Annotated in this window: 50 protein-coding genes, 2 riboswitches and 1 other annotated feature; of the genes, 28 read left to right on the forward strand and 22 right to left on the reverse strand. The window is 62.2% G+C overall.

Annotated elements, in window-relative coordinates:
* Positions 1 to 114 precede the first annotated feature (114 nt).
* Complete coding sequence (locus tag Q0J75_RS05215) at positions 115 to 483, reverse strand: hypothetical protein (protein WP_297197703.1); 369 nt, start codon at positions 481 to 483, stop codon at positions 115 to 117.
* Positions 484 to 682: 199 nt separating this feature from the next.
* Positions 683 to 889: a binding site (T-box leader), on the forward strand.
* 50 nt (positions 890 to 939) lie between these two features.
* On the opposite strand from Q0J75_RS05215, the gene Q0J75_RS05220 reads away from it, so the two are divergent.
* From Q0J75_RS05220 to Q0J75_RS05240, 5 genes are all read left to right on the forward strand, one after another.
* Positions 940 to 3,573, forward strand: coding sequence for a valine--tRNA ligase (locus Q0J75_RS05220; RefSeq protein WP_297197706.1), 2,634 nt, complete (start codon positions 940 to 942; stop codon positions 3,571 to 3,573).
* A gap of 196 nt (positions 3,574 to 3,769) precedes the next feature.
* Positions 3,770 to 4,510: a hypothetical protein gene (locus Q0J75_RS05225; RefSeq protein ID WP_297197839.1), complete on the forward strand. Its 741-nt coding sequence runs from the start codon at positions 3,770 to 3,772 to the stop codon at positions 4,508 to 4,510.
* A gap of 91 nt (positions 4,511 to 4,601) precedes the next feature.
* Positions 4,602 to 4,940, forward strand: coding sequence for an STAS domain-containing protein (locus tag Q0J75_RS05230; RefSeq protein ID WP_297197710.1), 339 nt, complete (start codon positions 4,602 to 4,604; stop codon positions 4,938 to 4,940).
* Positions 4,941 to 4,959: 19 nt separating this feature from the next.
* Positions 4,960 to 5,403, forward strand: coding sequence for an anti-sigma F factor (gene spoIIAB, locus Q0J75_RS05235; protein WP_297197712.1), 444 nt, complete (start codon positions 4,960 to 4,962; stop codon positions 5,401 to 5,403).
* Entirely contained in the window at positions 5,400 to 6,110 is a 711-nt protein-coding gene (locus Q0J75_RS05240) for a sigma-70 family RNA polymerase sigma factor (RefSeq protein ID WP_297197715.1), read from the forward strand. The genes spoIIAB and Q0J75_RS05240 overlap by 4 nt, the downstream gene beginning before the upstream one ends.
* An 87-nt stretch (positions 6,111 to 6,197) precedes the next feature.
* Here the strand turns inward: Q0J75_RS05240 and Q0J75_RS05245 are convergent, their stop codons facing one another.
* The gene (locus Q0J75_RS05245) at positions 6,198 to 6,476 is read right to left on the reverse strand and encodes a hypothetical protein (protein ID WP_297197718.1); all 279 of its coding nucleotides are present in this window, start codon (positions 6,474 to 6,476) and stop codon (positions 6,198 to 6,200) included.
* Positions 6,477 to 6,594: 118 nt separating this feature from the next.
* On the opposite strand from Q0J75_RS05245, the gene Q0J75_RS05250 reads away from it, so the two are divergent.
* The 4 genes from Q0J75_RS05250 to Q0J75_RS05265 all read left to right on the forward strand — a co-directional run bounded on the left by Q0J75_RS05250 (position 6,595) and on the right by Q0J75_RS05265 (position 8,680).
* Positions 6,595 to 6,792 (forward strand): helix-turn-helix domain-containing protein, encoded by a 198-nt coding sequence (locus Q0J75_RS05250; RefSeq protein ID WP_297197721.1) that lies wholly within the window; start codon positions 6,595 to 6,597, stop codon positions 6,790 to 6,792.
* 67 nt (positions 6,793 to 6,859) lie between these two features.
* Positions 6,860 to 7,825, forward strand: a complete 966-nt coding sequence (locus Q0J75_RS05255) for a glycosyltransferase family 2 protein (RefSeq protein ID WP_297197724.1) — start codon at positions 6,860 to 6,862, stop codon at positions 7,823 to 7,825.
* Positions 7,809 to 8,225, forward strand: a complete 417-nt coding sequence (locus Q0J75_RS05260; RefSeq protein WP_297197726.1) for a GtrA family protein — start codon at positions 7,809 to 7,811, stop codon at positions 8,223 to 8,225. Before Q0J75_RS05255 ends, Q0J75_RS05260 begins: the two co-directional genes overlap by 17 nt.
* Positions 8,226 to 8,317: 92 nt before the next feature.
* The gene (locus tag Q0J75_RS05265) at positions 8,318 to 8,680 is read left to right on the forward strand and encodes a serine proteinase (RefSeq protein ID WP_297197728.1); all 363 of its coding nucleotides are present in this window, start codon (positions 8,318 to 8,320) and stop codon (positions 8,678 to 8,680) included.
* Between the two features lie 62 nt (positions 8,681 to 8,742).
* Here the strand turns inward: Q0J75_RS05265 and bcp are convergent, their stop codons facing one another.
* Both bcp and yaaA read right to left on the reverse strand, forming a co-directional pair.
* Positions 8,743 to 9,201 (reverse strand): thioredoxin-dependent thiol peroxidase, encoded by a 459-nt coding sequence (gene bcp, locus Q0J75_RS05270; RefSeq protein ID WP_297197730.1) that lies wholly within the window; start codon positions 9,199 to 9,201, stop codon positions 8,743 to 8,745.
* A gap of 1 nt (position 9,202) precedes the next feature.
* Entirely contained in the window at positions 9,203 to 9,952 is a 750-nt protein-coding gene (gene yaaA, locus Q0J75_RS05275; protein WP_297197732.1) for a peroxide stress protein YaaA, read from the reverse strand.
* A gap of 167 nt (positions 9,953 to 10,119) precedes the next feature.
* Here yaaA and Q0J75_RS05280 point away from each other — a divergent pair, with 167 nt between their 5' ends.
* The 6 genes from Q0J75_RS05280 (at position 10,120) to Q0J75_RS05305 (ending at position 16,898) form a co-directional block, all read left to right on the forward strand.
* On the forward strand, positions 10,120 to 10,677 hold the full coding sequence (locus Q0J75_RS05280) for a TetR/AcrR family transcriptional regulator (RefSeq protein WP_297197735.1): 558 nt from the start codon (positions 10,120 to 10,122) through the stop codon (positions 10,675 to 10,677).
* Between the two features lie 465 nt (positions 10,678 to 11,142).
* Complete coding sequence (locus Q0J75_RS05285) at positions 11,143 to 12,141, forward strand: ABC transporter ATP-binding protein (RefSeq protein ID WP_297197738.1); 999 nt, start codon at positions 11,143 to 11,145, stop codon at positions 12,139 to 12,141.
* Entirely contained in the window at positions 12,138 to 13,001 is an 864-nt protein-coding gene (locus Q0J75_RS05290; RefSeq protein ID WP_297197741.1) for an ABC transporter permease subunit, read from the forward strand. The genes Q0J75_RS05285 and Q0J75_RS05290 overlap by 4 nt, the downstream gene beginning before the upstream one ends.
* Positions 13,001 to 14,452 carry a GldG family protein gene (locus Q0J75_RS05295; protein WP_297197744.1) on the forward strand — a complete coding sequence of 484 codons (1,452 nt, stop codon included), beginning with the start codon at positions 13,001 to 13,003 and terminating at the stop codon, positions 14,450 to 14,452. The genes Q0J75_RS05290 and Q0J75_RS05295 overlap by 1 nt, the downstream gene beginning before the upstream one ends.
* Positions 14,452 to 15,879: a DUF4340 domain-containing protein gene (locus Q0J75_RS05300; RefSeq protein WP_297197747.1), complete on the forward strand. Its 1,428-nt coding sequence runs from the start codon at positions 14,452 to 14,454 to the stop codon at positions 15,877 to 15,879. The genes Q0J75_RS05295 and Q0J75_RS05300 overlap by 1 nt, the downstream gene beginning before the upstream one ends.
* Positions 15,880 to 16,148: 269 nt before the next feature.
* A complete protein-coding gene (locus Q0J75_RS05305) occupies positions 16,149 to 16,898 on the forward strand; it encodes a PAQR family membrane homeostasis protein TrhA (RefSeq protein ID WP_297197749.1) in 750 nt (249 codons plus the stop codon).
* 97 nt (positions 16,899 to 16,995) lie between these two features.
* Here the strand turns inward: Q0J75_RS05305 and Q0J75_RS05310 are convergent, their stop codons facing one another.
* The 7 genes from Q0J75_RS05310 to spoVAD all read right to left on the reverse strand — a co-directional run bounded on the left by Q0J75_RS05310 (position 16,996) and on the right by spoVAD (position 28,486).
* Complete coding sequence (locus Q0J75_RS05310) at positions 16,996 to 18,453, reverse strand: glutamate synthase subunit beta (RefSeq protein WP_297197751.1); 1,458 nt, start codon at positions 18,451 to 18,453, stop codon at positions 16,996 to 16,998.
* 2 nt (positions 18,454 to 18,455) lie between these two features.
* Entirely contained in the window at positions 18,456 to 22,997 is a 4,542-nt protein-coding gene (gltB, locus tag Q0J75_RS05315; protein ID WP_297197754.1) for a glutamate synthase large subunit, read from the reverse strand.
* 129 nt (positions 22,998 to 23,126) lie between these two features.
* The gene (locus Q0J75_RS05320; protein ID WP_297197757.1) at positions 23,127 to 23,663 is read right to left on the reverse strand and encodes an ANTAR domain-containing response regulator; all 537 of its coding nucleotides are present in this window, start codon (positions 23,661 to 23,663) and stop codon (positions 23,127 to 23,129) included.
* A gap of 80 nt (positions 23,664 to 23,743) precedes the next feature.
* Positions 23,744 to 25,075: a type I glutamate--ammonia ligase gene (glnA, locus tag Q0J75_RS05325; protein WP_297197759.1), complete on the reverse strand. Its 1,332-nt coding sequence runs from the start codon at positions 25,073 to 25,075 to the stop codon at positions 23,744 to 23,746.
* Between the two features lie 239 nt (positions 25,076 to 25,314).
* A complete protein-coding gene (locus tag Q0J75_RS05330; RefSeq protein WP_297197761.1) occupies positions 25,315 to 26,925 on the reverse strand; it encodes a CTP synthase in 1,611 nt (536 codons plus the stop codon).
* A 168-nt stretch (positions 26,926 to 27,093) separates the two neighbouring features.
* Positions 27,094 to 27,462, reverse strand: coding sequence for a stage V sporulation protein AE (gene spoVAE, locus Q0J75_RS05335; protein WP_297197764.1), 369 nt, complete (start codon positions 27,460 to 27,462; stop codon positions 27,094 to 27,096).
* A gap of 10 nt (positions 27,463 to 27,472) precedes the next feature.
* Entirely contained in the window at positions 27,473 to 28,486 is a 1,014-nt protein-coding gene (gene spoVAD / locus Q0J75_RS05340) for a stage V sporulation protein AD (protein ID WP_297197767.1), read from the reverse strand.
* 178 nt (positions 28,487 to 28,664) lie between these two features.
* Between spoVAD and Q0J75_RS05345 the strand changes: the two genes are divergently transcribed.
* The 4 genes from Q0J75_RS05345 (at position 28,665) to Q0J75_RS05360 (ending at position 35,003) form a co-directional block, all read left to right on the forward strand.
* On the forward strand, positions 28,665 to 29,279 hold the full coding sequence (locus tag Q0J75_RS05345; protein ID WP_297197769.1) for a hypothetical protein: 615 nt from the start codon (positions 28,665 to 28,667) through the stop codon (positions 29,277 to 29,279).
* A 3-nt stretch (positions 29,280 to 29,282) separates the two neighbouring features.
* Positions 29,283 to 30,035: an acyl-[acyl-carrier-protein] thioesterase gene (locus tag Q0J75_RS05350; protein WP_297197771.1), complete on the forward strand. Its 753-nt coding sequence runs from the start codon at positions 29,283 to 29,285 to the stop codon at positions 30,033 to 30,035.
* Between the two features lie 39 nt (positions 30,036 to 30,074).
* On the forward strand, positions 30,075 to 31,550 hold the full coding sequence (gene guaB / locus Q0J75_RS05355; RefSeq protein WP_297197774.1) for an IMP dehydrogenase: 1,476 nt from the start codon (positions 30,075 to 30,077) through the stop codon (positions 31,548 to 31,550).
* 117 nt (positions 31,551 to 31,667) lie between these two features.
* Entirely contained in the window at positions 31,668 to 35,003 is a 3,336-nt protein-coding gene (locus tag Q0J75_RS05360) for a PD-(D/E)XK nuclease family protein (protein ID WP_297197777.1), read from the forward strand.
* Here the strand turns inward: Q0J75_RS05360 and Q0J75_RS05365 are convergent.
* The gene (locus Q0J75_RS05365) at positions 34,945 to 35,214 is read right to left on the reverse strand and encodes a hypothetical protein (RefSeq protein WP_297197780.1); all 270 of its coding nucleotides are present in this window, start codon (positions 35,212 to 35,214) and stop codon (positions 34,945 to 34,947) included. The genes Q0J75_RS05360 and Q0J75_RS05365 overlap by 59 nt on opposite strands.
* A gap of 81 nt (positions 35,215 to 35,295) precedes the next feature.
* On the opposite strand from Q0J75_RS05365, the gene Q0J75_RS05370 reads away from it, so the two are divergent.
* The 8 genes from Q0J75_RS05370 to Q0J75_RS05405 all read left to right on the forward strand — a co-directional run bounded on the left by Q0J75_RS05370 (position 35,296) and on the right by Q0J75_RS05405 (position 44,200).
* A complete protein-coding gene (locus tag Q0J75_RS05370; RefSeq protein ID WP_297197783.1) occupies positions 35,296 to 35,517 on the forward strand; it encodes a helix-turn-helix domain-containing protein in 222 nt (73 codons plus the stop codon).
* A 112-nt stretch (positions 35,518 to 35,629) separates the two neighbouring features.
* The gene (locus tag Q0J75_RS05375; protein WP_297197788.1) at positions 35,630 to 37,069 is read left to right on the forward strand and encodes an alanine/glycine:cation symporter family protein; all 1,440 of its coding nucleotides are present in this window, start codon (positions 35,630 to 35,632) and stop codon (positions 37,067 to 37,069) included.
* A 24-nt stretch (positions 37,070 to 37,093) separates the two neighbouring features.
* Positions 37,094 to 40,663: a helicase-exonuclease AddAB subunit AddA gene (gene addA, locus Q0J75_RS05380; protein ID WP_297197791.1), complete on the forward strand. Its 3,570-nt coding sequence runs from the start codon at positions 37,094 to 37,096 to the stop codon at positions 40,661 to 40,663.
* Between the two features lie 129 nt (positions 40,664 to 40,792).
* Positions 40,793 to 40,999, forward strand: coding sequence for a 50S ribosomal protein L31 (rpmE, locus tag Q0J75_RS05385; RefSeq protein ID WP_297197794.1), 207 nt, complete (start codon positions 40,793 to 40,795; stop codon positions 40,997 to 40,999).
* 166 nt (positions 41,000 to 41,165) lie between these two features.
* Positions 41,166 to 41,669 (forward strand): flavin reductase family protein, encoded by a 504-nt coding sequence (locus Q0J75_RS05390; protein ID WP_297197798.1) that lies wholly within the window; start codon positions 41,166 to 41,168, stop codon positions 41,667 to 41,669.
* A gap of 36 nt (positions 41,670 to 41,705) precedes the next feature.
* Positions 41,706 to 42,998 (forward strand): GTPase HflX, encoded by a 1,293-nt coding sequence (gene hflX, locus Q0J75_RS05395; protein ID WP_297197801.1) that lies wholly within the window; start codon positions 41,706 to 41,708, stop codon positions 42,996 to 42,998.
* A gap of 42 nt (positions 42,999 to 43,040) precedes the next feature.
* Positions 43,041 to 43,574 (forward strand): GNAT family N-acetyltransferase, encoded by a 534-nt coding sequence (locus Q0J75_RS05400; protein ID WP_297197804.1) that lies wholly within the window; start codon positions 43,041 to 43,043, stop codon positions 43,572 to 43,574.
* On the forward strand, positions 43,571 to 44,200 hold the full coding sequence (locus Q0J75_RS05405; protein ID WP_297197807.1) for a YigZ family protein: 630 nt from the start codon (positions 43,571 to 43,573) through the stop codon (positions 44,198 to 44,200). Before Q0J75_RS05400 ends, Q0J75_RS05405 begins: the two co-directional genes overlap by 4 nt.
* Before the next feature lie 46 nt (positions 44,201 to 44,246).
* Here the strand turns inward: Q0J75_RS05405 and Q0J75_RS05410 are convergent, their stop codons facing one another.
* The 10 genes from Q0J75_RS05410 to Q0J75_RS05455 form a co-directional block, all read right to left on the reverse strand.
* Complete coding sequence (locus tag Q0J75_RS05410; protein ID WP_297197810.1) at positions 44,247 to 45,302, reverse strand: sulfate/molybdate ABC transporter ATP-binding protein; 1,056 nt, start codon at positions 45,300 to 45,302, stop codon at positions 44,247 to 44,249.
* The gene (gene modB, locus Q0J75_RS05415; protein WP_297197842.1) at positions 45,302 to 46,000 is read right to left on the reverse strand and encodes a molybdate ABC transporter permease subunit; all 699 of its coding nucleotides are present in this window, start codon (positions 45,998 to 46,000) and stop codon (positions 45,302 to 45,304) included. The genes Q0J75_RS05410 and modB overlap by 1 nt, the downstream gene beginning before the upstream one ends.
* 55 nt (positions 46,001 to 46,055) lie before the next feature.
* The gene (gene modA / locus Q0J75_RS05420) at positions 46,056 to 46,934 is read right to left on the reverse strand and encodes a molybdate ABC transporter substrate-binding protein (RefSeq protein ID WP_297197813.1); all 879 of its coding nucleotides are present in this window, start codon (positions 46,932 to 46,934) and stop codon (positions 46,056 to 46,058) included.
* A riboswitch (molybdenum cofactor riboswitch) is annotated at positions 46,926 to 47,048 on the reverse strand. It overlaps the preceding gene by 9 nt.
* Before the next feature lie 30 nt (positions 47,049 to 47,078).
* On the reverse strand, positions 47,079 to 47,570 hold the full coding sequence (locus Q0J75_RS05425; protein ID WP_297197816.1) for a MogA/MoaB family molybdenum cofactor biosynthesis protein: 492 nt from the start codon (positions 47,568 to 47,570) through the stop codon (positions 47,079 to 47,081).
* Between the two features lie 2 nt (positions 47,571 to 47,572).
* Complete coding sequence (locus Q0J75_RS05430) at positions 47,573 to 48,010, reverse strand: MOSC domain-containing protein (protein ID WP_297197819.1); 438 nt, start codon at positions 48,008 to 48,010, stop codon at positions 47,573 to 47,575.
* A 4-nt stretch (positions 48,011 to 48,014) separates the two neighbouring features.
* On the reverse strand, positions 48,015 to 48,989 hold the full coding sequence (moaA, locus tag Q0J75_RS05435; RefSeq protein ID WP_297197822.1) for a GTP 3',8-cyclase MoaA: 975 nt from the start codon (positions 48,987 to 48,989) through the stop codon (positions 48,015 to 48,017).
* Positions 48,982 to 49,485 (reverse strand): molybdopterin-guanine dinucleotide biosynthesis protein B, encoded by a 504-nt coding sequence (gene mobB / locus Q0J75_RS05440; protein ID WP_297197825.1) that lies wholly within the window; start codon positions 49,483 to 49,485, stop codon positions 48,982 to 48,984. The genes moaA and mobB overlap by 8 nt, the downstream gene beginning before the upstream one ends.
* A complete protein-coding gene (gene moaC / locus Q0J75_RS05445) occupies positions 49,478 to 49,957 on the reverse strand; it encodes a cyclic pyranopterin monophosphate synthase MoaC (protein WP_297197829.1) in 480 nt (159 codons plus the stop codon). Before moaC ends, mobB begins: the two co-directional genes overlap by 8 nt.
* A gap of 49 nt (positions 49,958 to 50,006) precedes the next feature.
* The gene (gene glp / locus Q0J75_RS05450; RefSeq protein WP_297197832.1) at positions 50,007 to 51,209 is read right to left on the reverse strand and encodes a molybdopterin molybdotransferase MoeA; all 1,203 of its coding nucleotides are present in this window, start codon (positions 51,207 to 51,209) and stop codon (positions 50,007 to 50,009) included.
* A gap of 1 nt (position 51,210) precedes the next feature.
* Complete coding sequence (locus Q0J75_RS05455; RefSeq protein ID WP_297197834.1) at positions 51,211 to 52,236, reverse strand: molybdopterin-binding protein; 1,026 nt, start codon at positions 52,234 to 52,236, stop codon at positions 51,211 to 51,213.
* A gap of 69 nt (positions 52,237 to 52,305) precedes the next feature.
* Positions 52,306 to 52,422, reverse strand: a riboswitch (molybdenum cofactor riboswitch).
* Between the two features lie 97 nt (positions 52,423 to 52,519).
* Between Q0J75_RS05455 and gluQRS the strand changes: the two genes are divergently transcribed.
* On the forward strand, positions 52,520 to 53,464 hold the full coding sequence (gene gluQRS / locus Q0J75_RS05460; RefSeq protein ID WP_297197836.1) for a tRNA glutamyl-Q(34) synthetase GluQRS: 945 nt from the start codon (positions 52,520 to 52,522) through the stop codon (positions 53,462 to 53,464).
* Positions 53,465 to 53,671: the final 207 nt, after the last annotated feature.

Here is a 53,671-nt window from a genome sequence, read left to right on the forward strand (position 1 = left end):
TCCTTTTCTTCATCTTACCATGAAAAAAGTAGACACCCACACTTTTGTGAGTGTCTACTTTCATTTTACAAGTGCACATCCCATTAGGATGGCACCGTTTTTTATTGGAGACGATTAAGCTCTGCGCAGATTACAGCCAAAAGTGGAGGCAGCCAGCATCAACAAAAAGGTGGCGCAGTAAGCTGTAAAGACGGAGGAAGTCCAGCTAGTCAGAAGGACGCCGGCTCTCAGCAGAGGCAGATAGTAAAACTGGGTCAGCCAGCCTACGGGATTGAACCAGTATGCGTGAAGGATGAGCTCCTGCACACCCAGCAGGAGCAGAACAAGCAAGGCGATCAGATTAAGAGGCAGAATGACCGCAGCAGTACTTTTCATGCGGGGCCGAGCCAGGAAGGCAATCAAGCCCCATACCAGCAGAAGCAATAAGGCGATGAGCAAAAGAGGTGGCAGCGAGTTCTGCCAAGTCAGCATAGCCCAGTTCATGACTCCACCCAAGACAAAGGGGAGGGCGCCAAGACAGGTCAACAGAAACGTTATGGGGATTACCTCCTTATGTTGGGCAAACCGAGGCTCCGCCCTTATTTATCATTATCATAACAGGGAAAATGGCGGATTACAATAGATTGTCCCCGGTTTTACTTGACTTTTACACCGAATATGCCTATACTATAACCATTCATGTGCAAAGACAGCGATGGGAAGGAGTACCTGCGCAAAAGGTACAGAGAGGAGCCGGTTTGGTGCAAGGCTCTCCGAAGGCGCAGGGAAGGTCGTCCCGGAGTCCCGCCTCCGAATGGAGTAAGAGGCGGCGGGCCCTCCCGTTACAGAGGCAAGAGTGCCCCGTAAGGGGAATTCAGGTGGTACCGCGGACTTTTGGTTCGCCCTGAGCAACAGCTTGGGGCGAACCTTTTTGCTTTGCCCCGAAAAGGAGTGTATCAGATGAAGAAAGAACTTCCCAAGGTCTATGAACCCCAGGAGGTGGAGGGCCGCGTCTACAAGATGTGGGAGGAGAACGGCTGCTTTGAAGGCCACCGGGACCCCGACAAGAAGCCCTTTACCATTGTTATGCCGCCCCCCAACGTCACCGGCCAGCTCCACATGGGCCACGCCATGGACTCCACCCTTCAGGATATCCTGATCCGCTTCAAGCGGATGCAGGGCTACGCCGCTCTGTGGGTGCCCGGCACCGACCACGCCGGTATCGCCACCCAGATCAAGGTGGAGGAGGAGCTGCGCACCAAGGAGGGCCTGTCCCGCTATGACCTGGGCCGGGAGAAGTTCCTGGAGCGGGTGTGGGACTGGAAGCACAAGTACGGTGGCCGCATTGTGGAGCAGCAGAAGAAGCTGGGCGCCTCCTGCGACTGGTCCCGGGCCCGGTTTACCATGGACGAGGGCCTCAGCAAGGCTGTCCGCCATGTGTTTGTCTCTCTGTACAAGAAGGGCCTTATTTACAAGGGCTCCCGCATCATCAACTGGTGCCCCCACTGTGTCACCGCCCTCAGCGACGCCGAGGTGGAGTATCAGGACAAGCCGGGCAATTTCTGGCACATCCGCTACCCCATCCAGGGGGAGGAAGGCCGCTATGTTATCGTGGCCACCACCCGGCCTGAGACCATGCTGGGCGACACCGGCGTGGCGGTCAACCCCAACGACGAGCGGTACAAGGACATTGTGGGCAAGAAGTGCATCCTGCCCCTGGTGGGCCGGGAGATGCCCATCGTGGCCGACGACTATGTGGACATGGAGTTCGGCACCGGCTGCGTGAAGATGACCCCCGCCCACGACCCCAACGACTTTGAGGTGGGCCTGCGCCAGAACCTGGAGACCATCCGGGTGCTGGACGACAACGGCAAGGTGGTGGAGGGCTACGGCCGCTACTCCGGCATGGACCGCTACGAGGCCCGGAAGGCCATCGTAGCCGACCTGGAGGAGCAGGGCTACCTGGTGAAGGTGGAGCCCCACCAGCACAACGTGGGCACCTGCTACCGCTGCCACAATGACGTGGAGCCCCTCATCTCCGCCCAGTGGTTTGTGAAGATGGAGCCCCTGGCGAAAGAGGCCCTGCGGGTGGTCAACGAGGGCGAGGTCAAGTTCGTCCCCGACCGCTTCTCCAAGATCTACACCAACTGGATGGAGAACGTCCATGACTGGTGTATTTCCCGCCAGCTGTGGTGGGGCCACCAGATCCCCGCCTGGACCTGCCAGGAGTGCGGCCACATCACCGTGTCCGAGACCGATCCCACCGAGTGCGAGCACTGCCACTCCCACAATATCAAGCAGGAAGAGGACGTGCTGGACACTTGGTTCTCCTCCGCTCTGTGGCCCTTCTCCACACTGGGCTGGCCGGAGGAGACCGAGGACTACAAGTATTTCTATCCCACCGACGTGTTGGTCACCGGTTACGACATCATCTTCTTCTGGGTGGCCCGGATGATCTTCTCCGGCTGTGAGCACACCGGCAAGCCCCCCTTCCACACTGTGTTCATCCACGGCCTGGTGCGGGACGACAAGGGCAGAAAGATGTCCAAGTCCCTGGGCAACGGCATCGACCCCCTGGAGATGGCCAACCAGTACGGCGCCGACGCTCTGCGCTTTAACCTGGTGACCGGCAACTCTCCCGGAAACGATATGCGCTTCTACACCGAGCGGTGCGAGGCCATGCGCAACTTTGCCAACAAGATCTGGAACGCCTCCCGCTTCCTGATGATGAATTTGACCATCGACCAGTGCCAGCTGCCCGACCAGCTGGAGCTGGAGGATAAGTGGATTCTCTCCAAGCTCAACAGCGTCATCCCTGAGATCACCGAGAACATGGACCGCTACGAGCTGGGCGTGGCCGCTCAGAAGGTGTACGACTTCATCTGGGACTCCTACTGCGACTGGTATATCGAGCTGACCAAGACCCGCCTCCAGGGGGAGGACGAGGGGGCCAAGGTACGGGCCCAGCAGGTACTGTGCTACGTGCTCACCGAGATTCTGAAGCTCCTCCACCCCTTCATGCCCTATATCACCGAGGAGATCTGGCAGGCGCTGCCCCATGAGGGCGACTATCTGATGCTCCAGCAGTGGCCGGAGCACCGGGCCGACCTGGAATTCCCCGAAGAGGAGAAGGCCATGGAGCTGGTCATGGACGCCATCCGGGCCATCCGGGCCAGAAGGGCCGAGATGAACGTGCCCCCCTCCAAGAAGGCTCAGCTCACCGTGGCCACCGGGGAGAAGGCGGTCTTTGAGCAGGGTATCCCCTTCCTGAAGCGTCTGGCCTACGCCAGCGAGGTGAAGGTGGTGGACGCCGACGCCGCTCTGGAAACCCAGGGCATGGTGGCCGTCGCCACCCACGCCGCCCGGCTCTTCCTGCCCTTGGCTGAGCTGGTGGACCTGGAGAAGGAGAAGGCCCGTATCCAGAAGGAGCTGGACAAGAACCGCAAGGAGCTGGACAAGCTGGAGACCAAGCTCAATAACCCCGGCTTTGTGAACAAGGCCCCCGCCAATGTGGTGGAGGCCGAGCGGGAACGGGCGGACAAGCTGCGGGCTCTGCTGGCGAAATTGGAAGAATCTGCCGCTGCTTTGGGCTGACCAAAGGGTAGAAAAACTGCGAAACGCCGCCATCGGATGCGGATGGCGGCGTTTCTGTGCCTGTTTTGTCATACTTTGTTACACAACTGTGGTTGTGCTTCGGCGGAGAATGGGATAAAATGTACTGGAATTACAGTAAGCCTGGAACAGATAGACAGGTTGCGGGCTGGAAAGGAGGCTGGAAGAATTGAAGAAAGTGATCCCGCTTTTGGCGGCGCTGTTGCTGCTGAGCGGGTGTACCAGCGCCTGCCAGGGTACGGAGGTTGTGGCTACAGCCGCGCCCAGCGAGGCCGTCACACCGGAGCTCCATGAGAGTACCCCGCCCACCCCTTCTGCTGTGCCATCGGGTACCCCGGCGGTGGAGACGTCTGCTCCGCCGGCGACCCATTCGCCGGAGCCTTCCCCTGACCCCATCCCTACGCCCACCCCCACGCCTACACCCGCCCCGTCCGATGACAACAGGCCGGACGACGAGACGGTGCTAGCTGCCTATCGGGCGGCGGTGGAGGCCTTCTGGTGGTTCCAGGTGGAGCCCCTGCCCCTCGACCGCTCGGACAGCAAGGAGCTGGACGGCCAGGTATACTACCGGGTGGACTACCCCGGTATTGACAGCACTGCCAGCCTGCGGGGCCATCTGAAGAGCTTGTTTTCCGACGATCTGGTGGAACGGCTGATGCCCTATGACGGGAAGCAGTATGTGGATATTGACGGCGTACTCTATGGGCAGGATGGCGGCCGGGGCACCGATATCACCCGGGGGTCTGAGACCGCCCAGGTGCTGCGGGATGATAACCCGGACCGCTGTACCGTGCGGGTGACGGTGGAGGTGGTGGACCCGGAGCAGAACGGCGCGGTGACCGGTTCGCTGACCTTTGACTTCCCATACGAAAAAGTAGGGGAGAAGTGGATCTTTACCGATTTTTCCCTGGTCCGTTGACCCCTTCGACAAATTATATAGACGAGTTGTGATAGGATCGCAGTATACCAAAAATTGGTATACTGCGATTTTTTTACAGGAGGGACAAGCCATGGCAGTGACCTGCAAGGCGGAGCATCGGGAGCTGTACGCCGCCATTGACGGAGAGGTGGATCACCACCGGGCCAGGAAGATTCTGGGGGAGCTGGTACGGCAGATGGACCTGGTCTTGCCCAAGAAGCTGACGGTGGACCTGGGGGGCGTCACCTTTATGGACAGCTCGGGCATTGCCATCCTGCTGCGGGCCTGCCGCAGGATGGGGGAGCTGGAGGGGTCCATGCAGGTGGTGAACGTGCCGGAGCAGGCGGACAAGGTCCTGCGGGCGGCGGGGCTGGACCGGCTGATTCTCATGATCCCGGCCCAAACGGCAGGAAAGCCAGGTCAAATTTGAAGGACGGAGGATATACATCATGAAACCCAAGAACGAGGCTGTGGTGGCCTTTCTCAGCCGGTCGGCCAATGAGAGCTTTGCCCGTACCACGGCGGCCTGCTTTGCCGCCCAGCTGGACCCCACCCTGGAGGAGGTCAACGACATCAAAACGGCGGTGAGCGAGGCGGTGACCAACTGCATCGTCCACGCCTACCCGGACAGTCTGGGCATGGTACATATGCGGCTGCGGCTGTTTGAGGACTACACCCTGGAGATCCAGATCAAGGACAAGGGGGTGGGGATTCCCGACGTGGAGCAGGCCCGGAAACCCATGTATACCACCGGCGGAGAGGAGCGCAGCGGCATGGGCTTTACCATTATGGAGAGCTTTATGGACCTGGTCAAGGTGCGCTCCACGCCGGGGAAGGGAACGGTGGTCACCATGCGCCGCCGTATCTCCCGCCGGGCGGGAGGGGCCGGATGAGCGTGGCGGACACCCCCGCCCTGCTGGAGGAGGCCCGCCGGGGGGATAACGAGGCCTGCGCCCGGCTCATTGAGGAAAACGGCGGTCTGATCTGGTCCATCGTGCGGCGCTACTATGGCCGGGGGGTGGAGCCGGAGGATCTCTATCAGCTGGGGTGTCTGGGGTTTGTCAAGGCGGTACGGGGATTTGACCCCGCCTTTGGCTGTCAGTTCTCCACCTATGCCGTGCCCAAGATCGCCGGTGAGATCCGCCGGTATCTGCGGGACGACGGGACCATCAAGGTAAGCCGGGGCCTGAAAGAGCGGGGGGCAGTCATCCGGGCCGCCCGGGAGCGGTTGGCCGCCGCCCTGGGCCGGGAGCCCACCCTGTCCCAGCTGTCCGAGGCCACCGGGCTGGAGCCGGAGGAGATCGCCGCCGCCGAGGAGGCGGGACTGCCGGTGGCCTCTCTTCAGATGGAGACCAGCGACGGCCTGACCCTGGAGAGCGTGCTGGGCACCGACGGCATGGAGGAGGCGGTGGTGGAGCGGGAGGCCCTGCGGGGGGCCATTTCCTCCCTGCCCGACCGGGAAAAGCAGGTCATTTTGCTGCGCTATTACCGGGGGATGACCCAGGAGCGGGCGGCCAAGGTGCTGGGGGTAAGCCAGGTCCAAGTGTCCCGCATTGAGCGCCGGGCGGTGGAAAAGCTGCGGCACAAGCTGGAGGAGTAGCGAGACGCTTCTCAAAAATGCAAGCATTTTTTCGAGGAGATGCAGCCCGCTCTGTTTTGCAGCCTGCGGCCGCCATATATGGCGGCCCTACGCTTCGCTGTCCCAAAACTCGTCTAGGCGGCCCAGCTCCATGCCCAGCCGGAGGCCCAGGCAGAAGGCGGCGTCCAGCCGCCAGGAGGTCGCCCGGTCCCGGTAGTCCAACAGGTCCAGCACCTCTTCCACTACCGGTTCCGGGTGCGTGTCCTGGAATTGTGTCCAGATGGTTTCGCTGTCCCGTTTGGCCTTTCCGTAGGGGGCCAGGCGGGACAGTTTTTCCTGGAGCAGCAGGGTTTTCGTTTGTTCCAACAGACGGAAGGGTTTTTCCATATTTGTCACCTCAATGAGGTTATAGCACATTGCAATATATGATTCAATTGATATATTGCATAAAGCAATAATTTACACCTATTGCTGTCAGCTATATAATACAAGCGAGGTGGAAACGGTGAATGATTATAAGGTATTGATTCGCCAAAAAAGGCAGGAAAAAGGGATTAGTCAGAATCAATTGGCGAAACTTGTTGGGATATCACAACCCTATATGAACCAAATTGAAACAGGTGTCCGTAATCCCACACTTCCGACGCTTATGAAAATCTGTGAGATTTTAGAGATTTCTTTATTCCATCAGGAGGAAACCTAGAGTGGTTTTTTTCGTCTAAAGAGCGTATAATGACCAGATGGAAAAACAACAAGGAAGTTGGAGTGATATGGAAGATATTCTCTATATTGTTGTCCCCTGCTACAACGAAGAAGAGGTGCTCCCTGAAACGTCCCGGCGGCTGCGGGAAAAGCTGGAGGCCATGATGGCGGCGGGGACTGTCTCCAGGGATAGCCGGATTCTGTTTGTCAACGACGGCTCCAAGGACAGGACCTGGGAGGTCATCGAGGAGCTGCACCAGACCTGTCCCCTTTTCTCCGGGGTGGACCTGACCCGCAACCGGGGCCACCAGAACGCTCTGCTGGCGGGGCTGATGACCGCCAAGGAGCGGTGTGACATGGCCATTTCCATGGACGCCGACTTGCAGGACGACGTGGACGCGGTGGACCGCATGGTGGAGCAGTATTACGCCGGGTGTGATATCGTCTACGGTGTGCGCTCCTCCCGAAAGAAGGATACCTTCTTCAAACGCTTTACCGCCGAGGGTTTTTACCGTCTGATGAACGCCATGGGAGCGGAGACGGTGTTCAACCACGCCGACTACCGCCTCATGTCCCGCCGGGCGCTGGAGGGGCTGTCCCAGTTCCGGGAGGTCAACCTGTTCCTCCGGGGCATTGTGCCCATGATCGGCTACCGCACCGGCACCGTGGAGTACGAGCGGGGGGAGCGCTTTGCCGGTGAGAGCAAGTACCCTCTGAAAAAAATGCTGTCCTTTGCCATGGAGGGCATCACCTCCCTGTCGGTCAAGCCCATCCGCATGATTACCGGCCTGGGCTTTTTGGTGTTCGCCATCAGCATCATCATGCTGATCTACTCCATTGTCCGCTGGGCCATGGGGGAGACCATCTTGGGCTGGGCCAGCCTGATCTGCTCGGTGTGGGCCATCGGCGGGCTGATCCTGCTCTCTCTGGGGGTCATCGGCGAGTACATTGGAAAGATCTATCTGGAGACCAAGGAGCGGCCCCGGTTCCTGATCCGGGAGGTGCTGGAGGACAAGCATGGCAAAGCTGATTGATACAAGCATCCCCAAGTTTTTGCTGGTGGGGGTGGGCAACACCTTGTTGTCCATGGTGCTCATGTTCCTGCTGGAGGGGCTGGGCTACTGGCCGTCCACCGCCATCGCCTATGTGGCGGGAGCGGTGATGAGCTTTTTCCTCAACCGGCACTTCACCTTCCGCAGCCAGGAGACCCTGCTGCGCTCGGCGGTGAAATTTGCCATCAACGTGGCGGTGTGCTATGTGGTGGCCTATGCCCTGGCCCAGCCCATTGCCGGATGGGTGCTGGGAAATACCGGCCTGAGCTTGCTCTGGCAGGAGCGGCTCACCAAATTGGGGGGCATGGCCCTGTATACCGTGCTCAACTATTTCGGACAGCGGTTTTTCGCCTTTCAGAAAAAACGGGAAGCGGCGGATTAAATTTGTGTGAAATCCGACGGGCTCCCCTTGCGTATATCGGGAAAAGGGATTAAAATAATATCTGCTGAATAAACCGCAAGGAGGCAGGTAGTATGGCTTTTATCGACGAACTGAGAGACAAGGCGGCGGATCTGGGCCGGGCCGGTATGGCCAAGTCCAAGCAGCTGATGGAGATCACCAAGCTGTCCCTGAACAATTCCGGCGAGGAGGACGCCATCCGTAAGGCCTATCTGGAGATCGGCAAGCTCTATTACGCCGAGCAGGGGAGCGCACCCGAGCCGGCCTATGCCGCCCTGTGCCAACGGATCACCGCCGCCCGCCGCAACATTGAGGAGAACAAGGCCCGCATCGCCCAGCTCAAGCGGGAGGGCGTGCTGTCCGACGAGGACATCATCCAGGCCACGGCTGAGGTCAAGGATGCTGAGTTCCAGGATATCGACGACACAGAGGAATAAAAAGAAGAACAAAAATGGCCCCCGCCGGATGGCGGGGGCCATTTTTTGTTGGTGAGCCGCTTTTAACCTTTGAGATAGGCCAAAATGTCGGCGGCGTTGGTGTCCGGCTTGACCTTGGGCATGACCTTTTCGATCACGCCGTTGGGGTCAATGACAAAGGTGGAGCGCACCACACCCATGCTCACCTTGCCGTAATTCTTTTTCTCCTGCCAAACGCCATAGGCCTGAATGGCGGTTAGCTCCGGGTCGGAGAGGAGCAGGAAGGGCAGACTGTTTTTTTCTGCGAATTTCTGGTGAGAGGCCACCGAGTCCTTGCTGATGCCGATGACCACCGTGTCCAGGGCCTGAAATTCCCCGAAGGAGGCGGCATAGGCGCAGGCCTGGCGGGTGCAGCCGGGGGTATTGTCCCGGGGATAGAAATAGAGTACCACCCGTTTGCCCAGGAAACTGGACAGGGTGACAGGGTTGCCGTCTTTGTCAGGCAGGGTAAAGTCCGGGGCGTGGGTTCCAACTTCCAGCATGTTATGGTTCCTCCTTTAAAAATACATAGTGGTCCGGTTGGGAGTGGGCGGGGGAGAAGCGGTAGCCCAGATCGGAGAAGGCGGTCAGGGCCTCAGCCGATTGGACGTCATGTTCCGCCATCCAGCGGACCATCTGCCCCCGGGCCATTTTGCACATGGTACCCTTTTCCACCACCTTATCCCCCTTTTGCTCCCCAAAGGTGCAGGTGAGCAGGCGGACGGAGGGAAGCAGATGGGGGATTACCGCCCGGCTGTACTCCTTGGAGGCCAGATTGACCACCAGATCAGTCTCACCGGCCAGCGTTCGGGCCAGCTTGTCCCCCCAAAAGGCGTACAGGTCCTTGTGGCCATCCACCGAAAGGGGCGCGGCCATCTCCAAGCGGTAGGGGGTGACCCCGTCAAAGGGCCGCAGCAGACCATAAAAGCCGGAGAGGATGCGTAAGTGTTCCCGGACGTAGGCAAGCTGGTCCCGGTCAAACACGCCGGGGGCCATGTATTGGTACTGGATACCCTCATAGGACAGCAGAGCGGGGGTGAGCTGCCGGCGCAGGTCCATGGTTTCCAGCCGCCGGACATTGAGGGCGGTAATGGCGTCATTGCACTTCCATAACCGCTGTAATTCCTTGGCGGTCCTGGATTGCAGGGCAGCCAGCAGCCGCTCGGTTTCCGGCAGAAAAGCGGGCAGGGCCTCCGGGGCAAAGCTGTCGGTGTCCACCCGCATTTTTTTGGCAGGGGAAATTAAAATACGCATGGGTTTCCCTCCTGATGATACAGTGGAATCAGGTAATGACATTATACCACGGTTTTTGGCCCAGGCAACCAGGGGATGCGGGACGGTTGCAAAGACGGAAAAAACGTGCTAGTATAATTATTCATCAGGAGAATGAGAAAGAGGTTTGAAGAGAGGTGAAAGGGCCCATGCGGACTGCGGTCATATCCAGGGATGTCATTCTGGAGGCCAGCCGGGGGCTGCTGCGGGAGCGGGGTTGGTCGGCCCTCAATATGCGCTCGGTAGCGGCGGAATGCGGCGTGGCGGTAGGGTCTTTGTATAACTATTTTCCGTCCAAAACAGAACTGGTCATGGCCACGGTGGAGAGCGTGTGGCAGGAGCTGTTCCAGGTGCCGGAGTGCTTTGGGACAGAGGAACGGTTTTGCCGCTGCGCGGCGTGGCTTTATCACAGTATGCAGACGGGGAATGAGACCTATCCCGGTTTTCTGACCCTTCACGCCATGGGCTTTACCACCGGCGGGAAGCTGGAGGGCAGGCGGATGATGGAGCGGACCCAGGCCAAACTGCGGGAGGATATGTGCAAGGTGCTGCTCCAGGACGAACAGGTGCGCTCCGATGTATTTGACGAGCGCCTGACGCCGGAGGGCTTTGTGGAGCTGGTCTTTTCCATACTGCTCTCGGCGCTGCTGCGGGGGGAGCAGAGCTGTGAGCAGCAGCTGGAAATGATCCGCCGGGTGCTATACTGAGATTTTATAAGGAGTACAGCAGTTGTTGGTAGTTATTTAACTTGTGGGAAAAATTCCTAATCAGGAAGCCTCGCAGAGTTCCGCCGCCCGCAGGCGGCGGAATCAAATCAAAATCCGTCCTTTCCGGGGACATGCGCCTCGGAAAGGACACTTCTCATGACGGATGGGGTGACCATTTCGCAAGAAATCGAACCCCATCCATCATGCAATCCTTTGGTAAAAAAGACCTTTAGGTCTTTTTTACCAGTCTCAAGCGGCTGCTATTGGCAGCCGTTTTTTTATTCTGTCAAAGTGGATACTCTTGTGTCCCAAAGACAGAGGAACTATGTCCTAACTATGGCTAATTTTTAAACAAACTGCAAATCATTCCCTCTATTTGCCTGTTTTTCAGATTATTTTAAGCAGAAAGTCTATAATCAGGGACAGCGTCCGTACTTCCGCGGCGCGCGTAAGGAGGGAAAGCATTTGATCGAGATCGACCATCTCACCAAGCGGTACGGCAGCCATACGGCCCTGTCCGACCTGAGCCTGACGGTGGAGCCGGGGCAGATCTACGGTTTCCTGGGGCCAAACGGCGCGGGCAAGTCCACCACCATGAACATTATGACGGGCTGCCTGGCGGCCACCGAGGGGACTGTCCGTATTGACGGCTATGACATCTTTGAGGAACCGGCCAAAGCCAAGGCCCTGATCGGCTATCTGCCTGAGCAGCCGCCGGTGTACCCGGATATGACGCCTTTGGAGTATCTGGATTTTGTGGCCCGGGCCAAGGGCGTGGACCGGAGCGCTCGGCAGAGCCAGCTGGACCGGGCCATGGAAGTGACCCAGATCCAGGGGGTGAAGGACCGGCTGATTAAAAATTTGTCCAAGGGCTATAAGCAGCGGGTGGGCATTGCCCAGGCCCTGCTGGGGGAGCCCCACGTCATCATTCTGGACGAACCCACCGTGGGCCTGGACCCCATCCAGATCATTGAGATCCGGGACCTGATTCAGGCCCTGGGGGAGGAGCATACCGTCATCCTCAGCAGCCATATTCTGTCTGAGGTGCGGGCGGTGTGCCGCCAGATCATGATCCTGTCCCGGGGGAGGCTGGTGGCCAGCGACACCCCGGACAATTTAGAGAAGCTCTTTGCCGGGACGGCCACCCTGGAGCTTACCATCAAGGGCGGAGAGGAGGCAGTGCGGGCCGCCCTGGCGCCCTTTGCGGAGAAGCTGACCTGCCAGCCTGAGGAAGAGGGTCGCCTGCGGGTCTGCCTGGAGAGCCAGCCGTCAGATGAGCTGAGCGAGCGGGTGTTTTACGCCTGCGCCGGGGCCAATCTGCCCATCCTGCGGATGGATCAGAAAAAGGCCAGTCTAGAAGATGTGTTCCTGGAGCTCACCGCCGCCGACCCGGAGCAGACGGAGGAGCGGACCGAACCGGAGGCCGAGACGGACGAAGCGGAAGAGGGAGGTGAGGAGCCATGACAGCCATCTACCGGCGGGAGCTGGGCTCCTACTTCCACGGCATGACCGCCTATGTGTTCATCGCCTTTTTGCTGGTCTTTTCCGGCATCTACACCATGATCTATAATCTCAATGCCGGTTATCCCAATTTTGAGTATGTACTCCAGGCTATGAGCATCATTTTCCTCATTGCCATCCCGGTGCTCACCATGCGGGTCGTCGCGGAGGAGCGGCGGCAGAAAACCGACCAGCTGCTCTACGCCCTGCCCTTGGGCATGACCCGGGTGGTGCTGGGCAAGTATCTGGCCATGCTCACGGTGGTGGCCATTCCCTGCGCCATCATGGGGCTGTATCCCCTGCTGCTGTCCGCCTTCGGCAGCGTCTTTCTCCCCACAGCCTACGGGACGCTGGTGGGCTTTTTCCTGCTGTCCGCCACTTTGGCCGCCATCGGCCTGTTCATCTCCTCTCTGACCGAGAATCAGGCAGTGGCCGCCGGACTGTGCTTCGGCGTTATGCTGCTGATCTTCTTTATGGCGGACCTGTCCGATCTGGTGCCCGATTCCACTGGGGCCTCTCTGGCGGCTCTGCTGGTGACGGTGCTGGCGGCGGCCGGTCTGGTGCGGATCTTCACCCGCTCCACACCGGCGGCGCTGGTGGTGGCCATTGCGGGGGAGGCAGGACTCTTTGTGGCCTATCTGACGGCGTCCGACGCTTTCGCCGGTCTGTTCGGCAAGCTGGCCGACGGCCTTTCGGTTTTTGAGCGGTTCTATGTCTTTGCCAACGGGGTTTTTGATCTGACCGCCGTTCTTTACTTCCTGTCTGTCATCGCTGTCGCCCTCTTTCTGGCAGTACAGTCCATGGAGAAACGGAGGTGGAGCTGATGAAGCGTAACATACCGTGGAGCGGCGTGAAGCACTCCTTCCGCAGCCGCGCCTTTCGGGCGGGAGGCTACAGTCTGGCCGCCGCCGCCATTGTCATCGCCATTGCGGTGGCTCTCAATCTGATGGTCAACGCCCTGCCGGCCTCCTGGACCAAGGTGGATCTGACCGATACGGGCCTTTATTCCTTGTCCAGCCAGACCGAGCAGCTGACCGCCGCCCTGGAGGAGGATGTCACCGTCTACTGGATCGTCCAGAGCGGCAGCGAGGACTCCACCCTGGGACAACTGCTGGAGCGGTACGAGAGCCTGTCCAAGCACCTGAAGGTGGTGGAAAAGGACCCGGTGGTCTATCCCAACTTTGCCCAGCAGTATACCGACGCCACCCTGTACAATAACTCTCTCATCGTGGTATGCGGTGACCGGAGCCGGTACATCAGTTACTACGACATCTACACCACCGATTACTCCGCCTACTATACCACCGGTACCGCCTCCACCCAGTTTGCCGGGGAGAGCGAGCTGACCTCCGCCATCGACTATGTCACCAACGAGGATCTGCCAGTGGTGTACACCCTTACCGGCCACGGCGAGAGCACGCTGCCCACCGAACTGACCCAGGGGGCGGAGGAGGAAAATCTGCTGCTGGAGGAGCTGTCCCTGGTCAACGGCGAGGCTGTGCCGGAGGACGCTGACGCTATTATCCTCTACTCGCCCAAGCGGGATCTCTCTTCTGAGGAAAAGGACGCCCTGCTGACCTACCTCCAGGGAGGCGGAAAACTGCTGCTGGTCACCGACTATATTGACGCGGAGATGCCCAATCTGGCCGAGCTGATGGCCTACTATGGCACTGCCCTGATGGACGGCATTGTGCTGGAGGGGGACAGCAGCCGTCACATGCAGGGCTACAATTACTACCTGCTGCCCGAGATCAACAGCCATGATGTGACTCAGCCTCTGGTGGATGGGGGCTACTATATCCTGATGCCCATCGCCCAGGGGATCACAGTGTCCGATGAGCTGCGGGACGGCCTGACGGTGACCCAGCTGCTCACCACCTCCAGCTCGGCCTATGCCAAGGCTGACGGCTACAACATCACCACCTTTGATAAGGAAGAGGGGGACGCAGACTGTCCCTTTGCCCTGGGCGTAGCCATCACCGAAGAGGTGGAGGGGGGACAAACCGGTATCGTCTGGCTCACCACCAGCTATATGTTTGACAGCGACAACAACCTGCGGGTGGCGGGGGCCAACAATGACCTGTTCCTCAACACACTGGACTGGATGTGCCAGCGGGAGAGCGCCATCTCCATCCGGGCCAAGGACCTGTCCACAGAGTATTTGACGGTGCCCTCCTCCTCGGCCTCCACCTGGAGCCTGATCCTGGTGGCTGTGGTGCCCCTGGCCTTCCTGGTGGGCGGCGCTGTGGTGACCATCCGAAGGAGGAGACGCTGATGAACCGAGGGAAAAAATTATTACTCCTGTGCGGCGCTCTGGTGGTGCTGGGGGCGGGCTACGCTGTGGCCCGTACGGTGAATGCCCAGCCCACCGAGGAGGAAGGAGTGGCCCTGACCACGCCCGCCGACGCTGCCCGGCTGGAGTGGACCTCTGACGGCGTGACTCTTGCCTTGGTGAAAGAGGACGACAGCTGGAGCTATGCCGACGACGGGGCTTTCCCACTGAACCAAGATGTGCCGGAGGAGATGACCGGGGCGCTGTCCGGTCTGACCGCCAGTCGGGTGCTGGACGAGCCGGAAACACTGGCCGACTACGGCCTGGATGACCCAAGCCTCACCATCACCGCTACTGACGGAGACGGCACGGCCTATACCTTTGCCATTGGCGATCAGAATGAGGTGACCCAGGAGTATTACCTGCTGTACAACGGGGACGAGAGCAAGGTCTATCTGGTGGACAGTGCGTTGCAGGACGCCTTCTCTCTGGGTCTGTACGACATGGTGCAGATGGAGAGTCTGCCCGCCTTTGGAACCGTGACCGGGCTCTCCGTGACCCAGCCCGACGGCAGCATCACCCTATCCTATTTGGAAGATAACGAGAGCCTGACCTACAATACAGACCTCCACTGGTTCCTGGAACAGCAGGACGGCACCCGGCTAGCCCTGGACACCGGAAAGGTCAGCTCTCTCACCTCCAGCCTCACTGGCCTGACCTGGATGTCCTGCGTCAATTATGACGCCGACGACCAGGAACTGGCCGCCTGGGGGCTGGACGAGGACTCGGCAGTCAAGGTGGTCCTCACCTATGAGCCGTCCAGCAGTGAGGATGACGAAGAGGGCGACGTGCAGCCGGAAACCTTCACCCTCTATCTGGGGGAGGAGACCGACAGCGGCACCTATGCCCGGCTGGCCGATTCCCGGATGGTCTACCTCATCAACAGCGATACGGCGGACAGTTTGCAGTATGCCTCCTATTCCTCTCTGCGGGGGGATGGGATCTGTACTGTGGACTGGGATACCGTGGACCGGCTGGAGGTGACGGTGGATGGGGTGACCCATACCATTTCCTTTGACGAACAGGAGGAGGAAACCGTGGCCGAGGGCGGCGATCCCGTTGTGGAGACGGTGCCTCTGTACACCTGTGACGGCGTAGAGCTGGACAGCACTGCGGTGGAAACCCTGCTGAACGCCATCAACGGTCTGATCGCCACCGGCGACGGCGGCAGTGCCGGACAGGGGGAGTTGCTGGTCAGCTTTACCATCTACCGGGATACCACCTATTTTGCCCAGCTGACCCTGGACTTGTACGCTTATGACACCAGCTCCTGTCTGGCGGTCTTTGACGGAGGAGCCGGGCGGCTGGTGGACCGCAGCGCGGTCTCCGGGCTTACCGATGCGCTGGACGACCTCTTTACAGAGGATTAACAAGCGTTCTCCATCTTTCATTTTTTGGGACCGGCGTGCCGTTATGTGAGGCGCGCCGGTCTCGGTTTTCCAGGCGTTTCCTGTTGTGGGCGGGAATGACGACTGGAGCTGCCGGACATACTGAGGGCGTGGAACCCTGTACAGAAATTGTAATATAATTTTCAAAATTATATTATGTTTTGCTGTTGACAAGATTATAGAGTGGAGACTATACTATAACCAGAGAAGAAAAACCTTACTCGTGTTTCTCAGATGGACAGGTGAATGCTATGAATCAGGAAAATATGTTACGGAGCACGCCCTCCGCCCTCTTTTATCATGCGGCAGCCCGACCGGTGCGCAAGGCCAAAAAGAAGCGGGACCCCTATGACGGCCTGCGGCCCTGGTCGGCCATCACCCACGGAATTGGAGCCGTGCTGGCCGCAGCGGGCACGGTGCTGCTGGTGGCCCGGTGCCTGCTGGAGGGGCTGAGCATCTGGCATCTGGTCTCCTTTTTGATCTACGGGGTGAGCATGGTGGGGCTGTATACCGCCAGTACCCTGTACCACTGCATCAACACCAGTGTGGCCGGGCGCATCGCCCTGCGGAAGTTTGACCACGCCTCCATCTATTTCCTCATCGCCGGCAGCTACACCCCCGTGTGTTTGGTGGCCCTGCGGGAGGTAGGGGCCTGGGGTTGGGGGCTCTTCGGTGTGATCTGGGGGCTGGCTCTGGCCGGTCTGGTGCTCACCCTGGTGTGGATCTCCGCCCCCCGCTGGCTCACCGCCGGCATCTATATCGCCATGGGCTGGCTGGCCGTCACCGCGCTGGTGCCGCTGCTTCAGGTGCTCCCCGCCGCGGGTATGTTCTGGGTGCTGGGCGGCGGTATCCTCTACACCATCGGTGGAGTGCTCTACGCCGTCAAGTGGCCCGGCCGGAACAACGCCAAGTTCGGCTGCCATGAGATCTTCCATCTGTTTATCCTGGCCGGCTCCCTGTTCCACTTTATGCTGATGTATCAGGTGGTCGCCGCGCTATAAGATTCAAAAACCGATGGACCCCAAGGGGGTCCATCGGTTTTTGCTGTAGAGTCACAAAAAAGAAAGGGGCCGCAGCAGTCGCTGCGGCCCCTCTCTCTTATAAATTCGTGTATCCCATCAGATACTGGTCCACATCCCGGGCTGCGCCCCGGCCCTCCTGGATGGCCCACACCACCAGGGACTGGCCCCGGCGCATATCGCCCGCGGCAAAGACGCCGGGCACATTGGTGGCATAGCCGCCCTCGGCGGTCTTGACGCAGGAGCGGGGGGTGCGCTCCAGCTGGAAAGCCTCCGGCACATAGTCCTGGGGCCCAAGGAAACCGGCGGCGATGAGGAGCAGCTCACAGTCCAGCACCTCTTCGGTGCCGGGCAGAGGCTTGTGGTCGGGGCCCAGCTTGACGATCTTGACCGCCTTCAGCTTGCCCTGCTCGTCCCCCAGCAGCTCGGCCACCGTGGTTTCGTAGATCCGGGGGTCGTAGCCGAAGCAGGCGATGGCCTCCTCCTGGCCGTAGTCGGTCTTGCACACCCGGGGCCACTCCGGCCAGGGGTTGTTTTCTGTTCGCTGGTCAGGGGCCTTGGGCATCATTTCCAACTGCACCACACTGGCGCAGCCGTGGCGGATGCAAGTGCCCACACAGTCATTGCCAGTGTCGCCGCCGCCCACAATGACCACGCGCTTGCCCTTGGCGGAGGGGTAGGTGCCCTCGGCCAGGTTGTGGGTCAGCAGGCTGCGGGTGGTTTCCTTCAAAAAGTCCACCGCAAACCAGACACCCTCCAGTTCCCGGCCGGGGACCGCCAGGTCCCGGGGCTGGGCGGCGCCGCAGCACAGCACCACCGCGTCAAACTGCTCCCTCAAAGCTTGGGGGGACAGGTCGTGGCCCACTTCCGCCCCGGTGCGGAAGGTTACACCCTCGGCGGCCATCCGGTCCAGACGGCGCTGAACGATGGTTTTCTCCAGCTTCATGTTGGGGATGCCGTACATCAGCAGGCCGCCGGGCCGGTCCTCTCGCTCAAAAACAGTGACCCAGTGGCCCCGCCGGTTGAGCTGGTCGGCACAGGCCAGGCCGGAGGGGCCGGAGCCCACCACCGCCACCTTCTTGCCGGTGCGGGCCTTAGGGGGACAGGGGCCCATCAGCCCCCGCTCCCAGGCGTCCTCGATGATGCCCAGCTCGTTTTCCCGGACGGTGACCGGGTCCCCGTGGAGGCCGCAGGTACAGGCCGCCTCGCACAGGGCGGGGCACACCCGACCGGTAAACTCGGGGAAGTTGTTGGTCTTCAGCAGCCGCTCCAGGGCGTGGGTGAAGTTGCCGGTGTAGATCAGATCGTTCCACTCGGGCACCAGGTTGTGAAGGGGACAGCCGGATACCATGCCGTTGAGCACCGCCCCGGACTGGCAGAAAGGCACGCCGCACGCCATGCACCGGGCGCCCTGCCGCCGACGGTCGTCCCGGCTGAGCCGGGGGTGGAACTCGTTATAGTGCTGAATACGCTCCAGGGGGGCCTCAGAGGGATTCCTCTTGCGCTGATATTCCAAAAATCCGGTTGGTTTTCCCATGGTTACTCCCCCTTCTGGTGGGTGTTGACATAGAAGGCCTCCACCTGTGCCTCTTCCCGGCTCATGCCCTTCTCCTCATACTGGGCGATGGTGCGCAGCATCCGGTCGTAGTCGTGGGGCAGGATCTTTTTAAACAGGGGCAGATAGTCCCCAAAGTGTTCCAGAATGTGCTTGGCTTTGGCCGAGCCGGTGGCGTCTGCGTGGGCCTGGATCAGTTCCCGCAGTTCGGCGGCGTCATGCTTCTCGGTGACCGGATCCATGGACACCAGGGCTTTGTTCAGCCGCAGGTACAGGTCACGGTCCTCGTCCAGTACATAGGCCACGCCGCCGCTCATACCGGCGGCAAAGTTCTTGCCGGTGCGGCCCAGGACAACCACCCGGCCGCCGGTCATATACTCACAGCCGTGGTCGCCCACGCCCTCCACCACAGCGGAGGCCCCCGAGTTGCGGACACAGAACCGCTCACCGGCCACGCCGTTCAGAAAGGCCTGGCCGCTGGTGGCGCCGTACAGGGCCACGTTGCCCACCAGAATGTTTTCCGCCGGGTCAAAGGTGCTGTTTTTGGGGGGATAGACCACCAGACGGCCGCCGGAGAGGCCCTTGCCCAGGTAGTCGTTGGCGTCGCCTTCCAGCTCTAGGGTCAGGCCCTTGGGGAGGAATGCGCCGAAGGACTGACCGCCGCCGCCGGTACACTTGACGGTAAAGGTGCCGCCGGGCAGGCTGTCCCCGTGGAGCCGGGTGATGTCGGAGCCCAGAATGGTGCCAACCGCCCGGTCGGTGGAGGAAACCGCCACCTCCAGCCGCTTGGGAGCCCCCTGGGCCAGGGCGTTGCCCAGCTTGCGCTCCAGACACTTCAGGTCCAGGGTGTCCTCCAGGTGGAAATCGTAGGCGTCCGCTGGGTCAAAGTGGGTCTTGGCCTCGGTGCCTACATAGGGGTTGTCCAGGATGGCAGACAGGTCCACCGTGGCGGCTCGGTCGTTGACCGCCGGGGCCCGGACGGCCAGCAGGTCGGTGCGGCCCACCAGCTCCTCCACGGTGCGCACACCCAGCTTGGCCATGTGCTCCCGCAGCTCCTGGGCGATGAAGCGCATGAAGTTGACCACATATTCCGGCTTGCCCCGGAACCGCTTGCGCAGCTCCGGGTTTTGGGTGGCTACGCCCACAGGGCAGGTGTCCAGGTTGCACACCCGCATCATGACGCAGCCCATGGTCACCAGGGGGGCGGTGGCAAAGCCGAATTCCTCGGCCCCCAGCATACAGGCGATGGCCACATCCCGGCCGCTCATCAGCTTGCCGTCAGTCTCCACCACCACACGGGAGCGCAGGCCATTCTGGATCAGAGTCTGGTGGGTCTCGGCCAGCCCCAGCTCCCAGGGCAGACCGGCGTTGTGGATGGAGGTGCGGGGGGCCGCGCCGGTGCCCCCATCATAGCCGGACACCAGCACCACCTGAGCGCCGGCCTTGGCCACACCGGCGGCGATGGTACCTACGCCTGCCTCGCTGACCAACTTGACCGAAATGCGGGCCTGCCGGTTGGCGCACTTCAGATCATAGATCAGCTGGGCCAGATCCTCGATGGAGTAGATGTCGTGGTGGGGCGGGGGAGAGATCAGGGTGACGCCGGGGGTGGAGTGGCGGCACCGGGCGATCCAGGGGTATACCTTACCGGCGGGCAGATGGCCGCCCTCGCCGGGCTTGGCGCCCTGGGCCATTTTGATCTGGATCTCCTTGGCGCTGACCAGATAGGCGCTGGTGACGCCGAAGCGGCCGGAGGCCACCTGTTTGATGGCCGAGTTGCGGGCGGGGTCGGCCAGCCGGTCGGGCTCCTCTCCCCCTTCGCCGGAGTTGGACTTGCCCCCCAGCAGGTTCATGGCCTGAGCCAGACACTCGTGGGCCTCCCGGGAGATGGAGCCGTAGCTCATGGCGCCGGTCTTGAAGCGCTTGACAATGGAGTCCACACTCTCCACCTGATCCAGAGGCAGGGGCGTGTCGGAATACTTCATGTCCAGCAAGCCCCGCAGGGTGTGGGGGCGGGTCTCGTCGTCCACCAGGGCGGTATACTGCCGGAACAGGCCGTAATCCCCCCGGCGGGTGGCCTCCTGCAGCAGATGGATGGTCTGGGGGTTGTACATGTGGTCCTCGCCGCCGGAGCGGGCCTTGTGGGCCCCCAGACTGTCCAGGGTTGGGTCGGTGCCCAGTCCCAGGGGGTCATAGGCCTTGGAGTGGTTGCGGTTGACCATGTCGGCGATCTCCGTCAGACCGATGCCGCCCACCCGGGAGACGGTGTTGGTGAAGTACCTGTCGATCACCGCCCGGCTGATGCCGATGGCCTCAAAAATCTGGGCGGACTGGTAGGACTGGAGGGTGGAGATGCCCATTTTGGAGGCAATCTTCACGATGCCGTGGAGAATAGCGCCGTTGTAATCGGCCACGGCGGTGTGGTAATCCTTATCCAGCAGGCCCTCGTCGATGAGCTCTACAATGGTTTCCTCAGCCAGATAGGGGTTGATGGCCCGGGCGCCGTAGCCCAGCAGGGTGGCAAAGTGGTGTACATCCCGGGGCTCGGCGGATTCCAGCAGAATGGAAACGGCGGTGCGCTTTTTGGTGCGGATCAGATGCTGCTCCATGGCGGACACTGCCAGCAGGGAGGGAATGGCCACGTGGTTTTCGTCCACGCCCCGGTCGGATAGGATGATGACGTTGGCCCCCTTCCGCCAGGCCCGGTCCACCGCCAGGGCCAGGTGATCCAGGGCCCGGTCCAGGGGGGTGTTTTTATAGTAGAGGATGGACACAGTCTCCACATGGAAGCCGGGCTGCTTCATGGCCTTGATCTTCATCAGGTCGGTGGAGGTGAGGATGGGGTTGTGGATCTGGAGCACCCGGCAGTTCTCCGGGCCCTCCACCAACAGGTTGCCGTCGTCGCCCACATAAACGGTGGTGTCGGTGACCACCTCTTCCCGGATGGCGTCGATAGGCGGGTTGGTGACCTGGGCGAAGAGCTGCTTGAAGTAGCTGAACAGGGGCTGGTCCTTGTCGTCCAGCACCGCCAGAGGGATATCGGCGCCCATGGCGGCGGTGGGCTCCGCCCCGGTGCGGGCCATGGGGAGGATGGTAGTGCGTACGTCTTCGTAGGTGTAGCCGAAGGCCTTTTGCAGCCGGTGAAGCCCCTCTTTGGTGTGGCGCTCCACCCGATGGTTGGGAATGGGCAGGTCCTTCAGGTGGAGCAGGTTGCCGTCCAGCCACTCGCCGTAGGGCTGGCGGGCGGCGTAGGACTCTTTCAGCTCGTCGTCGCCGATGATGCGGCCCTGGACGGTGTCCACCAGCAGCATCCGGCCGGGTTGGAGCCGGGATTTTTCCACGATCTGATCCGCCGGCAGGTCCAGTACACCTACCTCGGAGGACAGGATCAGCCGGCCGTCCCGGGTGACATAGTAGCGGGAGGGGCGCAGGCCGTTGCGGTCCAGCACCGCGCCCACTACGTCGCCGTCGGAGAAGAGGATAGAGGCCGGACCGTCCCAGGGCTCCATCAGGGTGGCGTAATACTGGTATAAATCCCGCTTGGACCGGGAGATAGCCTTGTCCTCCTTCCAGGGCTCGGGGATGCAGGCCATCACCGCCAGGGGCAGGTCCATACCCGCCATCATAAGAAACTCCAGGGTGTTGTCCAGCATGGCCGAGTCGGAGCCCGCCACGCTGACCACCGGCAGCACCTTGTCCATCTGGTCGTCCAGCAGGGGGGAGGACATGGTCTCCTCCCGGGCCAGCATCCGGTCCACGTTGCCCCGGATGGTGTTGATCTCACCGTTGTGAGCCATCAGCCGGTTGGGGTGGGCCCGCTCCCAGGAGGGATTGGTGTTGGTGGAGAACCGGGAGTGGACCAGAGCAATGGCGGACTGGTAGTCCTTGCTCTGAAGGTCGGGATAGAACTTGCGCAGCTGGCCCACCAGGAACATGCCCTTGTACACAATGGTACGGCTGGACAGGGAGGGCACATAGGTGTTGTCGTTGGACTGCTCAAACACCCGCCGGACGATATAGAGCCTGCGGTCAAAGTCCAGCCCCTGAGACACATCCTCCGGCCGGGCCACAAAGGCCTGCTCGATGACGGGCATCTTGTCCAGGGCCTTCTGGCCCAGAATCTCCGGGCACACCGGCACCGTCCGCCAGCCCAGGAAGGTCAGGCCCTCCTTGGCGGCGATGACCTCGAACATCTTCTTGGCCTGGCTGCGCTTCAGAGTATCCTGGGGGAAGAAGAACATACCAACGCCGTAGTCCCGGGGGCCGGGCAGGTCAATGCCCGCCGCGGGCGCGGCCTTGGAGAAAAAGCGGTGAGAGATCTGGACCAGGATGCCCACGCCGTCGCCGGTCTTGCCCTGGGCGTCCTTGCCCGCCCGGTGCTCCAGCTTTTCCACGATCTTCAGCGCGTCGTCCACCGTCCGGTGGCTGGGTCTGCCCTGGATATCTACCACGGCTCCGATGCCGCAGCTGTCATGCTCAAAGGCGGGGTGATAGAGTCCGCGAGGCGGATAGCCTTCTGTTTTCATGGTCGATTCCCCTTTCCGGGTAAAATTGCCCGCCGACCTGGGGGCAGGGGCGGCGGCTGTAAAAAAGGCGGCAGTCCGTCTCCGACTGCCGCCGTGAGACTACCTTGTCTCGGTGTTCTTTATTCTGCCCTATTCTCCGCTGTCCAGTACCATTTGTGCCGTCTGGAGCAATTTTGTTCCGTTGTCCATGCTGGTTTTTTGCAAAAAACGGTGGGCCTGCTCCTCAGTCATGCCGTTGCGGTCCATGAGCAGGGCTTTGGCCTGCTGGATCAGCTCCAGCTCCTCCGGGGAGCGGCGGGGCCGCAGGGCCCGCTCCAGCCGGTGGCCCATCTGGAGGAGCATCCGCACCGACGCGGTAAGGTCGCTCTTGGAGACGGGGGCGGGCAGACGGAAGATATCGTCGTTTTGCAGCAGATCCAGCAGATTCTGACCGGCCAGAACCAGCAGGGCGCAGGAGGGGGGCAGGTCGTCGGCCAGGGCCTCCGCCGTCTGGTCGGCCAGCTTGTAACCGCAGATCACGGCGGTGATGTGGATCTTGTTGACCGTGCGGCGGATCTGGTCTGCCGTCTTGCAGAGGATGCAGGAGGCTGTGCCGGAGGTCTCCAAAATTTCTTTAATGCGGCTGGCGCTTTTGGTATTTTCAAAGGCGACGATCACCTGTTCCATGTCCATTCACTCCCAACTGTGAGGAGGCTGATGTTTGGGGGGAGTCCGGCGGAGGAGAAGCCCCGCCGCCGGACCAGGGGTTAATAGTTGATGATGTACTTGTCCCGCTCCCAGGAGGACACGCGGGTGCGGTACTCGTCCCACTCGGCCTCCTTGCCGGCGATGTAGTTGGAGGCGATGTGTTCGCCCAGGGTGTCCATGATGAGCCGGTCGGCCTTCATGGCCTGGATGGCCTCCTCCAGAGAGCCGGGTAGGTTGTCGATGCCGTTGGCCTCCCGGGTGGCCTGGTCCATCACAAAGATGTTTTCGGTGACCTCGGCAGGCGGGGTCATGCCCTTCTCAATGCCGTCCAGACCGGCGGCCAGGCAGACAGCCAGCTCCAGATAGGGGTTGCAGGCCGGGTCGGGGGAGCGGAGCTCCACCCGGGTGGACTGGCCCCGGGAGGCGGGGATGCGGATGAGGGCGGAGCGGTTGGAGGCCGACCAAGCCAGGTAGCAGGGGGCCTCATAGCCGGGTACCAGCCGCTTGTAGGAGTTGACCAGGGGGTTGGTCACCGCCGCCATGCCCTTCACATGGGCCAGCAGACCGGCAATAAAACTGTAGGCCTCCTTGGACAGGCCCTTCTCGCCGTTGGGATCATAGAATGCGTTCTTGCCGTCCCGGAACAGGGACATGTTGGTGTGCATACCGGAGCCGTTGATGCCGAAGATGGGCTTGGGCATGAAGGTGGCGTGAAGGCCGTTTTTCTGAGCCAGGGTCTTGACCGCCAGCTTGAAGGTCATGATGTTGTCGGCGGCGTGGAGGGCGTCGGCATACTTGAAGTCGATCTCATGCTGGCCCACGGCCACCTCGTGGTGGCTGGCCTCGATCTCGAAGCCCATCTGCTCCAGAGCCATGCAGATCTCCCGGCGGGTGCCCTCGCCATGGTCCAGGGGGCCCAGGTCGAAGTAGCCCGCCTCGTCGTTGGTCTTGGTGGTGGGGCGGCCCTCGTCGTCGGTCTGGAACAGGAAAAACTCGGCCTCGGGGCCCACGTTGAAGGCGTCATAGCCCATATCCTTGGCCCGCTGGAGCACCCGCTTCAGGGTGCCACGGGGATCGCCCACAAAGGGGGTACCGTCAGGGTTGTAGACGTCGCAGATCAGTCGGGCCACCTTGCCGTGGCTGGGACGCCAGGGGAAGACCACGAAGGAATTCAGATCGGGATAGAGATACTGGTCGGATTCGTCGATACGGACAAAGCCCTCAATGGAGGAGCCGTCGAACATGATCTGGTTGTTGACAGCTTTCTCAATCTGGGAGGCGGTGATAGCCACGTTCTTCAGCTGACCGAAGATGTCGGTGAACTGGAGGCGGATAAACTCAATATCCTCCTCGCGGACGATGCGGATGATATCTTCCTTGGTATACGACATTGCAGGTATCTCCTTTCCTTCTTTCAAATTGAAAGAAAAAGAAGAAGGCGCTCCCACCCTGGATGGGTTGGAACGCCTTCGTTCTCAACTGATGGTGTAAGTATAGTGTGAACAGGTGTGTTTGTCAATGGAAAATTGAAGACCGAATGAATTTTAGGAAAGATAACAGTAGAATGGGAGTTGAGACAAGGTGAATTTTATGCAACAAGTTAAAATGGAACTTGCATATAGGAGGCGGGTCAGCAAATCTCTTTTTGCCGGGCCGCCGCAGCCACAAAACCACTGAATAGAGGGTGGGGCCGGTTGGGACGGCTTTTGAACTCGGGGTGGTACTGCACCCCTACAAAGAAGGGGGAGTCGGCCAGCTCCACCGCCTCTACCAGCCGTCCGTCGGGGGACAGGCCGCTGAGGACCAGCCCGGCCCCGGTCAGTGCCTCCCGGTACTGGTTGTTGAACTCGTAGCGGTGGCGGTGGCGCTCCTGGATCAGGGGGGCGGCATAGCAGCGCTCCAGCATCGTGCCGGGTTGGATGGCGCAGGGGTAGGCCCCCAGCCGTAGGGTACCCCCCTTGTCAATCTCGTCGCTCTGGCCTGGCATGAAGTCAATGACTTTATAAGGGCAGTCCGGCTCAAACTCACCGGAGTGGGCCCCCTCCAGTCCGGCGGCGTGGCGGGCAAACTCAATGACCGCCACCTGCATCCCCAGGCAGATGCCCAGGTAGGGGAGTTTGTGCTCTCGGGCATATTGGGCGGCCAAAATCATACCCTCGATGCCCCGGGCGCCGAAACCGCCGGGTACCAGAATGCCGTCCAGACCGGCCAGCACCTGATCGCAGTTTTCCGCCGTCACGGTTTCCGAGTCGATCCAGCGGATATCCACTCGGGCGCCCAAAGGGTAGCCTGCGTGGCGGAGGGCCTCGGCCACCGACAGATAGGCGTCATGGAGCTGAACATATTTGCCCACCAGACCAATGGTGACGGCGGAGCGGAGCCCTTTGACCCGCTCCACCAGAGCCTCCCACTCGGATAGGTCGGGAGGTGGAGTCTGGAGGTTCAGCTCCCGGCAGACCACACTGGACAGACCGGCGGCCTCCAGCATCAGCGGGGCCTCGTAGAGGGAGGGAAGGGTGACGTTTTGGATGACGCAGTCCGGTTTTACGTTGCAGAAATCGGCAATTTTTTGGAAAATGCTCTGGTCGGTGATGGGCTCGTCGCACCGCAGAACGATGAGGTCCGGGGAGATGCCCATGCCCTGCAATTCCTTCACCGAGTGCTGGGTGGGCTTGGACTTGTGCTCCCCGGATGCCCGCAGATAGGGGACCAGTGTGACGTGGATATACAGGGCGTTGCCCGGTGCCACCTCCCGGCCCACCTGCCGGATGGCTTCCAGAAAGGGCTGACTTTCCATGTCGCCGGTGGTACCGCCAATTTCGGTGATGACTACGTCGGCCCCAGTCTTCTGTCCCACAGCGTAAATAAAACGCTTGATCTCGTCGGTGATGTGGGGGATGACCTGAACTGTCTTGCCCAGATATTCGCCCCGGCGCTCCTTGGCGATGACGTTGGAGTACACCCGCCCGGTGGTCAGGTTGGAGAATTGGTTCAGGTTTTCGTCAATAAAGCGTTCATAATGGCCCAGGTCCAGATCGGTCTCCGCTCCGTCCTCTGTGACAAAGACCTCGCCGTGCTGATAGGGGCTCATGGTGCCCGGGTCTACATTGATATAAGGGTCCAGCTTCTGGGCCGCCACCTTCAGCCCCCTGGCCTTCAGCAGCCGCCCCAGAGAGGCGGCGGTGATGCCCTTGCCCAGACCGGAGACCACGCCGCCGGTCACAAAAATATACTTTGTCATCCTTTCCCCTCCGATCCCGGGCGGGCCGTCTTTGACCAACCCGGCAAAATAAAAGCGAGGGCGTCCCAAAAAGGAGGCAGTACGGCCTCATTTTTTGGAACGCCCTCGTTCACGGCGGATACTTTACCACCGGAAGGGTGGGTTTGTCAATGGCGGCGGGGGATTTTTTCACGATTTGGAGCGGGATTTGAAGAGCAGCGCCCCCAAAAGGCCGAATAGGATGGCGGCGGTAATACCCCCGGCGGCGGCGGTGATCCCGCCGGTGAGTACCCCCAGCGGACCCTGCTCTGCCACCGCTTTGGCTACTCCTTTGGCCAGCAGATAGCCAAAGCCGGTGAGGGGCACGGTGGCCCCAGCGCCCCCCCATTCTACCAGATAGGGGTAGATCCCAACGCCACCCAGAATCACCCCGGCCACCACATAGGAGACCAGAATACGGGCGGGGGTGAGATTGGTTTTGTCAATTAAAATCTGTCCGATGAGGCAGAGAGCCCCGCCGCACAGAAAAGCCCGTAAATAGGGCAGAAATGTCTCCATGATTGATTCCTCACTTTCCAGTGTCCAGCGCCACGGCATGACAGATGCTGGGAATACTCTCTCCCTGCTGGGAAGAGGTGGGGGAGAGCAGCGCCCCGGTGCCGCAGAACAGGATGCGCCGCCACCGGCCCTGTTTCATCCCATCCAGCAGAAACCCGGCCAGCACCACCGCCGAACAGCCGCAGCCCGAGCCGCCGCAGTGGACATCCTGCCCCTCCAGATCGTAGATCAGGGTGCCGCAGTCGGTGAGATTTTTCAGGTCCATCCCGTCCCGGTGGAACCAGTCGGCCACAATGTCCCGGCCCAGCTTGCCCAAATCCCCGGTGACGATCAGGTCATAGTCGGAGGGCTTGCGCCCGGTGTCCTGAAAATGGGCGGCGATGGTGGAATAGGCGGCGGGGGCCATGGCGGCTCCCATGTTGGCCGCGTCCTTGATGCCCTTGTCCACGATCTTGCCGGTGGTGACATGGGTGACGTATGGCCCTTGTCCCTCCTTGGCCAGAATAAGACAGCCCGAGCCGGTGACCGTCCACTGGGCGGTAGGGGTCCGCTGCCCGCCGTATTCCAGCGGGGTGCGGTACTGCCGCTCGGCGGAGCAGAAGTGGGAGGAGGTCATGGCTGCCGCCCGGGTGCCGAAGCCGCCGTCCAGCAGCAGCGCGGCCAGGGACAGACTCTCCGCCATGGTGGAGCAGGCCCCGTACAGCCCGAAGAAGGGCACATCCTGCCCCCGGACGGCAAAGCCGGAGCCAATACACTGGTTGAGCAGGTCCCCCGCCAGCAAATAGTCCAGAGCGGACACGCTGAGTCCCGCCTTGTTGAGGGCGGCGGCTAAGGCCAGTTTCTGCATGGCGCTTTCTGCCTTTTCCCAAGTGCGCTCCCCAAAGGAGTCATCCTGGCTGATGTGGTCAAAGGTGGCGGCCAGCGGCCCCTCTCCTTCTTTTTTGCCCACCACGCTGGCGCTGCCCACCACCGAGGGGGGATCCTGAAGAGCCGCCGTCTGCCGCCCCAGCTTTTTGTTTGTCATACACGCACCTTCCTCCCGTAGGGCGGCGTCTCATCCGCCCGTCGATACTATTTTGAACGAAAAGCGCCCAAAATATGAGGGCGTATTTTGTAGCCGGTCCGGCTGGTCAACGGGGACAGTTTGCGTTATAATAAATCATATATACTGCTGGCCGTACAGGCCAGGTGGGAGGTCCCCTATGGAAGAACAACCCAAGCGTACCCTGGCCTATCTGTGCCCCGCCTGCCACCAGAGCGTAGTGGTGGAGCGCACTATGTTCCAGCTGGCAGCGTCGGCCAACGAGCTGCCCTGTCCCTGCGGCAAGTCCGCCCTCCATGTGGAGATGATGGGGGACCGGGTACGGCTGACGGTGCCCTGTCTGGCCTGCGGCCGGGACCATACCGTTACCTGCTCCACCCAGGCTTTTCTCCACCAGCGGGTGCTGGCCTTTTCCTGTGCCCAATCGGGGCTGGACTGCTGCTATGTGGGAGAGGAGGGGCCGGTATTTGCCGCCCTGAAGCGGCTGGAGGCCGCCGCCGACAAGCTGGAGCAAAATCAGGGGGAGAAGGGCGCGTTCCTGGACGAGCTGGTGATGCACGAGGTGCTCTCCGAGCTCAAGGAGATCGCCCAGCGGGACGGTATTTCCTGTACCTGCGGGTCCCACCGCTGGAAGCTCCAGGTCAATTACAGCTCCATTGACCTGTTTTGCGCCGACTGCGGCGCTGCCATGCGTATCCCAGCGGCCACCGACAACGATATCGACGATATCTGCTGCAAGACCAAGCTGGTCATCCGGGGCAGAAAGGAGGAATGAGGGGTGTATTTTGAGGGCAGCTACTCCATTGACTCCCGGGATGTGGACCCCTGGAATCACTGCCGCTGTTCCGGCCTGATGGGGATTTTGCAGGAGGCGGCGGTGGCCGCCGCCTGTGAACTCCATGCCTCCCGGGAGGAAATGCTGAACAAGTACCATCTGTTCTGGATGCTGGCCCGGATGTGGTACCGGCTGGACCGGCCCCTGGGCTGGGGGGAGGAGCTCACCATCCGCACCTGGCACCGGGGAGGGACCGGCGCCTCCTGCTACCGGGACTTTGACCTGTTCTCCGGCGGAAAGCCGGTGGGGGAGGCGGTGTCGGTGTGGGTGCTGGCGGACGCACAGACCCACCGGCTGGCCCGGATGAACAAGATCGAGGAGTTCCAGGGCACCGACGGCGGCTCCCTGTGCAAGCAGCTCCACCTGTCCCGCTTCAAGCTGCCGACCGCCATGGCGGAGGCCGACCGGCGGGCCATGCACTACAGTGACACCGATATCAATGGTCATGTGAACAACGTCCGCTATGCCGACTTTATCTGTGACGCCATCCGGCTGGACCGGTTGGGAGAGCACAGCTATGTGTCCGCCCTCCAGTTGGACTACCTGGCTGAGTGCATGGCGGGGGAGGAGATCACCCTGTTCACCGGGACCCAGGACGGGCAGTGGTACGTCCGGGGGGCCGACGAGGCGGGAAAAAGCCGCTTTGAAGGCGCGGTTACTTTGACGACACTTGACAGCCCGGCCCCAATCAAGTAGAATGGGTAAAATTTTATAGAAACAAAAAGGAGATGCACTATGGTCAACACTGACGAGCACCAGAAGTTCCTCAAGCAGGGTCTTACCTTTGACGACGTGCTGCTCATCCCGGCGGAGAGCGACGTCCTGCCCGCGGACATCGACCTGCACACCAGACTGACCCGCAAAATCAAGCTGAATGTGCCCCTGATGAGCGCCGCCATGGACACGGTGACTGAGTACCGCATGGCCATCGCCATCGCCCGGGAGGGCGGCATCGGCATCATCCACAAGAATATGTCCATCGGCGCCCAGGCCGAGCAGGTGGACATGGTCAAGCGCAGTGAGAATGGCGTCATCACCAATCCCTTCTGGCTGGCCCCCGGCCACACCCTGGCGGAGGCCGACGCTCTGATGGCCAAGTATCGCATTTCCGGCGTGCCCATCTGCAAGGACGGCAAGCTCATCGGCATCATCACCAACCGCGACATGAAGTTTGAGACCGACATGAGCCAGCTGGTGGACAATGTGATGACCAAGGACAACCTGGTCACCGCCAAAGAAGGGGTCACCCTGGAGGAGGCCAAGGAGCTGCTCCGCCGCCACAAGATCGAGAAGCTGCCCATCGTGGACGACGAGTACCGCCTGAAGGGCCTCATCACCATCAAGGACATTGAGAAGGCCACCGTATATCCCAACTCCGCCCGGGACGACAAGGGCCGTCTGCTGGTGGGCGCCGCCATCGGCGTCACCTCCGACGTGCTGGACCGGGTGCGGGCCCTGGTGGACGCGGGGGCCGACGTGCTCTGCCTGGACTCCGCCCACGGCCACTCCCACAATATTCTGGACTGCGTCCGCCGCATCAAGGCGGTGTACCCCGACGTCCAGCTCATTGCCGGCAACGTTGCCACCGCCGAGGGCACCCGTGCCCTCATTGAGGCGGGCGCTGACTGCGTGAAGATCGGTATCGGCCCCGGCTCCATCTGTACCACCCGCGTGGTGGCCGGTATCGGCGTGCCCCAGATCACCGCCGTCTATGACGCGGCCCGGGTGGCCGCCGAGTACGACGTCCCCATCATTGCCGACGGCGGCGTGAAGTACTCCGGCGATATCGCCAAGGCGCTGGCCGCCGGCGCCAACGTGGTCATGCTGGGCTCCCTGCTGGCCGGCTGTGAGGAGTCCCCCGGGGACACCGAGGTCTATCAGGGCCGTCAGTTCAAGGTGTACCGCGGCATGGGCTCTCTGGGCGCCATGGCCTGCGGCTCCAAGGACCGCTACTTCCAGCAGAACAACAAAAAGCTGGTGCCCGAGGGCGTGGAAGGCCGGGTGCCCTACAAGGGACTGACCGGCGACACCATCTACCAGCTCACCGGCGGTCTGCGGGCCGGTATGGGCTACACCGGCTGCCACAGCATTGAGGAGCTCCACACCAAGGCTCAGTTCATGCAGATCACTGCCGCCGGTCTGAAGGAGTCCCACCCCCACGACATCTATATCACCAAGGAAGCCCCCAACTATACCGTCAATCCGCAATAAATACAGAACCGGTTTTTGCCCCGGAACGACATACGCCGTTCCGGGGCTTTTTATCGGACGGAGAACGTGGTAAAATAGAAACAATTCAGTCAGACCAGAGAGAAGGGAGACAATGCCATGCTGAAGCTGCTGCTGGGCCGGGCGGGTACCGGCAAGACCCATGCCCTGCTGGAAACCATGGGGCAGGCAAACCGTCCCCAGATCCTCATTGTGCCCGAACAGCATTCCCACGACATGGAGCGGCAGCTGTGCGCCATTGGAGGGAGCCGGGTCTCCCTCCACGCCGAGGTGCTCTCCTTTACCCGGCTGGCCAACCGGGTGTTCTCCGTCCATGGCGGCCTGGCCGCCCCCACCCTGGACGAGGGGGGACGGCTGCTGCTGCTGTGTACCGCCCTCAAGTCGGTGGCCGACCAGTTAAAGGTGTACCAGCGCCCCTCCCGCAAGCCCGCCTTTCTCAGCAGCCTGCTGGCCACGGTGGATGAGCTGAAGAGCTGCTGCATCACCCCGGAGCACCTGTGGACCGCGGGAGAGGAGACCGGCGGCAGCGAGGGGGACAAGCTCACCGACCTGTCCCTCATCTATGGGGCCTACGAGGCCATGACCGCCCGGCAGTGGGCCGACCCACGGGACAAGCTGACCCGGCTGGCCGAGACCCTGACCAAAACGGGCTGGGCGGCGGGGAAGGAATTCTATGTGGACGCCTTCACTGACTTCACCCCCCAGGAGCGGCAGGTGCTCTCCGTCCTGCTGGACCAGGGGGAGACGGTAACGGTGGCCCTCACCTGCGACAAGCTGGAGGAGGACGAGGGGGGCGCGGGCATTTTCTCCCCTGCCCGGCGCACCGCCCGGCAGCTGCTGCGGCTGGCTAAGGACCGGAACGTCCCCACCCAGGTGGAGGTGCTCACCGGAGACAAGACGGGAAAAACCGCCGCCCTGGCCCATCTGGAACAGGAACTTTTCGCCCCCCGGCCCGCCCCTCTGGAAGAGGGCGGGGGAGAACTCACCCTCTTTACCGCCAACACCCCCTATTCCGAGGTGGAGTGGGTGGCGGCGGAAATTCTGCGGCTGGTGCGGGAGGAGGGCTACCGGTTCCGGGAGATCGCCATCTGTGCCCGTAACCTGGAGGGATACGGCCCCCTGCTGGAGACGGTGCTGGAGCGCTACGGGGTGCCGGTGTTCCTCAGCCGCATGAGCGACATTCTGGAAAAGCCCATCCTGGCCCTCATCACCGCCGCCCTGGACACAGTGGCGGGGGGCTACCGGTATGACGATCTGTTCCGCTGCCTGAAAACCGGCCTCACCGGGCTGGGCCAGGAGGATGTGGATCTGCTGGAAAACTACGCCCTGACCTGGGGCCTGGAGGGGAGCGCCTGGACCGGCAAAAAGGATTGGAGCAACCACCCCAAGGGCTACGGGCGCAAGTTTACCGAGGGGGACACCGAGCTGCTGGCCCGGCTCAACGCCCTGCGGCGGCAGATCACCGCCCCCCTGGAGGCCCTGCGCACCCAGCCGGACAAAACGGGAAAGGGCCAGGCTATGGCACTTTACCGCTTTTTGGAGACCATCGGGGTGCCTGAGCGGCTGGCGGAGCGAACGGTGGAGCTGCGGGAGCGGGACCAGGCCGCTCTGGCGGAGGAGTACGCCCAGCTGTGGGATATCCTGTGCGGCGGTTTGGAGCAATGCGCCCAGATTTTGGGGGACACCCCCATGGAGCTGGAGGAATTTTCCCGGCTCTTTGCCCTGGTGCTCTCCCAGTACGACGTGGGCGCCATCCCCGTTTCCCTGGACCGGGTAAACGCCGGGGAGATGCCCCGGCTGGCCCACAAGGGCTACCGGGCGGTGTTTCTGCTGGGGGCGGACGACGGGGCCATCCCGGCGGTGGCCCCGTCGCCAGGACTGCTCAGCGACGATGACCGCAGTCTGCTGGCTTCCTACGGTCTGGAGCCCGCCCCCCGGACAGGGGACAAGCTGTACCGGGAAATGACCATTGTCTACGAGACCTGCGCCCTGCCCCGGGAGCGGTTTTATGTCTGCTGGTCCGCCGCCGGGGCGGAAGGGGAGGAACACCGGCCCTCCTTCCTGATCCCCCGGCTGAAAACCATGTTCCCCCATGCCCACCGGGTGGAGGAGGCGGGGCTGGACGGTACCTTCCGGCTGGCGGCTCCCCGGCCCGCCCTGGAGCTGGCGGGGCGTTTTCCCCAGGCCGCCCGGGCTTTGAACGAACTGCCGGAATACGCCCCCTTGGTGGAGCGGATGGCCCTGGCCTCCAAGCGGGAGCGGGGGCGGCTGTCCCGTCCGGCGGTGGACGCCCTCTATGGACATAGGGTACCCATGTCGGCCTCCCGGATGGACAAGTACAAGGCCTGCCACTTCTCCTACTTCATGCAGTACGGCCTGCGGGCAGAGCCCCGGCGGGCCGCCGGATTCCAGGCCCCGGAGTACGGCACCTTCATCCACGATGTGTTGGAACACGTTTTAAAAGCCTGCAACGAGCGGGGCGGCGTGAAAGAGGTGTCGCCGGAGGAGCTGCGGGAGCTCACTGATCAGGCGGTGGAGCGCTATGTGGCCGAGGCCCTGGGGGGCCTGGAGCATGAGAACGCCCGGTTCCGCTACCTGTTCCAGCGGCTGCGCAAGTCGGTGTACGCCGTGGTGGAGAACGTGGCCGAGGAGCTGCGGGCTTCCAAGTTCCAGCCCATCTCCTTTGAGTTGGGTTTCGGCAGCGGTAAGGACCTGCCGCCGGTGGAGCTGAGTGTGGACGGGGTCACCGTCAGTATCTCCGGCTTTGTGGACCGAGTGGACGGCTGGGAAAACGACGGGCGGCTCTACCTGCGGGTGGTGGACTACAAGACGGGGAGAAAATCCTTTGATCTCACCGACATCTGGCACGGTATGGGCCTTCAGATGCTGCTCTACCTGTTCACGCTGGAGCGGGAGGGGCAATCGGTTTACGGCCAGCCGGTGACCGGGGCCGGGGTGCTCTACCTGCCCGCCCGGGACGCGGTGGTGGCGGGGAGCCGGGCCATGAACGACCAGGCCCGGCAAAAAAAGGTGGACGCCGAGCTCCGCCGGAAGGGCGTGGTGCTGGCCGACCCGGATGTGCTGGCCGCCATGGAGGACCCGGAGGAGGGGCCCATCCGTTTCCTGCCGGTGCGGGTGAACAAGGCGGGCCAGCTGTCCGGGGAGGCCCTGGTATCCGCCGAGCGGCTGGGCAGGTTGTCCCGGCACACCGATCACATTTTACGGGAGATCGGAAAAGAGCTGGCGGCGGGCAACATCAACGCTGACCCTTTCTGGCGGGGACCGGAGCACAACGCCTGCCAGTGGTGCGACTACACCGCCGCCTGTCACTTTGAGGAGGGCCGTGGGAGCGACCGCAGGCGCTGGCTGCCCACCATCAAGGGCGAGGCATTCTGGAAAGCGGTGGAGCAAGAGGTGGAGCAAGAAGAGTGCTGAGGTCCACCCCCAGCCGCAGGCCGGACAGAAAGGCCCTGTCCCGCTCCAACGCGGCCAGCCGGTCCAGCTCCAGCTGAAAATCCTCCAGAAAATCAGGGGTGAAGGCCCGGCCCATCCGGTGTAAGTAGGAGTCCACGGTTTCCCGCTGTTTTTGGTAGTCGGGGGATATTTCCTGGGGAAGCAGTTTTTGCAGGTCCAACAGATCGAACATAAAAAACCCTCCATATGTGAATTTTAACTCTACATTTATTATAGTGAGATAAACTCACCTTGTCAAGAGAGGGGGGAGAGAATGGCGACATTTGAAGAACGATTGGTGGCGCTTCGGACTGCGGCGGGTGTATCCCAACAGACAATTGGGGATATGTTAGGGGTAACACGCTGGTCTGTTCATAATTATGAGACAGGGAAAAACAGACCTGATTTTAACGGCCTGCTGGCCCTGGCCGACTATTTTGAGGTATCTTTGGATTATCTGGTGGGCCGCTCCGACCGCCGGGAGGTGGCCCGGTAACGGGTGTGAGGGGTATGGGCCGATGGACGGCGGGCGGCTGATAGTCGCCCCTACGGCACGCCCCATGACCACGACAAGCGCACAAGGACAAAAAGAAAGGAATTTAGATTATATGGCGTTTTTTGGAAGCTTCTTGAGCAATTTCAGCAACTTCCTCTACACCTATATCCTCATTGCCCTGCTGATTTTTGCCGGGCTCTTCTTCACCCTCCGCACCCGAGGGGTGCAGTTCCGCCTGTTCCCCGAGGCCCTGCGGGTGCTGGGGGAGAAAAAGAAGGACGGCAAGGATATCTCCTCCTTCCAGGCCCTGATGATCTCCACCGCCTCCCGGGTGGGCACCGGCAACATCGCCGGAGTGGCCAACGCCATCATCGCCGCCACCATCATCGGTGGCTATGGCGCAGTGTTCTGGATGTGGCTGCTGGCCCTCATTGGGGCGGCCTCCGCCTTTGTGGAGAGCACCCTGGCCCAGTGCTACAAGGAAAAGCATGGGGAGAACTGGGTGGGCGGCCCGGCCTACTATATCCAGAAGGCGTTGGGCAGCCGGGCCTTGGGCGTGGTGTTCGCCGTGCTCCTCATCGCCTGCTTTGCCTACGGCTTCAACGCCCTCCAGGCCTATAACGCCGGTTCGGCGCTGCAATACTACCTGCCTAACTACGCCACCAGCATCTGGCCGGTTGTGGTGGGGGCGGTGCTGGCCATCCTTACCGGGCTGTGTATTTTCGGCGGGGTGCAGCGCATCAGCGCCATCACCTCCGGTATCGTGCCGGTGATGGCCGCCATCTATATCGCTCTGGGCCTGTTCATTACCATCAAGAATATCGGCCAGGTGCCCCACATGATCTCCCTCATTGTCTCTCAGGCTTTTGATCCCAAGGCCATGTTTGCCGGTATCGGGGCCTCCTGCATCATGCAGGGCATCAAGCGGGGCTTGTACTCCAACGAGGCGGGCATGGGCTCCGCCCCTAACGCCGCAGCCGCCGCCGATGTGTCCCACCCGGTCAAGCAGGGGCTGGTACAGATGCTGTCCGTGTTCATTGACACCATCCTCATCTGCTCCACCACCGCCTTTATGCTGCTGCTGTCCGGGGTGCCCATCGACGCCTACAGCGAGGGCATGAACTTTGTCCAGGCGGCGGTCCACGCTCAGGTGGGCTCCTTTGGTCCCATCTTTATTACGGTGTCTATCTTCCTCTTTGCCTTCAGCTCCCTGGTGGGCAACTACTACTATACCGAGTCCAATTTCAAGTTTATCCGGGACTCCAAGATCGGGCTGCTGGTATTCCGGCTCACCTGTGTGGCGGCCATTTTCATTGGGGCCCAGCTCAGCTTTTCCATGGTGTGGGACCTGGCCGATGTACTCATGGGCCTGATGGCCCTGGTGAATCTGGCGGCCATCCTGCTGCTGGGAGGTAAGGCCGTGGCGGTGCTGAAGGACTACCAGAAGCAGCGCAAGGCGGGCAAGAACCCGGTGTACCGCTATGAGGAAGTGGGAATCGGGGACCCGGAGATCTGGAACGAGGCACACGCCCGTAAATGGGAAGAACGGTAGTTTGACGGAAGGAGGAGGGTGGATATGGCTTTTTCCCTGACAGAAGAACAACAGGCGGCGGTAGACAACCGGGGGGGCGGCCTTCTGGTGTCCGCCGCGGCGGGCTCGGGCAAGACCCGGGTGCTGGTGGAGCGGCTGCTGGCCCGGGTGGAGGAGGGGGCGGACGTGGACCGCTTCCTGGTCATCACCTACACCAAGGCCGCCGCTGCCGAGCTGCGGGGCCGCATCGTGGAGGAGTTGTCCGCCCGGCTGGCGGAGCGGCCCACCGACGCCCATCTGCGCCGCCAGTCCACCCTGGTGTACAAGGCGGGCATCTCCACCGTCCACGCCTTTTGTGCCCAGCTGCTGCGGGAGTGCGGCCACCTGCTGGATTTGGACCCGGACTTCCGGCTGTGCGACGAGGGGGAGGCGGGGATTTTGATGCTCCGCGCCCTCAACGATGTGTTGGACCAGCGGTATGAGGAGATTACGCCGGGCAGCGATTTTGCCCAGCTGGTGGATACCATGTCGGCGGGGCGGGACGACCAGCGGCTGATGCAGATCGTGCTGGACATCCGGGGCCGGGTCCAGGCTCACCCGGACCCGGCGGCCTGGCTGGACGAACAGGAGCGCATTTTTTCCCTGCCGGGGGTGGTGGATCCGGTCCAGACCCCCTGGGGCAGATTGCTGTTGGCCGACGCCGCCGGGCAGGCGGCCTATTGGCAGAGCCGGATGGAGGAGGCCCTGGAGCTGTGCGAGCTGGATGCCAATCTGCTGGCCAACTATGGGGACAGTGTGGCCGTCACCGCCGCTGCCCTGGGGCAGTTTGTGGAGGCCACCGGCCACGGCTGGGACGCCGCCCGGGCCTTGCTGCCCATTCCCTTTCCGGCGGCGGGGCGGAAAAAGATGGCGGACGACCCCCGGGCCGCCGAGCGGGTGAAGGCCATCCGTACCGCCTGCAAAAAGCGGCTGGAAAAGCTGGAGGACTGGTTTTCCGACAGCGGGGCCGATCTGCTGGCCGATTTGAAGATAGTGTACCCGGCGGTGCGGGGGCTTTTTGCTCTGGTAAAGGACTTTGAGGCGGCCTATGCCGCCGAAAAGGCCCGGCGGGGGCTGCTGGATTTTGCCGACCTGGAGCACATGGCGGTGAAATTGCTGGTGGGGGAGGACGGACAGCCCACCGAGCTGGCCCGCCAGTGGAGCACCCGGTACGACGAGGTCATGGTGGACGAGTACCAGGACACCAACGAGGTACAAAACGCCATCTTTACCGCCCTGTCCAGGAACGGAACCAATCTCTTTCTGGTGGGGGACGTGAAGCAGTCCATCTACCGTTTTCGGCTGGCCGACCCTACTATCTTCCTGAAAAAATACCGCACCTTCCTGCCTTATTCCGAGGCCAAAGAGGGGGAGGAGCGGCGGGTCATTCTGTCCCGTAATTTCCGTTCCCGGCCCGAGGTGCTGGAGGGGTGCAACTTCCTCTTCCGGGGGCTGATGTCGGTGCCCTTTGGAGAGATGGACTACACCGACGACCAAGCCCTCTACGCTGGGGCCTCCTTCCAGCCGGACCCCACCTACTGTGTGGAGCTGGACGCTCTGGACTGCGGGGCGGACGGGGAAGAGGAGGCGGAAAAGGTGAGCCGGGACCTGCTGGAGGCCCGTTTCGCCGCCCGGCGCATTGCAGAACTGCTAAACGAGGGTTTTCCTGTCTCCGACGGGGAGGGAGGCGTCCGGCCGGTCCGCCCCTCCGATATTGTGATTTTGCTCCGCTCCCCCAATACCGTGCTGCGCCACTACGCCAAGGCCCTGGGCGAGCGGGATATTTTGTGGGAGGCCGAGGGGGGCGACGACTTTTTCGGCTCCACCGAGATCTCGGTGGCCCTCTCCCTGCTGCAAATCGTGGACAACCCCCGGCAGGATGTGCCCCTCATCTCGGTACTCCGCTCCCCGGTGTACGGCTTTTCCGCCGACCGGCTGGCCCACATCCGGGCGGCCAGCCCGGACACCGACTTTTACGCCGCCCTGGCCGCCGACGAGGGGGAGGACAGCCGGGCCTTTCTGGCTGAGCTGGACGACCTGCGGTTTGGGGCGGGGGACAAGAGCAGCCATGAGCTGCTGTGGCACCTCTATGACTCCACCAATCTGCTGGGCATTTTTGGGGCCATGGCCGAGGGGGAGACCCGGCAGGGCAACCTGCTGGCCCTGGCCGAGCTGGCCCGTCAGTTTGAGGGGACGGGGCACAAGGGTCTGTTCCGGTTTCTCACCTACCTGACCCGGCTGCGGGAGAACGGGGCCAAGCTGGCCCCGCCCACGGCGGGCCGCACCGGCGGCGGGGTGCGCATTATGAGCATCCATAAGTCCAAGGGCCTGGAATTCCCAGTGGTGCTGCTGTGCGGGCTGGCCCGGCGGCTCAACCGGGAGGACATGAGCCGCCCCATCCTCTTCCACCCCAAGCTGGGGGTGGGTCCCAAGGGTCTGGATGTGGACCGGGGCATCGAGTATTCCACCCTGGCCCGGATGGCGGTGGCCCGCCAGCTGGAACGGGAGATGATGGCCGAGGAGCTGCGGCTGCTGTATGTGGCCATGACCCGGGCCAAGGAAAAGCTGATTTTGTCGGTGGCCCTCACCGGTGGGCGAAAGGACCTGGAAAAGCTGGCGGGGGACGCCAGCTACCCGGTGGACCCCCAGGTGCTGTTGGGCTGCCAGAGCGTGGGCCAGTGGGTGCTGCTGGCCGCCCTGTGCCGCCCCGATGCCGCCGCACTCCGTCAGGGATTGGGGCAGGATGTGCCATATCCCAATGTGCCCTATGGCCCCAAGTGGGAGATCGGTTTTGTGGACGGGGAACCGCTGGTCCAGGCGCCCCCCTGCCGCCGGATAGCGGCCCCAGTGGGGGAACAGCCGGAGGAGGGGGACCAGGGGGAAGAGCTGGCCGACCTGCTGCGCTGGCAGTATCCCCACGGGGAAGAGGTGGCCATCCCCTCCAAGCTCACCGCCACCCAGCTGAAGGGCCGCTCTCTGGACGACGAGACGGCAGAGCAGGCCCCCAAGCCCCTGCGGCCCCTGTCCTTTGGTCGCCCCCGGTTTGCCGCCGAGGAAATGGGCCTCACCGCCGCCCAGCGGGGCACCGCGCTCCATCTGGTGATGCAGTACATCGACTTTGAAAAGGCCGACACGGTGGAGGGGGTCCAGGGAGAGATCCACCGGCTGGTGGAGCAACAGTTTCTCACCCCCCAGCAGGGGGAGGCCGCCGACCCGGCCCCCATCGCCGCCTTTTTCCGGTCTGAGCTGGGCCGGGAGCTGCTGGCCTCGGTGTCCCTTCGCCGGGAGTTCAAGTTCTCTATCCTGGCCCCGGCCAACCGGTATTACCCCCAGGCGGAGGAGGGAGAGCAGGTGCTCTTTCAGGGTGTGGTGGACTGCTACTTTGAGACGCTGGAGGGTATCACGGTGGTGGACTTCAAGACCGACCGGGTCACCCCCCGCAGCGTGACCGACCGGGCGGAACACTACCGGCCCCAGCTGGAGGCCTACAGCAAGGCATTGGAGGAGATCACCGGCAAGCCGGTGGTCCGCCGGGTGCTGTGGTTCTTTGCCCTCAACCAGGGGGTCGATCTGTAAGCCACTTGAAAAATTTCTCGAAAAAACAGTTGCAATCTGTATTTCGTTGTGCTATCATATTCTAGCGTTTATAAGGCGTGGAGGTTTGCTGCGCCGGCTCATCCAGAACGAGAAAGAGGTGAACACATCATGAAGGAAGGCATCCATCCCAGCTACGAACAGACTACCATCAAGTGTGCTTGCGGTAATGTGATCGAAACCGGCTCTACCAAAAAGGACATCCGCGTGGAAGTTTGTTCCAAGTGTCACCCCTTCTTCACTGGCAAGCAGAAGATGGTGGATACTGGCGGACGTGTCAGCCGCTTCAACAAGAAGTTCGGTCTGGACAAGAAGTAAGTTCGTATGTGAGGGGCCCGTACCGGTTTCGGTACGGGCCCTTTTTTAATTGGTGCTGTACCTGTCGCCGCCGGCCCGGTGAATATCCGTCACCGATAGGAACAGCATCTTTCTTTTTCTGAGAAAGATACATATAATAGGATAGAGACAACAGGAGGTGCACGCCATGTTTGAGAAAATAGACCCCAAAAACCTGGACCAAAACGTCTTTTCCCTGATTGGCGATCGGTGGATGCTCATCACCGCCGGGACGCAGGAGAAGTGCAACACCATGACCGCCAGCTGGGGCGGACTGGGGGTGCTGTGGGGCAAGCCGGTAGCCACGGTATACATCCGCCCCCAGCGGTACACCCTGGAGTTTGTGGAGCAGGAGGACTATTTCACCCTGTCCTTCTTTGGCGAGGAGCACCGGAAGGCCCTGGCCCTGTGCGGCTCCAAGAGCGGCCGGGACATGGATAAGGTGAAGGAGTGCGGCTTTACCGTGGCCACGGCGGAGGGAGCCCCCTATTTTGAGGAGGCCGACCTGGTGCTGGTGTGCAAAAAGGCCTATTGGCAGGACATGGACCCCACCCATTTCCTGGACGGGGAGATTGACGGCAAGTGGTACCCTGAGAAAGATTATCACCGTATCTTCATCGGCGAGATCGTGGAAGTGCTGCGGAAACAATAATACGGGGGCGCACAGCCTGCGCCCATCGGAGGACACATGACAGAAAACCAAGAGAAAAAAGCCATCAACCGGGCGGTGCTGGTGGGCCTGAACGCCCACTGCCTGCCCGAGGCGGAAAACGCCGACGACTCCTCCATGGAGGAGTTGGCCGACCTGCTGGAGACCGCCGGGGGTGTGTGCGTGGGCACCGTGTTCCAGAACAAGGACACCCCCGACCCACGTACCTTCATCGGTGAGGGCAAGGTGGCCGAGGTGAAAGAGCTGGTGGACGCCATGGGGGCGGACATGGTTATCGTGGACAACCCCCTGTCCCCCTCCCAGCAGCGGGCCCTGTCGGAGGATTTGAAGGTCCAGGTGCTGGACCGGGCCGCCCTTATTCTGGACATCTTTGCCCAGCGCGCCCGTACCAAGGAGGGCCGCCTCCAGGTGGAGCTGGCCCAGTACCAGTATCTGCTGCCCCGTCTGCTGGGTATGTGGACCCACCTGGAGCGGCAGGAGGGCGCCATCGGCACCCGTGGCCCCGGCGAGACCCAGCTGGAGACCGACCGGCGGCACATCCGCCGAAAGATTCAGAAGCTGCGGGAGGAGCTGGAGCAGGTACGCCGGGTGCGGGCCACCCAGCGCTCCCGCCGGGAGAAAAACGAAGTGCCGGTGGTGGCCATCGTGGGCTACACCAACGCGGGCAAGTCCACTCTGCTCAACAAGCTGACCGGAGCGGATATCCCCGCCAACAACCGGCTCTTTGACACCCTGGACACCACCACCCGTACCCTGGAGATTTCGGACACCTGTACCGTGCTGCTCAGCGACACGGTGGGATTTATCCGCAAGCTGCCCCACCACCTGGTGGAGGCCTTCAAGGCCACGCTGGAGGAGCTGTCCTACGCCGATTTGCTGCTCCACGTCATCGACACCTCCAACCCGGAGTGGCGGGAGCAGGCCGAAGTGGTGGAAAAGCTGATCGTGGAGCTGGGGGCGGAGCACACCCCCCGTATCGAGGTGTTCAACAAAATCGACCGCTGCCCCAGCGAGATCCTGCCCCACGGGGAGGACATTGTGTCCATCTCCGCCAAGACCGGCCAGGGGCTGGACGAGCTGCTGCAAAAGATCGGGGACCGGCTGGACACCGGCGCCTGCCGGGTGGTGCTCCACATCCCCTATGATAAAGGTGGCATTGTGGATTTGCTCCACCGGGAGGCCAAGGTGGAGCGGGTGGACTACGGCGAAACCATCGAGGTGGAGGCCGTCTGCACCCCCATCCAGCTGGGACGGCTGAAGGACTATATCGTGTCCGGCTGGACGCCCCCCAAGGAGTTTTGGGAAGAATAAGAAGCGGGTATCTACCCCATGAGACAGGAGGGCAATCATACCATGAAACCACTGGAGACCCAGCGCCTGGTCCTGCGCCCTTTTACCGAGGCAGACGCGGCGGCGCTGTACGCCTATGCCAGCCACCCGGAGGTGGGCCCCTGGGCGGGATGGAAGCCCCACGACAGCGAGGCGGAGAGTTTACGGGTAATCCGGGACATTTTCCTGCCCTCCGATACCCTGGCGGTAATCCGCAAGTCCGACGGGCGGCTCATTGGTTCTGCGGGCTTTGTGGGCAAGCACCGCACTGAACTGGGTACCCCCAGCGAAGAGGTGGGCTATTCTCTGGCCCGGGACTGCTGGGGCCAGGGCCTGATTCCCGAGGCGGTGCGGGAAATTCTCCGCCATGCCTTTGCTGATTTGGGCTATGCCGCTATCTGGGCGGCCTACTACGACGGCAACAACAAGTCCAAGCGGGTGATGCTCAAATGCGGCATGACCTACCGCCTGTCCCGGGTGGAGCCGGTGCTCCAGCTGGACGAGACCCGGCTGACCCACTATTTTGCCATCACCAGAAGGGAGTGGGAGAGGCAGTGACGGAATACTTCATCCCCACCGCCCCTTCTGAGACGGAATTTGTGGAAAAGCGCTCCCGGTTCATCGGCCATGTCTGGCCGGTGGACAGCGAGGAGGAGGCCCGGGGGTACATCGAGGCCATGAAGAAAAAATACTACGACGCCCGCCACAACTGCTGGTGCTACCGCATCAAGGAGGGGGGCGTGGAGCGCTACTCCGACGACGGAGAGCCTCAGGGCACCGCCGGTCAGCCCATGCTCAACGTGTTTCAGCGGGAGGAGGTCACCAACGTGTGCTGTGTGGTGACCCGGTATTTCGGCGGGGTGCTGCTGGGGGCGGGAGGCCTGGTGCGGGCCTACACCCAGAGCGCCAAGGATGCGCTGGATGCCGCCGGGATCTCGGTGGTGCGCCGGTGGGTGGAACTTGCGGTGACCTGTCCCTACTCCTTCTTCGAGCGGGTGCGCCAGGAGGCGGAAGCCCAGGGGGGTGTACTGGGGGAGAGCGAGTACGCTGCCGACGTTACCGTCCATGTGCTGCTGCCGGAAGAAAACACCGAGGCTTTTGCCGCCCGGCTCACCGAGCTGACCGCCGGAGGTGTGGCTCCCATCACCTTGGGAGAGGCCTTCAAGGCGGTGCCTATCAAGTGAATGGAAACAAGCCCCACGGCGACGCCGTGGGGCTTGTTTGATCTGCTCAGCTGTTGGTAAGCAGCAGCAAATCTTTGGCGGGCAGCTCCAGCCACAAGGGGTCCCGGCCAGCCAGAGCGGCCCAGTGCTCCTGTTCCAGCTCGATGCGCAGCCGGGAGAAGCCCTGATTCCCGCCGGGGGTGGACAGCATGACCACGGTGGAGAATACATTCTCCACCACCCGCTCCACCCGACAGGGCAGGCGGTTGGGACCGGGGCCCTCCACGGGCCTGATGTAGTGGGCCCGCACGCCGATATGAGTCAGGCCCTCCGGCAAGGCCCGGCCCGGGTCCAGAGTGACTCCCCAGTCCAAAGCCTCCACCCTACCGTCCGCTGTGGGCTGCGCCCGGGACACGTTCTTGCAGCCGGACAGCAGACAGGCCGACAGGGTGTGGGGAGCCTCAAAGAGCTGGTGGACTGGCATCACGGCCTGGGAACGGCCGTGGTCCAGGACACACACCTGCTGGCACAGCCGCTGTACCTCGTCCCGGTTGTGGGTGACAAAGAGCACCGGGCCGTGGAAGGCGGAGAGAATGTCGGCCAGCTCCAGCTCCACCTGCCACTTTAAATAGCTGTCCAGGGCGGAGAAGGGCTCGTCCAGCAGCAGCACCTCCGGCCCGCTGGCCAGAATCCGGGCCAGAGCCACCCGCTGCTGCTGACCGCCGGACAGCTGCCGGGGATATTTGTGCTCCTGCCCCTCCAGATAGAAGGAGGAGATCAGGCGATTTACCGTCTCCTGCCGGGCGGCCTTGTCCTGTACCCCCACGGCGATGTTCTGGGCCACCGTCATGTTGGGAAAGAGAGCGTAATTCTGAAAGAGGTAGCCTACCCGCCGCTTCTGCGGGGGCAGATTGATGTGGGCGTCCGAGTCAAAGAGCACCTTGCCGTCCAGTACAACCCGGCCCCGGTCGGGTTTCTCAATGCCGGCGATACACTTGAGGGTGAGGCTCTTGCCGCAGCCAGAAGCCCCCAGCAGGCCGGTGACCTGTCCGCTGTCCATTTCAAAGGAGGTGTCCAGCTGGAATTTGCCAAAGTCCTTGTGGATGTCAACCTGTAGCCGCATCATTCCACCTCCCCGGAGACAGGAACGGTCCGGCGGCGGGGCCGGCGGTCCTTTTTCTCCAGCATGTTGACACACAGCAGCACCACAGCCGAGATGAGCAGATTGATGAGTACCCACTGCATGGCCCCTTCATCGTCTCCGGTGCGCCACAGCTGATATACCGTGGTGGAGATGGTGGCGGTCTTGCCGGGGGTATATCCGGCGATCATGGCGGTAGCCCCGTACTCCCCCAGGGCCCGGGCAAAGGCCAGCACCGTTCCGGCGATAATGCCCTGTTTGCAGTAGGGCATCATGACCCGCCAGAAGATCCAGGTGTTGGACTTGCCCAAGGTGCGGGCGGCGTGGGCCAGGGTGACGTCGAAGGACTCAAAAGCCCCCCGAGCGGTGCGGTACATCAGGGGGAAGGCCACCACCGCCGAGGCGAAAATGGCGGAATACCACACCATGGTCAGCCGCAGGTCAAAAACCTCCAGAAACCACAGTCCGATGGTCCGCTTGGGGCCCAGCAGCCGCAGCAGAAAGTAGCCCACCACGGTGGGGGGGAGGACCAGGGGGAGGGTGAGCACCACGTCCAGCACGCCCTTCACCAGCCGGGGCAGCTTGGCCACATAGTAAGCCGCCAGGATACCCAGGAAGAAAATGAGCACCGTGGAAATGGCGGCAATGCGCAGGGAATTAAAAAGGGGATAGAGATCCAGAACCGATCACCTGCCTTAGAAAATGGGCCTGCCACACAGCGGCAGGCCCCCGTTTTTACTGGATGACAGTAAAGCCCACGCCCTCCAGCACGGCGATGGCATCGGCGTCGGTATGCAGGTAATCCAGGAAGGCCTGGGCGGCGGCCTGGCTGGCCTCGTCGGTGCTGCACTTCATGACGGCGGCAGGGTAGATGACCTGATCGCACATCTCGGCGGTGGCCTCGTCCACCACGTTCAGTTCATAGGTAAAGGCGTCGGTGGCGTAGATGATGCCGCAGTCCACGGCCCCCTCCTTCACCTGGTTGGCCACCTCGGACACGTTGGAGGCGTAGGTCACCTTACCGGCGTCCTCCAGGGCAGTGATGTCAATACCCAGAGTGTCCAAAATCTGGAGGGAGTAGGCTCCCACAGGCACGTCGTCGTTGCCCAGGCAAAGCAGGGACAGCTTGTCGGTGGACAGATCGGAGAAAGACGCAATGCCCTTGGGGTTTTCGTCGGGCACTGCCAGCACCACCTTATTTTCCACAAAGTTGATGCGGCTGTCGGACAGCACAAAATCCAGGCCCTCGTTGGTGCCGGTGGTGTCGGCGGCATCCAGCTGGTTCATCTGCTTTTGGGCAGCGGAGATGAACAGGTCGCACACCGCCCCCTCCTCGATCTGGGTCTTCAGGGTGCCGGAGGAGTCAAAGGTAAAGATCAGGTTGACATTGGGGGCCACCTCTTTATAGAGGTCGGCGATCTCGGTCAGCGTGGCCTCCATAGAGGCGGCGGCGAAGACCACCACGTCCACCGGCTCTTCCTGAGTGGGTGTGCTGCCGGTAGGGGTCTCGCTGTTCTGGGCGGGGGTGTTGGCGGCGCCGGGATTGCCGCCGCCGCAGGCGGCCAGAGCCAGAAGCAGCGTCAGGGACAGGACCAGGGATAGGAATTTTTTCATGGTACATTCTCCTTTACAAAATGGTAGGCGGCCCCGTTTCCAGGAGCGCCCCGGCCCACCGCCATGACGGAGATTGCCGTTTTAGGCGATATGGGCTCGAAGAATTTATATGAAACGGGTCAAACAAACCCGTGGTTACACTGATTATCCAGGTCGGGCGCAGTTGTTGGCGGTGCCCCGCAAAATTTCCAACCCATGGCCCAGGGCGGGGAGGATGAACTCCAGGCACTCCCGCACCGCCTTGGGGCTGCCGGGCAGGTTGACCATAAGCGTCTGTTTGCGGATGCCCGCCGCCGCCCGGCTCAGCATGGCTCGTGGGGTGATCTGGAGGGACTGCCATCGCATGGCCTCGGCAATACCGGGGGCGGGGCGCTCGGTCACCGCTAGGGTGGCCTCCGGGGTCAGGTCGGTGGGGGAGAAGCCGGTGCCCCCGGTGGTGAGGATCAGGTCGGCCAGATCATGGTCACACATCCGCTTTAACTCGCCGCTGAGCGGCTCCATGCCGTCGGGCAGCAGGGCGGTGTGGACCACTTCATAGCCAGCCCCCTCCACCAGCTCCCGGATCACCGGGCCGCTCTTGTCCTCCCGCTGTCCGGCATAGCCGGAGTCGCTGAGGGTGATGATGGCTACCCGCATGGTTATGCCTCCTCCATGATGGTGAGGGTGTCCCCCACCGAGATGGTGCCCCCGTGGAGCACCTTGGTGAACACGCCCTCCCGGGGCATGATGCAGTCTCCCATAACCTTGTAGATCTCACAGTGGGCGTGGCACTGCTTGCCCACCTGGGTCAGCTCCAGCACCACGTCGTTGCATTTGAATTTGGTCCCGATGGGGAGGGTCTTGAAGTCGAACCCGGACACCACCAGATTCTCTCCAAAGGCCCCGTCGTCCACCACGGCCCCCTTGGCTCGGAAGGCCTCCACCTGCTCGTGGGAGAGCAGGGACACCTGCCGGTGCCATTTGCCGGCGTGGGCGTCCCCCTGGATGCCCCAGTCCTCAACAAATTGGGCGGTGCCCACGTTTTTTTTCTGGGTCCCCTTCTGCTCGCTGATGCAGACGGCAAGTACGTTCCCCATGGTCTTATCCTCCGATCTGATTCATATTGCGGCCCTCGTCCCGGGCCTCATGCGCCCCATCAAAATGGTGGTGGGCGGGTTTGTGAGAGATGGCCTGTCTCATGGCCTCAAGCAGGGCGTGGTCGTCCGCCCCACTGTCCAGCAAAGCTTTCAGGTCCACCCCCTGGTCATATTGCAGGCAGGTTTTCAAAAATCCGGTGGCGGTGAGCCGCACCCGGTTGCAGCTGGCGCAAAATTGGTGGGACAGGGCGCTGATAAAGCCCACCTCGCCCTGAAAGTCCTGGAAGGTCACGTTGCGGCTGGGGCCGCTGAGGGTGTCCTGGGGGCAGGGAATGGCCGGGCCGAAGGCCTCTTCCAGCCGGGCCAGCACCTCTTGTTCCGTGCGGCGGGTGAGGGAGGACCCCAGCCCAATGGGCATCAGCTCGATGAAGCGTACCGTCAGGTCCCGGTCTTTGGCCAGGGCGGCCAAGGGGACCAGCTGGCCGTCGTTCTCCCCCGAGGGGACGCAGTTGACCTTCACCGTCAGCCCCGGCGCAGCCAGAGCGGCCTCCAGCCCCGCCATGGCCTGGGCCAGCCCGTCCCGGCGGGTGAGGGCGGCAAACTGGGCCTTGTCCAGGGTGTCCAGGCTCAGGTTGACCCCGTCCAGCCCGGCCTCCAGCAGGGCGGGCAGCTGGTCGGCCAGCAGCAGACCGTTGGTGGTGAGGCAGACGGTGTGGATGCCCTGAATATGCTTGATCTCCCGCACCAGTCCGGCCAGCCCCTTACGGACCAGGGGCTCGCCGCCGGTGAGGCGCACCTTTTCCACCCCCAGCTGGGCCGCCGCCCCTACCAGACGGACGATCTGTTCATAGGAGAGAATGGAGCTATGGGGGACCCACTCCACCCCCTCCTCCGGCATACAGTACCGGCACCGCAGGTTGCACCGGTCAGTGACCGATACCCGCAGATAGCGGATATCCCGGCCAAATTGGTCAAGCATGGGGCAGACCCTCCTTGTGCAGCCGGAGCAGGAAAGCGGCGGTCTCCTCCGGGCGGTTCAGGGGCAGTACCGGCACGCCGGGCACCTCCAGCGGCAGGTCGGTGACCAGGGCCAGCAGGGTGGCCGGGTCGGATACCGGCCCCTCCGAGTTGCCCCGCCGCACCACCTCCAGCTTGGGCCAGCGGGTGTACTTGAAGCCCTCCAGCAGGATCAGGTGGGCCTCGGGGAACTGGGTGATGAGATAGTCCTCCGATACCGGCTGCTTTTTCACGATTTTATATTTCTCCCCGTCAAAAATGGCGGTGCCCGCCGCTCCGGCGGCCATAAAGCGGCCGGTGTCGGTGCCGGGCGGGTCGGAAAGGAAGGTATGGCCGTCATGCTTGACCACCGCTACATTGAGCCCGGCTTCCGCCAAAAGAGGGAGGACAGCTTCAATCAGGGTGGTTTTGCCGGAGTTTTTTACCCCGGATACCGCCACCACCAGAGGCTTATCCACGGTCGTACACCCCCGACTTGCCGCCCTCTTTATGGACCAAGTGAATTTCGTCCAGTTCCATCCCCTTGTCAATGGCCTTGCACATATCGTAGATGGTGAGCAGGGCCACGCTCACCCCGGTGAGGGCCTCCATCTCCACCCCGGTTTTGCCCGAGAGCTTGACGGTGCAGGTGGCCTGGACGGCGCACTCCTCCTCCAAAATGGTAAAGTCCACCGACAGATGGCTCAGCAACAGGGGGTGGCACAGAGGGATCAGCTCGGATGTGCGCTTGGCAGCCATAATGCCCGCCACCCGGGCTACCCCCAGCACGTCTCCCTTGGCGGCGGTGCGGCCGGTGATGGCATCCAGAATGGGCCGGGTGACGCGGATTTTGCCCTGGGCCACCGCTGTGCGGAAGGTGGGGTCCTTGCCGGTCACGTCCACCATGATGGCGTTGCCCTGGGCGTCAAAGTGATTAAAAGACTGTTCCATGAAAACCTCCTGTTGGTTGGGAATGGCGGCGGGTCAGGGCTGCCGCGCCCTACAGCAGCCACACCTGGACTTGCTGGCCTGCCACTACTGCCGGGGTGCCGGCCGGCAGCTCCACCAGGCAGTTGCACCCCACCAGGGAGGCCAGCTGCCCGGAGGAATGGCCCTCCGGCAGGGTCACTTCTCCATCCTCATACCTGCCCCGAAGAAAGCGCCGTCTGGGGCTGGGCTTGGAGAAGGGGGTAGCCAGCACCCCTCGCCGTTTGTGGGGAAGCAGATGGGATTCCCCGGCCAGAGTGGCCAGCAGGGGCCGGGCCAATAATTCAAAGGTGGTGAAGGCGGCAAAGGGATTGCCCGACAGGGACAGAATAGGTTTGCCCTGGTACCGGGAGAACATGGCCGGGGTGCCCGGCTTCAGGTCCACCCGCCAGAATACCCGCTCCGCCCCCAGCAGGGGAAGGGCCTGGTGAAAAATATCTTTATCTCCTACAGACACACCGCCGGTGGTGATGAGGAGATCGCAGCACTCCAACAGCCGATCCATGGCCTGAGCCACGGCCTGGGGGTCGTCGCCCACCTGTTCCGCCGCAGGCTCCGGGATGCCCAGCTCAGCCAGCCGGGCCAGCAGCAGGGCCAGATTGGAGCCGTAGATTTTCCCTGGCGGCAGGGGAGCGGTGCCGGGAGCTACCACCTCATCCCCGGTGGTGAGCACCGCCACCCGGGGGCGGCGGCATACTGGGACCTCTGTCAGCCCAGCGCTGGCCAGCACCCCAAGAGCGGCGGCGTCCAGCCGGGTCCCTTTGTTCAGCAGAACGGTGCCCGCTTTATAGTCCTCGCCCTGATAGACGTAATTCTGATAAGGGGGCAGGGCGGCGTACACCGCCACCGGGTTGCCCCGGTCGGTGTGTTCCTGGGCCACCACGCAATCGCAGCCGGGGGGCAGCATGGCACCCGTCATGATGCGGACAGCCTGGCCGGGACCCACGGGCACTCTGGCCTGGTCCCCGGCGTACAGGGTATCCACCACGGCGAGAACCGCCGGATGGTCCCGGTCCGCCCCGGCAATATCGGCAGAGCGGAGGGCATAGCCGTCCAGGGGGGAGCGGTCAAAGGGGGGCTGGTCCATGGGAGCGGTGACGTCCACAGCCAGGGTGCGGCCCAGGGCGTCCCCGGCGGGCAGTACCTCTTGCCCCAGGGGGGAAAGCTCCGCTGTCAGCAGGGCCTCCGCCTCCTCCAATGAGATACCGGTGACCATCTCAGTACCCTTTCCCGAAGGGACACACCGGATAGTGGCACTCGGGGCAGCCAAGACACAGACCGCCGTGGCCCAGGGCCTTCAGGTCGGTCCGGCTCACCTTTACCCCGGCGGCAATGCGGGGGAGCACCAGATCAAATACGGTGGCCTTGGCGTACATGACGCAGCCGGGCAGCCCCAGAATGGGAGTGCTGTCGTCAAAGTAGCCCAGCAGGAACATGGCCCCCGGCAGCACCGGCGCACCGTAGGAGACCACGTTGGCCCCGGTGTCCTTGATGGCTTTGGGGGTGCGGTCGTCCGGGTCCACGCTCATGCCGCCGGTGCACAGGATCAGATCCACCCCCTTGGCCTTGTAGTCCAGAGCGGCGACGGTGATGGCGGCCATGTCGTCCCCGGGCAGGCAGTGCTCCGTGACCTCAATGCCGTAAGCGGCCAGCTTGTCCACAATAACGGGGGTGAAGGTGTCCTCAATGAGGCCCTTGGCCACCTCGCTGCCGGTGGTGATGAGGCCGCAGGTTTTCAGCTTCCAGGGGGTGAGGGAGAGGATGGGACCGTTCCCCGCCCGCTCTTCCACCTGCCGTAGCTTGTCCTCGGCGATGACCAGGGGGATAATACGGGTGCCCGCCAGCTTGTCCCCTTTATGGACGGCGGTATTGGTATGGCGGGTGGCGATCATGATCTCGTCCTCGCCGTTGAGGGCGGTGAGCCGCTCTACATCCACCTGAAACAGGCCGTCACAGTCGGCGATGAGCTCGATTTTCCCCTCTTTCACAGCGGTAGCGTGCATGTGCTGGTTCTGGCACAGGGCCTGGAGCCGCAGAGCGGCCTCGTCCTCGTGAAGCATACCGGGCTGTTTCTCCCAGACATAAAGGTGCTCTTTTCCCATGGAGAGCAGCACGGGGATATCCTCTTCCGTAACCACATGGCCCTTGCGGAACCGGGCGTCCTTGGTGACGCCGCGGATGATCTGGGTCAGATCGTGGCAGAGCACATGGCCCACTGCGTCCCGGGTATCAATCAATTTCATGGTAATTTCCTCCAAAAAATAAAAAGAGGTACCGTCTTTTGCGGTACCTCCGGGCAGAAGGGTAGAATACCCCCTGGGCAAGAGACTCCTTTTCAAAGACGGAAGGCCGCGCCGTTTCCAGAGCGACCCTGGCGGAGCGCCATAGGCTGAGCCCTTAGGCGGTTCCGCTCGGAGCATAGATTCTATTGTGCATAGTATAACAGATTTTTGGGAAAAAGCAACGAAAAGTCTAATGGGCATCGGAAGGGGGATGTGGTACAATGAAGCAAAAGGAGGGAGCGGTATGGGCAATGTGCGGGGACGCTTCGCCCCCAGTCCCAGCGGGCGGATGCACCTGGGCAATCTGTTTTCCGGCCTGCTGGCCTGGCTGTCGGTGCGCGCCGCCGGGGGGACCATGGTGCTGCGGATGGAGGACCTGGACCCGGACCGGTGTAAGGAGGAATACGCCGTTCAGCTGGCCGACGACCTGCGGTGGCTGGGGCTGGACTGGGATGAGGGCTATCAGGTGGGGGGACCCCACGGCCCCTATCGCCAGAGCGAGCGGACCAATCTGTATGCCGGGGCCTTTGAGACCCTGGAGGGGCGGGGGCTGATCTACCCCTGTTACTGCACCCGGGCGGAGCGTCTGGCCGCCTTTGCTCCCCACCGGTCGGACGGACAGGCGGTGTACAGCGGTAGGTGCAGGCACTTGACAGAGGCCAAGCGGGCGGAGCTGTCCGCCACCCGCCGCCCGGCCTGGCGGGTGAAGGTGCCCGACCGCAATATCGGATTTACTGACGGTTTGCAGGGGTTCTATGAGGAAAATCTGCTCCATGACTGCGGGGATTTTATCCTCCGCCGGTCCGACGGGGTGTATGCCTACCAGCTGGCAGTGGTATATGATGATGGAGCCATGGAAGTAAACCAAGTGGTGCGGGGACGTGACTTGCTGGACTCCACCCCCCGTCAGCGCTATCTCTATGAGCTATTGGGGCTGACTCCGCCGGAATTTTACCATGTGCCCCTGCTGCTGGCCCCCGATGGGCGGCGGCTGTCCAAACGGGAAAAGGACCTGGATATGGGGGCCCTGCGGGAGCGCTTCGCGCCGGAGGCGCTCACCGGACTGCTGGCCTTCTGGGCAGGACAGATGGACAAGCCGGAGCCGGTGGCCCCGGCGGAGCTGGCCCAACACTTCGACTGGGCCAAAGTACCGGCGGGGGATATTATGGTGGACCCAAACCACCTGTAAAAAGACCGCAGCGCACAGCGCCGCGGCCCTTCGTGTTTAGGAAAAGCTCACCTGGCAGTCGGTGGGGACGATGCACACATAGGTAGTGCCCACGCCAAAGGTGATGGGGTTGCCGTCGGCGTCCCTGTAAGGACCTGTTGACAAAGTCATCTATAAACCTCGTTTCCATGCTATAATACCAGCAAGGAGGGATAGACGATGATGGGA

Origin of the sequence: uncultured Flavonifractor sp. (assembly GCF_944385615.1) — a bacterium.
GTDB lineage: Bacteria > Bacillota > Clostridia > Oscillospirales > Oscillospiraceae > Flavonifractor.

Excerpts from the sequence above, each read along its gene's own strand:
- Q0J75_RS05230 (WP_297197710.1), top strand. The coding sequence starts at position 4,602 with ATGGCAGTGACCTGCAAGGCGGAGCATCGGGAGCTGTACGCCGCCATT.
- guaB (WP_297197774.1), top strand. The coding sequence starts at position 30,075 with ATGGTCAACACTGACGAGCACCAGAAGTTCCTCAAGCAGGGTCTTACC.
- Q0J75_RS05320 (WP_297197757.1), bottom strand. The coding sequence starts at position 23,663 with ATGGAACAGGTGATCGTCGCCTTTGAAAATACCAAAAGCGCCAGCCGC.
- Q0J75_RS05390 (WP_297197798.1), top strand. The coding sequence starts at position 41,166 with ATGTTTGAGAAAATAGACCCCAAAAACCTGGACCAAAACGTCTTTTCC.
- moaA (WP_297197822.1), bottom strand. The coding sequence starts at position 48,989 with ATGCTTGACCAATTTGGCCGGGATATCCGCTATCTGCGGGTATCGGTC.
- moaC (WP_297197829.1), bottom strand. The coding sequence starts at position 49,957 with ATGGAACAGTCTTTTAATCACTTTGACGCCCAGGGCAACGCCATCATG.
- Q0J75_RS05425 (WP_297197816.1), bottom strand. The coding sequence starts at position 47,570 with ATGCGGGTAGCCATCATCACCCTCAGCGACTCCGGCTATGCCGGACAG.
- Q0J75_RS05240 (WP_297197715.1), top strand. The coding sequence starts at position 5,400 with ATGAGCGTGGCGGACACCCCCGCCCTGCTGGAGGAGGCCCGCCGGGGG.
- Q0J75_RS05305 (WP_297197749.1), top strand. The coding sequence starts at position 16,149 with ATGAATCAGGAAAATATGTTACGGAGCACGCCCTCCGCCCTCTTTTAT.
- Q0J75_RS05375 (WP_297197788.1), top strand. The coding sequence starts at position 35,630 with ATGGCGTTTTTTGGAAGCTTCTTGAGCAATTTCAGCAACTTCCTCTAC.
- Q0J75_RS05260 (WP_297197726.1), top strand. The coding sequence starts at position 7,809 with ATGGCAAAGCTGATTGATACAAGCATCCCCAAGTTTTTGCTGGTGGGG.
- Q0J75_RS05300 (WP_297197747.1), top strand. The coding sequence starts at position 14,452 with ATGAACCGAGGGAAAAAATTATTACTCCTGTGCGGCGCTCTGGTGGTG.
- yaaA (WP_297197732.1), bottom strand. The coding sequence starts at position 9,952 with ATGCGTATTTTAATTTCCCCTGCCAAAAAAATGCGGGTGGACACCGAC.
- modA (WP_297197813.1), bottom strand. The coding sequence starts at position 46,934 with ATGAAAAAATTCCTATCCCTGGTCCTGTCCCTGACGCTGCTTCTGGCT.
- rpmE (WP_297197794.1), top strand. The coding sequence starts at position 40,793 with ATGAAGGAAGGCATCCATCCCAGCTACGAACAGACTACCATCAAGTGT.
- addA (WP_297197791.1), top strand. The coding sequence starts at position 37,094 with ATGGCTTTTTCCCTGACAGAAGAACAACAGGCGGCGGTAGACAACCGG.
- Q0J75_RS05370 (WP_297197783.1), top strand. The coding sequence starts at position 35,296 with ATGGCGACATTTGAAGAACGATTGGTGGCGCTTCGGACTGCGGCGGGT.
- Q0J75_RS05245 (WP_297197718.1), bottom strand. The coding sequence starts at position 6,476 with ATGGAAAAACCCTTCCGTCTGTTGGAACAAACGAAAACCCTGCTGCTC.
- Q0J75_RS05455 (WP_297197834.1), bottom strand. The coding sequence starts at position 52,236 with ATGAAATTGATTGATACCCGGGACGCAGTGGGCCATGTGCTCTGCCAC.
- Q0J75_RS05220 (WP_297197706.1), top strand. The coding sequence starts at position 940 with ATGAAGAAAGAACTTCCCAAGGTCTATGAACCCCAGGAGGTGGAGGGC.
- glp (WP_297197832.1), bottom strand. The coding sequence starts at position 51,209 with ATGGTCACCGGTATCTCATTGGAGGAGGCGGAGGCCCTGCTGACAGCG.
- Q0J75_RS05400 (WP_297197804.1), top strand. The coding sequence starts at position 43,041 with ATGAAACCACTGGAGACCCAGCGCCTGGTCCTGCGCCCTTTTACCGAG.
- Q0J75_RS05430 (WP_297197819.1), bottom strand. The coding sequence starts at position 48,010 with ATGGGGAACGTACTTGCCGTCTGCATCAGCGAGCAGAAGGGGACCCAG.
- Q0J75_RS05280 (WP_297197735.1), top strand. The coding sequence starts at position 10,120 with ATGCGGACTGCGGTCATATCCAGGGATGTCATTCTGGAGGCCAGCCGG.
- Q0J75_RS05365 (WP_297197780.1), bottom strand. The coding sequence starts at position 35,214 with ATGTTCGATCTGTTGGACCTGCAAAAACTGCTTCCCCAGGAAATATCC.
- hflX (WP_297197801.1), top strand. The coding sequence starts at position 41,706 with ATGACAGAAAACCAAGAGAAAAAAGCCATCAACCGGGCGGTGCTGGTG.
- bcp (WP_297197730.1), bottom strand. The coding sequence starts at position 9,201 with ATGCTGGAAGTTGGAACCCACGCCCCGGACTTTACCCTGCCTGACAAA.
- spoVAE (WP_297197764.1), bottom strand. The coding sequence starts at position 27,462 with ATGGAGACATTTCTGCCCTATTTACGGGCTTTTCTGTGCGGCGGGGCT.
- Q0J75_RS05310 (WP_297197751.1), bottom strand. The coding sequence starts at position 18,453 with ATGGGAAAACCAACCGGATTTTTGGAATATCAGCGCAAGAGGAATCCC.
- Q0J75_RS05330 (WP_297197761.1), bottom strand. The coding sequence starts at position 26,925 with ATGACAAAGTATATTTTTGTGACCGGCGGCGTGGTCTCCGGTCTGGGC.
- spoVAD (WP_297197767.1), bottom strand. The coding sequence starts at position 28,486 with ATGACAAACAAAAAGCTGGGGCGGCAGACGGCGGCTCTTCAGGATCCC.
- gluQRS (WP_297197836.1), top strand. The coding sequence starts at position 52,520 with ATGGGCAATGTGCGGGGACGCTTCGCCCCCAGTCCCAGCGGGCGGATG.
- Q0J75_RS05290 (WP_297197741.1), top strand. The coding sequence starts at position 12,138 with ATGACAGCCATCTACCGGCGGGAGCTGGGCTCCTACTTCCACGGCATG.
- Q0J75_RS05410 (WP_297197810.1), bottom strand. The coding sequence starts at position 45,302 with ATGCGGCTACAGGTTGACATCCACAAGGACTTTGGCAAATTCCAGCTG.
- Q0J75_RS05360 (WP_297197777.1), top strand. The coding sequence starts at position 31,668 with ATGCTGAAGCTGCTGCTGGGCCGGGCGGGTACCGGCAAGACCCATGCC.
- spoIIAB (WP_297197712.1), top strand. The coding sequence starts at position 4,960 with ATGAAACCCAAGAACGAGGCTGTGGTGGCCTTTCTCAGCCGGTCGGCC.
- gltB (WP_297197754.1), bottom strand. The coding sequence starts at position 22,997 with ATGAAAACAGAAGGCTATCCGCCTCGCGGACTCTATCACCCCGCCTTT.
- Q0J75_RS05265 (WP_297197728.1), top strand. The coding sequence starts at position 8,318 with ATGGCTTTTATCGACGAACTGAGAGACAAGGCGGCGGATCTGGGCCGG.
- Q0J75_RS05215 (WP_297197703.1), bottom strand. The coding sequence starts at position 483 with ATGAACTGGGCTATGCTGACTTGGCAGAACTCGCTGCCACCTCTTTTG.
- Q0J75_RS05345 (WP_297197769.1), top strand. The coding sequence starts at position 28,665 with ATGGAAGAACAACCCAAGCGTACCCTGGCCTATCTGTGCCCCGCCTGC.
- glnA (WP_297197759.1), bottom strand. The coding sequence starts at position 25,075 with ATGTCGTATACCAAGGAAGATATCATCCGCATCGTCCGCGAGGAGGAT.
- Q0J75_RS05295 (WP_297197744.1), top strand. The coding sequence starts at position 13,001 with ATGAAGCGTAACATACCGTGGAGCGGCGTGAAGCACTCCTTCCGCAGC.
- Q0J75_RS05255 (WP_297197724.1), top strand. The coding sequence starts at position 6,860 with ATGGAAGATATTCTCTATATTGTTGTCCCCTGCTACAACGAAGAAGAG.